We start from the raw sequence: 57671 nt of genomic DNA, 5'->3' as shown, positions 1-57671 counted from the left end.
GGCTGCTGTTTATTAATGACTCGAGGGTGAATGTAAACGACGGGCTGAAACAGATCAGCTCCGATTATGCTTATAAAGAAGAAACAACGAAAAGCTTTGAGCGCTTGTTTAATGTTCAGAACAAAATTTTTATTGTTATTATTTTGATCACGATGGTTGCTTTCGGAGGCTTTTTCATCATTGGCCATCGCTTGTATAAACGCAAATATATGAAACAGAGAGAGCGTTAAGGAGGCAGCTATGACGATTGCAGATATATTAATGTTAATTGCGGTCATTTGCATTTGGTCACTCTTGCTCGTAAATGTCGTACTCATCATTGCGGGTTACTTGTACTATATCGAGAGTGAGGACAGACCTGTTCCGGAGATCGAAGGTGAAGCCCCATTTGTTTCTATTATGGTGCCCGCACACAATGAGGGGAAAGTCATTATAAAGACTGTGGAATCGCTGCTCGCGCTCGATTATCCGCATGAGCGGTATGAGATTATTGTTATTAATGATAATTCTTCGGATAATAGCAGGGAATTGCTCGGTCAATTGCAATCCAGATATGTGGGCCGTAACTTAACGGTTATTAACACGGATGCCGTCACAGGTGGCAAGGGGAAATCCAACGCGTTAAACATCGGATTTCAGCAGAGTAAAGGTGAACTTATCGCCATCTACGACGCAGACAACACGCCAGAGAAAAAAGCTTTGCGCTATCTCGTAGGTGAAATTATGCACGATAAGACGTTAGGTGCAGTTATCGGTAAATTCCGAACACGCAATCGTGACACTAACCTATTAACCCGATTTATTAATATCGAAACCTTATCCTTCCAATGGATGGCGCAAGCAGGGCGCTGGAAGTTGTTCAAGTTGTGTACGATTCCAGGCACAAACTTTATTATGCGCCGTGAGATCGTGGAGCGAATCGGCGGCTGGGACGTAAAGGCAATTGCCGAGGATACGGAAATTAGTTTCCGTATTTACATGATGGGCTATCGAATCAAGTTTCAACCGAAAGCAGTCACTTGGGAACAGGAGCCGCAGACGCTCAAAGTATGGTTTAAGCAGCGCACACGCTGGGCGAAGGGCAACATTTACGTCATTGTGAAAAATGTTCCGCTACTGTTTGATCGTTCGGCAACGAATATCAGGTTCGACATTTTATACTTTTTATCGATCTATTTCTTATTATTAACTTCATTAATCATGTCGGATATTCTGCTTATTTTGCATGCCTTAGGGTATGTACATACCACGATTGCGGGCTTTAGTACGTTCTTATGGGTGTTAGCAATCACCTTATTTGTGACAGGAACCTTTATTACGCTTATTACGGAAAAAGGCGAGATGAGGCTATCCAATCTATGGATCATTTTACTGATGTACATTTCGTACTGTCAAATGTGGATGGTTGTCGCAGCTTACGGATTATATACGTATGGAAAAGATGTCATCTTCAAAAGAGAGGCAAAATGGTACAAGACGGAACGTTTTTAAGATAGGAGCGAAGGTCATGAACAAATTATTAACCGCGCTAGGCATGATCTGCTTATGCTTATTATTTTTTCAGCCTGATCATAGTTCGATAGTTAGAGCGAATGCAGGTCAATTACACACGTACGAGACCACATTTTCGAATGCAGACACTTCTTTATCAGGTGTTATGACTTCGAATCAGGTCTTTTTTGAAATTGAATCGTATTGGAACATTAACGACGTTAAATTAAATCTCGATTATCAGACGACTCCTTTAGCGAAAGGAGAACAATCCAGTGTCACGTTAATGATCAACGGCACGAAGTTTCACTCGTTTAGACCTGCTGTAAGTGAACAGAAAAAGCAGCGGCTAACGGTGAGCATACCTAAAGCGTTGATCCAAACAGGGAACAACACGGTAACGATTGAAGGTTATATTCAAACCTTGCTAGAGAACGAAATTTGTGTACCGGTACAGAAACGGGATAATTGGTTACAGTTATCCCAGACTTCGGGTGTCGCTATCAGCTACACGAAGGACGCATTAGATGGGAGCATCCGCGATTTTGCTGCGCAGTTTATCGGCATTGACACGACCAATGCCAATCAAAATGCGATAGCGATCCCTAAACAGAGCGATGCAGCAGAGCTAGAAGCATCTGTCTTTGCACTGTCGGGCTTCGCTAAAGCGAACAGCTTAAAACATAAAAGCATCCCGATACTAGCGTTTGATGCAGGTTCTGTGGCGACAAAAAAAGCAGTCGTAGCTGTAGCGCTCTACGATCATTTACCTGAAACGATTAAACAATCGTTGCTGCAAGAAGATTTAAGCAATAAAGCGCTTATACAACTCGTTAATGTCCAAACACAGCCAACACTTGTCATCACATCCAAAAACGCTGAGTTGTTAGTGAAGGCAGGACGTCTGATTGCGAATCAGGAGTTAGTCAATCAATTAACCGAAAATATAAAAATAATTGATGCAAAGACAAACGTGGATACACCGAAAGTGAAAGTGCAGCGCAATGTGGTATTGACTGAGAGCGGGGATCACATCAAAGGAGCGTTGCATCAGGAGCGAACGTACTTTGTTTCTTTGCCAGCAAACCGTTATATCGCAGATGCTAGCAAGCTTAGCCTTGATTTTCGATATGCGAAAAATCTTGATTTTGATCGGTCTATGGTGACGGTGCTCGTAAATAACAAGCCTATCGGCAGTAAAAAGCTAACCGCAGAGCTGGCAAATGCCGACTCGCTCACGCTACCGATTCCTAAAAACCTTGAAATATCGGGTAATTTCACGGTTACCGTGGCCTTTGATTTGGAGCTGAAACATGGCGGCTGCATTGAGCCTAACGATCAAATGCCGTGGGCATATATGACGAAAGAATCCATGCTGCAATTAAACACAAAGGATCGTACCGAACTGTTGTTTAACAATTATCCGAGCCCGTTTTTGCGTGATGGTAGCTTTAATCAGGTAGCCGTTGTGCTGCCACAAGAGCGGGATTTGTATACGTATTTAACGTTGTCTAATCTGTTTAATTTGTTAGGACAGTATGCAGAGGGGAATACGGGGAGCGTTAAGTTCTATGCGGACACGGCGGCAGCTTCTGAGTTGAATCAGCACAATGTCATTGTGATCGGGACGTATGAGAACAATAAGCTCATTCGTGATCACAATGATAAGCTGTACTTTCAATACGATCCTGAACAAGCTGGCGCCACGAACAAGTCTCCACATGGTGGCATTAAAGGAATTGGCTTTAAGTCGAATGAAAAAATGAGCCTTGACACTGACTATGGTAAGCGATTAGGGACGTTGCAATTAATCGATTCTCCGTATGAAGCAGGGTATGGCTTGATGGCTGTTACAGGGGCTAGCCCAGGGTACTACTACTTGGCTTCCGACCTGTTAGCGAGCGAAGAGACGAAGTGGAAAGTGTTCGGCGATGGTGTAGCTACCGATAACGATGGCAATATTTTTGCGCATCGCTTCAAACAGCAAGTCGAACAAGAACAAACATCTGTTATTCAAGATGTGTTACAACGAAGTGACGTGCTTGGTTTCATCGTCGCCGTTGCGCTAGTCTTAATTCTGGTTTGCGTATCACTTATCTTCCTCGTTCGTAAATATAGAAAGAATCGGGGGGAGCGCGATGAAGCGTAATCAAAGCAGTCTGTTGTCTGATGGCGCCTTTATGCTGTGGTTTGTGATTAGCTTTGTGAGCATCGTGTTCACAGCAGCCGACCCCAACCACTATATTTTTAACATTGTGATGTTGAATGTCGCCTTCTTGATTGCGATTGTGACGTATTTTACGACGTTAACAACAGGGTTAATTTTGAACATCGTCTTTATTTTCGGCTACGGTTCGTACACGTTATATCAAACGGTCGTCCAAGGGGGCGTCGTGGAGAGCCATAACTATTTTTGGCTCATCATGACTCCGGTGTATACCCTTGTGACATGGATGATTACACTTGCTACGAAGCGGCTGCAAGATGAAAATGAACGGCTGTATAAGAAAAATGCTTCATTGGCAACGATGGATGAGCATACCGACTTGAAGAACAGCCGCTCTTTCCAGAAGGATGCGACCATTTTTATGGCGCTATCAACTCGCTACAACATCCCGTTGACGTTATTAGTGTTGAAGGTGAAATACTGGGATGAATTAAAGCAAATGGTAAATGAAGAACAGATGACCGAAATGATTTACGACGTCTCGAAAATAAGTGAGACAAGCATTCGGATGAACGATTCGCTTTACATGTTAAACAGTGACAATCCGACATGGGGATTGTTGCTGTTTACGGACCGTGAAGGGGCTAATGTCGTCATCGATCGCTTGAAGGAGAAGGTCACCTTGTTTAATACGGTCGAATTTGCGCACAAGTATAAGATTGAATTGACGCTTACCGTCGGGGCAGTCGAATACGAAGCAGAGGAGATTCCAACACCGCTGGACTTTATTGTGCAAGCTAGAAAGCAAATGGAGTACGACGTGTAAAAATAAGACGAAGAAGCTTTCCCGACAGATGTCGGTAGTGCTTCTTCGTCTTTATTTTAACGTAAGTAAACACCCGATCCTTGCACAATTTCATCCGCACTCAACAGCGTCGCTTCTAGAACGGTCATGTTATTTTTTTTCATAAACGATTGCACAATATGGTAACCTACCGCATAGCCCGCGCCAGCTGACACGCCCACAGGCGAGAATCCTTGTTCCTTTGCCGCTTCATCACCAAACATATAAGCGCTAACCTCCGCAAAGCCTTTTAATCCAAAGCCTTCTTTCATAACATGAATCGAGTACGCAAGCTCTTCCTCATCAATCGAAGTGACCCATGGACCTAACATGGATTCGCCATACAATTCTGTCGCAAATGCATCAGCAAGGCCCTCAATAATTAAATAATCGCCTAAAGTAACATCACCATGATTCCAATTAAAATAGGAAAAGCGAATGTTATGATGAAATTCGTGCGCAATAAGCGCGGGTATGCGCGGAGCGTTGTACTCGTTAGGATGAATCATGAGCATGACATACCCAGGAATTCCGCCAAAACCGCAGTAACCATGCACATGCTTGAGGTTCACAGGATCAGCGATGTACATGCCTAGCTTCACTTGGTCTGCCTTTACACATAATCCAGCTTCAGTGGTGTATTCGATACATTTTGTTAAGCTTTGGTGGGCGATGTTCCACGCGTCCATTTCCATGAGCTGCTGTATTGCTGCTGTCCCGATTTCGGTTTCCTGTACGTCAAGATAGCCCATCATTTTGGTAGCCATCATAACATCATATCCGTTTGGCTGTTTCGCGATTAAGGGTACTTGAATGGTGGCCCACATCGTTTCTAAAGGTTTCATCATCGTGTATCTAAAAAAAGGATCTCGTTTATCCGAAGGTAATGCGAATAAGGACTCATACTGGGCCTTCGTATCCATCATTTCAATATTCATTGTAGTCTCCTTGAATAGGGTAGTAGAGGTCGTCAATTGCTGTAGAGCTCCACAAAGTGAATAAGCACAATTTGGTAACCATCTCTTGTATCAACATAAAGGATCACGTTACGTTAGAGTCAACAGCTGAAAGGGTACAGGCTAAAACTTTTATTCGGTATTTGAATGAACTACAGCCCTCATTTCCATAAAGAGAAAATAAATTAATTATTTTTATGTTGATAATGATTATCATAATCAATTATAATGATGTACAAATAGCAGTTAGAGGAGGAACAGCAATGGTTGTTATTGCAAATACGATTCGCATTCAAAAAGGGGGAGGCGATCGCATGGTGGAGCGGTTTGAGAACCGCGAACGTGGGTTTGTTGAGGGGATGCCTGGTTTTATAAGCGTGTCTTTGTTGCAATTAAGAGGGACGGAAGAGCATGACGAAATTATTGTCCATTCGTTATGGGAGTCGAAAGAAGCACATGATAGCTGGATGAAAACCGAAGAGTTCAGAAAAGCGCATAGCGGTCCTCGCTCGGAAGGACTTATCGACTTCAAAATTCGCGTCTATGATGTGCTCGGCCATCGCAACGCAGAACCACAGGCAGAATCGTTGTCGAATTTACAGCCCAATACATAATAGTTGCGCCAACGAATAGTACGTGGCGTGATCGTGCTTCTAAATGTAATCCTAGTTAACGATGATGGTTATCCTCGAATGTAAGAATTAGGGATTGGAAAAGCGGCAGTACGAGACTGAATATACAAGTCTCAGACTGCCGCTTTCTTTTTACGTAATTCAGTCCAGTCTAAGGCTTGATGATTTCAAATGATTACGACGAACTTGGACCCACATCAGATGCCTTAAGGGGTTTACGGCTACTAGCCGCATTCGAAAATTCATCAGCCCCCACATCGGTTTTCGAGCGTAGCTGACCATCCATATCATCTGTCACTTTCACTCGCTGCTCCAGCTTGCTATCGCTAACGGCTTTATTTATAGCTGGGCTGTTCGCAGATAGTTTGTGTAGACCGTCAGAAATGGTGAGAGCTGGATTTACGGTAACGATTTCAGAAGGGCCGCGTGACGCATTGTTCAATGTACCTCCAAAGCCGATGTTACCCTTAAATACGGTGTCGGTGCTGCTAGCCTCGTGATATAAGATGCCCGTCTTATTTGCGACGATATTGTTGGCTATCCAGCTGCCAGTCGGGACGTATTTTTTTTCCGTATTCGTTGAACCGACCGTAATACCGACTTTACTGTTGACAATGGTGTTATTTACGACTGTGGCACGATACACTCGCCAGTGGGATTTCAAATCTTCAGGTGTATATTGCGGTGGTTTACCGTTTGAACCGCCGTCATACCTGCCGCTGTCCAGAATTATCGCATCACCTGTTATACCTTCCATATAATTGTTATAAATTTTATGATCATTTCCATATATCCGAATGCCCAGGACCTTCTCCTTCACGCCATCCCCAAAAAAGAAGTTGCCGTAAAAGCTGTTATCGTGACCATGTCTGGCTGTCAATCCGCCACGGTTATTTATGAAAGTGTTATACCGAACATCATTTTTTCCTGATTTTACTGAAACGACCTCTAGATCGCCGTCACAATTCTCGAAGAGATTGTATTGGACTTTATTGTGACCCTCGGAAAAGGAAAGCTTCGATAACCCAAGACGAATCGTTTCATTGCCGTTTGCCTTTGAAAACGCTACGTTGCGGAAATGGTTGTATTCAATCACGTCATGCTGAGACATTTGGTCTCCATGTCCACTGGAAGCGATTACGGGTGCAGGATCACTTTTTCCGTTAAAATCGTTACGATCAATCTTGTTGTGGGAGCTGTTCTCACCTTTGATCTCCAGCCATACCAACTTTTTACCAGTTGCAGGAACGGCAAACGTATTGCGTGTCAGTTGTACGTTGTTCGAGCCGTCAAGCTGAACCGCTACACTTCGGGTGTCCGTTCCGGTGTTCGTAATTTTCAGCCCCTCAACGACAATATGCGATGAACGGACAATATGTAACACATCGGCTCCCGCAAGTATCGCCCGCCCGCGGTTGGCGGCTTTAATCGTAATCGGACTATTTTTGATTCCGTGTTTACCACTGATTAACAGTGCTTTGCTTCCTGTATATGTGCCGTCTGCCAACACAATGGTTGTCCCAGCAGTTGCTTGGGCAATTGCTCGCTCTAGCTGCGTGGAGGTCGACACTTTTACTTCCCTTGCCGCTTCAGGCTCAACGTTATACACGACGTCTGTTACTCCTGGCGTGTCACCCGCTAATCTCGGTAACTGATTTTCCACTGCTGAATAACTTGTTACTGGAAATAAAGTTACTGACAACATGGTCATTAGTAATAATCGTCTAACTTTGCTAGATTTCATCAACATGATCACCTCTGTATAAGATTGTAAATCCACCTTCTATATATAACCTATTTTTGATATAAAGTATCGTAAAAATAAGAAAAAATAAAATTGCTAGATATGTACGCGTACCGACAGCACAAGCGTTGAATATGAGTTGAGTGTGGAAGTCTGTAACTCAGTACATATAAATTAATTGAGCATAACAAAATTATTTACATACATACTGTATGTATGTAAAATGTATAATTACATAAACGAGAGGGGATATTTAACAATGAGAACGAATAGCTTTTACCCAGTGATTTTGACGGAGCAAGTTGACATAAGCGCTGCGTTTTACACGCGCCATTTTGGATTTGAGGTCGTATTTGAGGCGGATTGGTATGTCAGTCTAAGATTGGCAAATGGCCATAGCAATGTTCCTTACGAATTGGCTCTACTGGATGCGACGCATTCCACTATACCGGCGGCTTATCAGCGCACCGTACAAGGTTTAATTCTTAATTTTGAAGTCGACGATGTAGATGCAGAGTACGATAGACTGATTAAAGGGGAGCAGCTCCCGTTGGAGCTCGACATCCGTGACGAAGCCTTTGGCCAGCGCCATTTTATTACGCGTGATCCAAATGGTGTGCTTATTGATATCATTACGATCATTCCTCCCGCTGAAGCCGAAAGTAACCAATATGTAGAGAAAGTGTGGTTGGATGAAACGAAATAAAGAGGATACGAATGAAACGATCCGCAAGTTAATAGAAGTAGCGCGCATGTATTTTACAGAGCGTGGCTATGCGGATACCGCTTTGGAAGATATCGTTAACGAAACGCAGCTGACACGTGGAGCCCTGTATCACCATTTCGGAAATAAGAAGGGGCTGTTTCAGGTGGTGCTGGAATCGGTGCAAAAAGAGGTCGCGGAACGCGTTGAAAGTGAGGCCGCTCAAAGTGAGGATATGTGGGAGCAGTTGTTCTTTGGCTGTCGAGCGTTTGTGGCTGCGGCTGTGGAACCGCATAATAAGCGCATTATGCTCATTGATGGCCCAGCGGTGCTAGGGTGGGAAGAGTGGCGCAAGATGGACGAGCAGCATTCCATGCAGTTGATGCGCTCGCAGCTTCAACTCATGCAGCTGCAAGGCTGCTTTGCAGGGGTATCCATCGATGCGTTGACTCATTTTCTTTCGGGTGCGCTGAATGAATCGGCGCTCTGGATTGCACAAATGCCGAACAGTGAGCAATCGCTAGCAGAGAGTATGGGTGTCATCTCTCTTTTACTAGAGCGGTTTAAATCGTAATGTCCTATACCAAAAATGGAGTGTGAACATTAGTCGTTCACACTCCATCCTCTAATTAAGATCGGGTACCAATAGGTCTTGCTTATTGTTCTTGTTCTTGTTCTTCTTCCAAAAATGTCACATAAATCTTCCAGCTATTGTCGCTCATCTTTTTCAACAAATAAATGCCGTCAGACGAGATCGTATTCGCGGAAAATGAATCATCTTTAGTCATCGTCATTTTGACGCTACCGCCTGTCGATTCAACCACGGCAAAACGGTCGGATTTATGGGTTACCGTCAGCTTTTGCTCACTTACTTTTTCTACTTTGAATTCGAATCCTTGCTTCACTAAATCTATCAACTCATCCGAATGATACTTACTATTTGCTAAGCCGTAACCCGTATAAAATTGGGCATCTACATCATGAAAGCGGTCATAAGCTTTATCATTAATCGCTTGATTCCACGTCTTCTCCAGATTCAAAATAACAGCTTTAAGTTGATCATCCTCAGGCAATGCGCTGCTTTGCAAATCTAGTGCACGCTGCAACATAACAACAGCTTCAGCTCGCTTTGCGTTGGCAAAAGGCTTGAATTGTGTCGCGCTAGCGCCTTGCACGATACCTGCTTGACTCGCTTTTTGAATAGCTTGTTTCGCATAGTATTCAGGTACGTCCTTAAATGACTTCGCAGTTCCTTCAAATGACACGGAGGAAGAAAAGGCGTTAACGATCATGGTCGCAATCTCGCCACGTTTAATAAGCTGATTAGGCCCGAATGTAGTTTCACTCATGCCGTTCACGATACCGAGGGAGCTGGCAATGCGAATCGGCTCGAAATACCATTTTCCTTGCTTCACATCAGTAAATGCGGTGCCAGAAGCATCGCTCGTTAACCCTAACGCGCGAACCAAAATCGAAACAAATTCCGCACGGCTAATGGAATGGTTAGGCTTTACGGTTACAGTTCCTTCGTGATCAACATAACCGCGCAGTAAATCTGCATTAATGAAGTTATCCAGCGCATCATAGGCCCAATGGTCATCCATGTCTACGGGGTAGTACATGTCCGTGGCAGCGATTTCAGCGGCCTTTGCTGGCGTGGAAAAAAGTGGGAGAACGAGTAGGCTAGCTAGTAATAAAATAGTAAAACGACGGAAATTCATGCGTTTCATGATGTTGTTCCTCTCTTGGTGAAAAATATTAACATGAAAATATTATCAAGATACCACAACTTTTTCTAGTGGGTGATTTAGGAACTTGTTAGCGAACGTGTTAGCGAACGTGTTCATTTGGTCAAAACAGGAAACAGTGAAGTGAGTGTCGAATGAAAATAGTTAAGGATGTTCATTCATACCATTCAATCTTCATGGGGGTAAAGACATTGCGAACAGAGCAGCAGATGATGGATGTGATCATACAGACAGCGCGGGAGGATGCGCGGATATTCAATTTTACTATGACAGGGTGCAAATCTACATAGCCACAAGTTCAATCACATCAGCAGAAAAGGGGATTCAACATGCTACCATACCCAACCGCAACAACGAGAGAAGAAAAGCGGGCTATGATCAACGATATTGCCAATCAATTACTCGACATTCACGGAGATATCATTATCGCTGTTGGAGCTTATGGCTCGATTGCTCTCGAAATAGACGGCCCGTACTCCGACATCGAGATGTATGTCGTCACGAGAGACGGGATGAATATACAAGGTTATGAGTTTATTTATGGGGAATTCAAAATTGAAATTGCCGCTATACAAAAGAGTGAGCTTGTGAAGCGAGCAATGGCGGTTGATGATTTATGGGCCATTAAAGCAGGTAGTTTTATTCACGTTCTTGCTATTTATGACCCAGAGCGCGTATTTGCTGAACTCAAAGAGTTACCTATGCAAGTGAGTATGGAAGCGATTAAAGATACGATGCGAGAATTTATGATCTGGGAGCCCTATGAGACGATGGGCAAAATACGCAACAATTATTTGGCTCGCAATCTGAATTATATTCCAATGGGAGTTAAGGATTTGGTATGGCAAACGACCAAGCTGATTGGACTGGCCAATAAACAGTACTTTTTGACAAGGGCGAAGGCGTTTGAACAGTCTTTGAACATGGAATCCAAACCTGTCGGTTATAAGGAACTCGTGTTGCTTGTTATGGCGGGGAAATTAGACGATACCGAACAAGTGTATCAGCTCTGTGAGAAGTTATGGATGGGCTTAAACGATTGGTTGGTAGGGCTGGGAATCGAATATCGAATCGAACAGCTTCCGTTTAGGAAGTGACAGTCGTGGGTTAATGGATGGATATATAACAAGAAATGAAAGAGGGAATGGCGTTGATTGGACATAGCAATCTTGAAGAATATCTGGATCCTGTAAATTATGATCTTGAGTTTGACGGTGAAATGGACAAATATCAGTTCTATCTTGAGCTTGCTAGATCGAGTCTTGGGGAAGTGTTAGAGCTTGCTTGTGGTACAGGCTTAACAACGATACCCCTGTCGAAAGCTGGCATAACGATAACCGGTGTAGATATCTCTTCAGCGATGATCGCATATGCGCGGTTGAAGGCGGAAGAGTTGACTGCTACTTTTATGGAAGGCGATGCCCGTACCTTCGAATCGGACAAGCAATTTTCGATGATTTATTTGACTGGTAATGCATTTCAGGCCTTCTTAAGTGATCAAGATCAAATCGATTTGCTCACGACCGTTCACAAACATTTACAACCCGATGGAATCTTTGCATTTGAGACTCGTAATCCGGAAGGAACGGATTTATCCGATGAAGAGGAGACAGAATGGGGATCATTTATTGATAAGGATGGAAATCACGTCAAGGTATCAGGCACACAATGTTACGATGCTAGCCAACATATCATGCATTGGGTCACGATGCGTGATTGGGGGGATAAGCGAACGACTTCCCGAATTGCTTGTCGGTTCACAGATCAGGAGACGCTGCATGCTTTATTAACCCGTCACGGTTTTCGCGTCGAACATCAATATGCTGATTGGGATAAAACGCCGTTCTCTCCGTTATCTGCATCTATCATTAGCGTCTGTAGGAAAGGTTAGGAGAGACGTAATGCATTGGAATAGAAAAACCCCCTCTGGCCGAGGGGGTTTTTGGTGTTCTAAGTTCAGCATCCTCTTCGCACTAATCATTCAATCGGTCCGCGGGATATTCGTGTTCTCCACCCGTGCGCAAAGATAACGGCTAATTGCTGTAAGATAACCTTATTTGCCGGTTTGCATGACGAGCCTTTGACATTTAATAGTTTATGGGTTAAACTAATATTATAGTTTAGGGGGTCAACTTTTATGGATGAAAAAATGGATACTAAACAGGATGCGAAATGGTGTGAAGCGATTCAGCTGTTTGAAGAGGTCATGATCTATGGAACGAACCATATTATGAACGAGCTGAAATTAGACATTTTTAAAGAGCTATCTGTCGAACAGGTACGGCTATTAGACCTATTAAATACGCAGGGCCCTTTAACATCCACCGAAATTACAGAGCTTCAAGGTGGACACAAAAGTGCGACTTCTAATCGCATCAAGAAGTTGATTCAAAAAGATTATGTACGATTCGAGCAAAAAGAGGGCGACCATCGCATTAAGCATGTCGTCATAACGGACAAAGGATATGCCGCAACGAAGGTAGCGAATGAGTCGTCTTTTAAGTATTTCCAATCGTTGTTATCTGATGTGACGGAGGAAGAGATTGAACAGTTGATGGTCACTTTTAAAAAAGTAAAGGCGATCCTGTTAGCTAAATAAATAGGCGGTGTAAGCTGTAAGCAGACCTAATTCAAGGGGGAACCAACATGGAAACGATCAGAAAATCACTACCGCAAGACGCGAAGAAAGCTGCTAAACTCATGTTTGACGCGATGGATTGGCTGGGAGAACTGTTTCAATTAAACACCGACAACAGCACGAAGTTAGTTGAAAAGGTGTACTTACAACCTAACACGAGATTTAGCTACGGCCACACTTACGTCGTTGATATCGATGGAGAAGTAGCAGGTGTGTTGACTACAGCTGAGGGTGGCAAGCTTGATCAGCTGAATAAGAACGCGGCGCTCAAAGGCTATAGCTTCATTACATTCAAAGGCATAATGAACGTGCTGAAAAATGCTTTTAACTTATTAAAAACGAAAGAAGCATTAGATGATGAATACTACATCACCACGCTAAGTGTAGATTCCAAGTTCCGTGGCAAAGGAATCGGTACGAAGCTCATGGATCTTGCAGAGCAATTAGCACAACAAAATGGCTATCGCAAATGTGCTTTAACTGTAGATGCTGGCAATGTGAAAGCAAGAAGATTGTACAATCAACTTGGTTACGTTGAACAAAATGAATTCAGGCTTATGCATTACACCTTTGTCCGAATGGTTAAGTCGCTGTAGTAGGGAAGCTTGCTTGCTTCGTCTGAATGTTCATGAATTTGCCACATATAGAACGACTATATTTATGTAGAGATATAACTTTGGCGTGGGGTATCATCCCACGCCTTTTGTGCATTTCATTTTCATCTAAACGATAAAAAATAAATGAAGATTTCAAAAACCGTGATGTATAGCGATGTTCTTAATCATGGATATTGCTTAGATAGTTAGGTCATATTTTCCAGTACAGGCTAGTATACTTTAACGTCTAATCAAGTTATTTATTTTTTGCGACAGAAAGGACGAAGAGAATGCCAATAGTACGCCGTTATACCGTAACGACAAATGGTGCGATGACGTTTACAGGTAATAGCTTGGGATTCGGTTCCATTAATCCTAGTTATAACGACATTGGAGCTTTCATTACATTGGACTCTGCGCAACAAGTTGCAGGTTTCCCAGCAGGTAGCACATTGAATTGGAAATTAAACGCTTCTCAGGCCGTCTTAAAATTTCCAGCAGCTAGTGAAGTGTTGTATGCCGAGCTGATCTGGGGAGGCACCGCCAAATTTAATAGCGTGGATGTAACAGGGGACATCAACTCTCCGATCAATTTCACCAATCCACAGGGGGCCGTACAGCCGATTACCCCAGATGCGGTAACTGCCCAAGTCGTCGATCACGAAAAACATACCTTTTACATTCGATCAACGGATGTTACCGCACTTGTCAAGGCAGGCGGAGCAGGAGCTTATACCGTCAGTGGCGTACCGGCTACAATCTTGAGACCAAGCAAAAGCAACTCAGCGGGCTGGACGCTTGCTGTCGTATACAAACATACTTCTTTACCTCCACGTAATATGAACTTATATGTAGGTACCGCCTCCGTGGAAAGAGGAAGCGTCGTCGATCAGACGATTACGGGCTTTGGCACACCGGAGTCCAAACCATTTAAAGCACGAGCCTTATTGTCAGCGATCGAAGGTGACAGCTACATTACGAAGGATCAATTCTTGTTCGGTCCATCTCCAAGCAACTTACAACCGATCTCCGGCCCGAACAACGCCGTGGACAACTTTTTTGCTTCCCAGATCAACGATGATGATGGAAATTTAGATACGAGTGGAACAGCAGGAACGAACAACGTTACGCCAGGACAAAAACAAACCGCACAACGCTATGGCTGGGATATTACGAACGTTGATATTTCCAATGCCATGGATACCTCACAGACCTCAGCAACTGCACGTCTCAAAACCGACATGGACGGATTCGTCTTATCTGCTCTAGGTATTCAAATTGATGTAAACAGTCCGAATATTAAGATCGACAAAACAGTCGATAAGGATATCGCGTTAGTCGGTGACGAACTAACGTACACCATTTTAGTGGAAAATAGCGGACTCGTCGAAGCACAGAATGGCGTTTTTAAAGACATCCTTCCCGCTGAATTGCAATTTGTGCCCAACAGTTTAACGATCGATGGACAAGCCAAGCCAGGTGACGATCCAACCAAAGGGGTCAACATCGGTTCTGTAAGTCTCGAGGGGCCCACCGAAATCGTGTTTAAAGTAAAAGTAACCGCCGTTCCGCCGAGTGGCAAGGTGAGTAATACGGGGACGCTCGATTATGAGTTTCAAAGTGCAGCAGGGCTTCCGCTCACCTCGGGAGCTAGTAGTTCGAACGCAGCAGATACGGTCATTAAGCATGTGCAAGTGGACTTGGTGAAGAGTGAAGATCGCTCCGTGTACGACAAAGTAGGCGATGTGATCACGTATACGCTAGATGTGACGAACAACGGTGATACACCCGTAGATGCGCTGACGATTAAAGATGCGATTCCTGCGGGCACGACGCTCGTTCCAGGCAGCATCAAAGTGAACGGCACACCTGTGGCAGGGGACTTAACAACTGGAATTCCCCTCGGTACCTTGAATCCTGACCAATCGGCTGTCATTACGTTCCAAGTCGCGGTACAAAAACCGCTGCCAGCGAAAGTAGATAACAAAGCGGAAGCCGCTTATCAATTCCAGTTGAAGCCAGGTAGTGATGTGCGTCAGGATACCGTAGCGAGTAATGTGATTACAGCTTGGTTGGAAACCGATTGTCAAAAGGCACAAAATCAAATTTTTGAGTCGGTGGCCCAACAAGAACTCGGCTTGATGAGAATCCTGCAAGCAGAACGAGTAAAAGTGCAGAACGCAGTAAAAGCGTTTGAAGAGGGGCGAATTTCCGCGCAAGAGCTTGCGACGATTAATCAGAGTGTGGAGAAAGTCGTGCAAAAGACGGCACTGCTGGAAAAAGTGTTGCAGGAGAAGCTGGGAGTCGCGAAGCAGGTCTGTTGCTAGGAACTTAGGTTTGTTGCTAGGAACTTAGTTTGGAACGCGAAGACATGTGCAGGATTACGCTATCTTGCGTGTTGGCGTGCCAGATTTAGGGGAACGAGTTTAGAGGAAAGAGGAGGAGCAAGATGCCATTTATTCATCGTTTTACCCAAACCACAAATGGAGCGATTACGTTTACCGGAAATACATTAGGCTTTGCCGATGGCAGTACGGACATCGGTGCATTTCTGGCAACGGATACGTCGAAGCAAGTGTCAGGCTATCCCGCTGGGAGTACATTAACGTGGCAAGAAAATTCCGCTGCGGCCGTGCTACGCTTCCCTGCAGGTAGCGAGGTATTGTATGCGGAGTTGATTTGGGGCGGATCGACGAGGGATGACTCTACGGATATCGGATCAGCTATCAATAGTTCGGTTTCGTTTACGACTCCAAGTGCTGCTCACTCTATCGCACCAGATGCGATTACTGCGCGGGAAGAGTCTGCGAATGGCCAAGTGTTCTATGTGCGCTCTGCAAATGTAACGAACTTGGTGCGCAGCGGTGGAGCGGGAACTTATATCGTAGGTGGGGTTCCTGGAACAGTTAGGGACTGTACGTTACTAGCTTCGACGAATACGGTCGGGTGGACGTTAGCTGTGGCGTATAAACATCCAACGCTTAAAATACGCAATATGAATATTTATGTCGGATCGCAACTTATTACGATGTTCAATCCCCCCGTGGATGAGCTTATTTACAACTTCAAATCGCCAGAAGGTGGCGATATTCGAGGCCGTGTGCTGCTCACCGCGATGGAAGGCAACTCTAGTCTTCCTGGTGATCGGTTTGAGTTTGGGCCTGATCGTTCTTCCCTTGCGGTTATTTCAGGGCCGAATAACGCTGGCGACAATTTTTTTGCCTCGCAAATTAACGATGATCAAGGAAACTTAGATACGAGCGGAACAGCGGGATCACTGAATACACCCGTATGGTCTGACGGATATGGCGTACGATCTGGTTGGGACATTACGAATGTAGACGTTTCGCATACTTTGCGTCATGGTCAAACGGAAGCGATCGCACGCATTGCAACGCAGCAGGATACGTACTTAGTGAGTGGATATGGCGTACAAATTGACGCCAACAGCCCAATCGTCAAGATGAATAAGTCTGGGGACAAGAAACAGGCTGTCGTTGGTGAAATTGTAACGTACACCTTGGAAGTCAAAAACGACGGCTATGTCGATGCGACGAATGTCATTTTTAAGGATCACCTCGATCCAGAACTTGAATACGTGCCAGATAGCTTGCGAATCCGCGGGGTGGCCGCTCCAGGACACGATATCGCAGCAGGTGTGAACATCGGTACCTTAGCAGTCGGTGAAACGGTCATCATCACGTATCAGGCTAAGATCACGAAGGAACCTGACGATAAAGTGGTGCATAACCAAGCATCGATGACCTTTGATTTTCAAAGTAGACCAGACTTGCCGCTTTCGACTGCGACCAGTGTAAGTAACAAGCCTGGAGTGGAAGTCATTGAGCCGCCGAATTGTGAAGACGGAAAAAATGCGATCATTCAAACGATTGCCGCGGCTGAGCATAGTATTGCTCGCATATTGCGTGCTGAGGCGGAAAAAATTGAAGCGGCTGCGCGCGCGTTTGCCGATCAAAAAATAGCCGTGCAAGATCTCGCTAGCATCAATGACAGTGTCGCGGACATGCTCGACAGTGTGATTGCACTGGAAAGCGAGCTCAAAGACAAACTTGCGGCTACCAAAACCGTTTGTAATTTTTGCTCCTGATTCAAGGATGAAAGGGTGAAGAATGATGTCTCGCAATAAAAAAAGCAAAGCGGCTGCGGATGCGGATGTAAGCACGGAGGCCACTACCTTAGCGGTGGACAGTCCGACAGTGGAACTGAATAAAAGTGTGAACAAAACGGAGGCGAAGGTGAAGGAGCTATTGACCTATACCATTCTCGTCACCAATACGGGCCTCGTTGATGCACAGAACGCGATTTTGAACGATCTGCTTCCTGCACAATTAAAGTTTGTGCCAGGTAGTGTCTTGGTGGATGGCGTTGTTCAACCGAATGCCCATGTCCATAGTGGAGTCTTGCTAGGAACGGTAAGGACATCCCAACTGATCGAAGTTACATTTTTAGCGAAAGTCGTTAATATCCCTCCGGATGAGCTTGTAAAAAACAAAGCGACCTTAGCGTACCAGTTCCAAACTGCATCTGGATCGCCAGTCACGGTAGGTGAAGCGACTAGTAATGAAACGAAGACGAAAATTATCGTGCGCCCGCCTACGAATTGTGAGAAGAGCCGCGATACGATCGAATGGACGATTAAACAGGAAGAGAAGGCTGTTCAGGAGCTGTTGGCTGCTGAAGCAGCAAAAACACGCGCAGCGAATGCGGCTTTACTGAGCGGCAAAATTACGAGTGCGGAGCAGCAAGTGATTGTTCAGAGTGAACAGAGAACCGCTTTAGCCCTGTCAGCACTGACACAAGAGCTGGGCAATAAGCGAAATACGATTCAGGATTTGTGTAGTGGTTGCAAGTAGAGAGGAAGCAGGAAAAACGTTGGGAAGACGCTGGGAAGACGCGAGTGATCATTCTAACGCATGGTCCAGAACGATGCTGGGGCAGAAAGGGTGAGGGACATGGCTGATCGTCCGAACGTGAGTATTTTAAAGGAAGTAGACAAAACGGATGCCAAGGTAGGCGATATTTTAACGTATACGTTTACCGTTGCTAATGACAGTCCAGTTGAAGTGACGAATTCCAAATTCAAAGACTTTTTATCGGATGAGGTCAAATTCGTTCCCAATAGTGTGACAATCGATGGCGAAGCGAAGCCTGGAGAAGACCCAACGAAGACAATCACACTTGATCGGGTAACCATCGAAGGTCCAGTCGTCATCACGTTTCAAGTGGAAGTGGTCAAACCCCATCCAAGCGGTGTGATTAAAAATAAAGCCTATATGGGGTCTCAATATGCTGGTGGGTATGTCGATACGATCAGCAATGAGGTACAAGTGAATGTGCCCGCAGGGCGAACGGCTTGTGAATGGTCACGTGATCTGATCATCCATTCGATTGCACAAGAGGAAAAAGAGCTCGCTACCGTTCTTCATATGGAAGGTGAAAAAATTCAAGCCGCTGTTAACTCATTTCGGGCTGGACGGATCACCGTGACGGAGTTGCTAGCTATTAATCAAAGTGCAACGAAGGGTGTGCAGCAAATTGCGAATCTGGAAAAAGAGCTGAAGAACAAGCTCATTCAGGTGAAAGACCTGTGCTGTGCTTGTAAGTAGAGATAGAAACCGGTCACGAGAGAAAGGGTGAGAATCATGTCGTTTATTCAGCGGTATTCAACGACGACGAACGGGGCTGTTACGTTCACAGGTAACACACTCGGTCTTAGTCATACGAACACCAGTTATACCGATATTGGTGCTTTCATCACGCTAGATTCAGCGAAGCAGGCAGCAGGGTATCCTGCTGGCACGACGTTGAATTGGAAAGAAAATGGTTCTTCGGCACAGCTGCGCTTGCCTGCGGGTAGCCAAATACTATATGCAGAGCTGATCTGGGGCGGATCAACCAAAACGAGTACCGAGGATGTAACGAGTGAAATCGATCGGGCGATCACGCTCGTTACGCCTAAGGGGACCTCTTCCATTACTCCCGATCCGACTACAGGGCAGCAAGTCACACAAGCGAGCCAAATCTTTTATGTTCGCTCTGCCAATGTGACAAGCTTGATCGCGTCAGATGGGGAAGGTAGCTACACCGTTAGTGGTGTACCTGCTACTGTCCAACGATTCAAAAGCAATAACGTAGCAGGTTGGACGTTATCTGTCGTTTATAAGGACCCTACACTGCCGCTTCGCAATATGAGCGTGTATGTGGGAACCGCATCCATTGAGAGAGCGGGAGCGGTTAATCAAAAAATTACAGGTTTCTCTACGCCTGATCTCGGGGCTGTCAAAGCAAGACTGCTGCTGACTGCGATGGAAGGAGACTCCAAGATACCGGGGGATCAGCTTTTTTTTGGGAAAGACGCCACTTCGTTAAAGCCGATCTCAGGCCCTAATAATCCGCTTGATAATTTCTTTGCCTCGCAAATTAATGATGATGCAGGGAACTTAGACACGAGCGGTACGTTCGGGAACGTCAATGTCACGCCAGGAAGTGGCGGAGCAGCGGCTCGTTACAACTGGGATATTACGAATGTAGACGCTTCTACAGCAATGCAAAATTCGCAGACCGAGGCTTTGGTTCAACTGACTTCCAAATCAGACGGTTATATCGTATCCGGTATAGGTGTCCAAATTGATGTCAACAGTCCTGAGATCAAAGTGACGAAAGAAGTCGATAAAGAAGCTGCTGTCGTTGGAGAAACGCTTACGTACACGATCTTGATCGAGAACAATGGCATGACGGAAGCGCAAAAAACGATACTTAAAGATACCCTTCCACCCGAATTAAAGTTTGTGGATGGTAGCTTGAAGGTCGATGGCGTAACAGTGCCTAATGGAGACCCTACAAAAGGGGTAGATATCGGCTCCGTTTCGATTGAAGGGCCGACGCAAGTCACTTTTCAGGCCGTCGTATTAAAGGTTCCACCTCACAATCAAGCGGTGAATAAAGCTTCAGTTGTGTACGATTTTCAGAGCGCCCCAGGCTTGCCAGTCTCGTCAGGGGCGGCAAATAGCAACGAAGCGACCACGGTTATTCGAAAAGTAGAGGTTGCAGTTGCGAAACGGCAGGATTTGCCCGTTTATGTGAAGGCGGGCAACGTCATTACGTATACGATTGAAGTTGCGAACACAGGAGATACGCCGATAACTGATGTTGTGGTGGAGGATCAAATTCCAAATGGAACGAAGCTCGTTCCGGGCAGCCTACAAGTGGACGGACGTCCACTCACAGGCAACATCGAAACAGGCGTCAACATTGGAACTGTGGCGCCTGGAACGACAGCGCAAGTCACTTTCCAAGTGCAAATCGACAGTCCAGTGCCGAAGAAAGTGACGAACAAAGCGAAAGTCGACTATAAGTATAAACTTATTACTGACGGCCAAGTGTTCCGCAAAGAAGAGCAGACGAATGAAGTGACGGTGACTCACGAACCGAATTGTAATGAAGCTCAGAAAAAAATCGTGACAGCTGTTGGTGAGGCTGAACTAGCTGCAGCAGGCATTATCGCAGCACAGAAATTAAGCATTCAAGATTCGATTCGGGCTTTCAACGATGGCAAGTTAAATGCTGAACAGTTGCTCCAAGCCAATGAGCAGCTCACACAACAGCTGGCCAAAATAACGTCAAACGAAAAGCAGCAGCAGGATACGTTGCAAAAAGCGAAAAAGCTCTGCTGCAAAAGTGACGATGACATTGACTTCAGTGGTGTCTATATCATTAAAAATAGAGGCAGCCAAAAAGTGTTGAGTGTCTTAGGCGAATCCAAAGATAATGGCGCGAATGTGGTGCAATGGGAGTACCACGGCGGCGATCATCAAAAATGGAAGCTAGAGAAGCAAGCCGATGGATACTATACGTTTAAAGCGTTACATAGCGGAAAAGCGCTTGAGGTGTATGGGGCTTCGACAGCAGGTGGTGCCAACGTGCAGCAATATGAAGGCAATGGTGGAGACCACCAAAAATGGAAAGTGGTCAAAAATCCAGATGGATCGCTGAAATTTATTGCGAAGCATAGCGGCTTGTTACTTGATCTTGCGAGTAATAATCAAGCAAACGGAGCTAATATTCAACAATGGCCAGACAATGGCACACCGGCGCAGCATTGGGAACTGACGAAGGTTTAATGCGGAGATCGGACAGCATTTGAGCATTGCATGATGAACATTTAAGCCAAGCCAGCATTGTGACTGGCTTGGCTTTTTTGTTATACGAAGTGTCTGTAGAAAATAAAGTATTAGACTGGATGCCTTGATTCCACGCGGCTTTTAGAAGTGCCATAACGCGTTGATTTCTTTGTTTTTCGGTCCAAGCCTATTACAATTTTCATAATTAAGGATTTGAATCCCTTTATTTTCACATCAAATTATCATGAATTTTTCAGGGGTAACTAATTATTATTTCTTTTGTTAACTTCAATCGCGATGAACTCCGGCAAATAATCGGGAGTACAGCCCTTTGATACCATTTCATCTTTATAAAGACCTGTTTTCTCACCAAGTTTAATACAACGTGCTCGATTCTTTTGATCATAAACGCCTATCCAGCCTGCGGTGAAATTCATAGCCCATTGAACTTCCGGTTCTTCCTGCGTAATATTAGCTTCTAATGTAGACAGTAAGTCTGCGGTGTTATCAGGCGGTGTTTGTCCAGTCCATCTCAATCGTGCTTGATAATACCAGAAAGTTCGCCTTTGAAGAGCAGAAGGGCTATTTTCCCATGACTCCATCAATGCAATTGTCTTCTTGTCTTTGGTGAGCTGATTAGCCATTAACCAATCCATTAAGTTATTTCGCTCATCAAAAGTGTGAGTCTGCATATCCTTATCAAGCCTATTTAGCACTTCTTGTGAAAGAAGTTTTTTATCCATAATTAAGATTGCTAATAGTCTGGGCAAAAACTCTTCGGTACTCCAAAGTTCCAATGCTAGTTCGTGATCTTTTTTAATGTCCTTTGCGATTTTTCGTAAGTCGCCTAGCTTAGTTTTGCTGTTGATCTGAGGTAGAATGTTTTCTGTTTTTGAAGAACGTTTTATTTCTTTACCTTTATATTCATTCATTTTATACAACTCCTTTATTAAATCACTGTTTCATAATATGTCCTTGTTGGGATATATCAAGAATTTAATTTCGTTATAAGTCTTATTGTAGTGGTGTGCCTCCAAAGTTTACCTTTTTAATATTGTGACATTATTAAATTTTCTCCAACTACCGCTAGTCTAAAACTTTATTTTCCCAGTCTAATACCTTATTTTACAGGCATTTGCGTTTGAAGGATCATCAACAACCACACTATCGTTATGTGCAATGTGGTTTCTAATGAGGTTGTAAGTAGTTATGTGATTCCATTCTTGTGAGTTACTATCTGGAAACGCTATGCCTGCTACACTTTTTAAATAAATCTGAGCTTTTTTACAAACTTACAATAATTAATTAATTCAACCTCAAAACTGAAATAGCAACTAGTAAACACAGATTTTCTTAACAGATCAGGGTACCTTTCGTGAAGCTTGTATCCTCCTTCACCGTGGTAATAAGTGCTATAAAAATCATCTAGTTCATCCTCAGGAATCTTTCTTGCCTTCCTATCAACCATTTGATTAAATTTCTTTTGTTTAACTACTAAGAGCTCTTCAAGCGTACTGGAATAATCCCTTAATTCGTCTAAGTTCATGCCTAAAAATATAGAGAGTATCCATCCGTTTTAACATCCCCTTTGATAGATTCATAGAACGTGTGATCGGAACATAAATCCGTTTTTTCATTTATTTTGATGCCCTTTTTCTCTATACTAATCGTTTTTTTAAAGTGCCGTTTTATAAGAATGTGTATGAATTGCAGATATTTGAAGTTTACGGTAAATCCGTTTGAATATAGGATTTGAGGTATGACGAAGCTGATTTTGCTGGAGGTGAAGGATATGTACCGAGGGGTCAGGTATCATTTGACCGTACTGGCTTTTATTTCGCCGCTGTTGCTGGGTATGTTGTTTTTTTCCGTGTATCCGATGATTTCCGCGCTATTGATGAGCTTTAAAAACACGAAATCGGGGCAGCACTCCGCACCGTGGATCGGGCTCAAAAATTACGAATACTTACTCAGTGATCCGATGTTCTGGAAGTCGATCTACAATACGTTGTATATGGGCGTTTTATCCGCCTGTCTGGGTATCGTATGCTCGTTTATCCTTGCTTCCCTGATCAACGGCCAGAAAAGAAAATCGGCCAAAAACTTCTTTAAGGCGATTTACTTTTTACCCAACATCGTGTCCATCGTGGCGACGAGCACTTTGTTTTCCTTTATTTTCTACCCGTCGGCGGAGGGGTTGCTCAATCATGCGTTAGGCTGGTTCCATATCGAACCGGTCGGCTGGTTTACGAACCCGCAAACTTCGCAAATAAGTATCGTGCTCATGTCCGTCTGGTATGGGCTGGGATACAATACGATCATTTTCCTGGCCGGGCTGCAAAGCGTTCCCAAAGATTTGTACGAAGCCGCCGAAGTGGATGGGGCGGGCATATGGCGGAAGTGGACGGGCATTTCGATCCCTTACATGCGCCCGATCTTTCTGTTTATGATCGTGATCGGCATGATCGACGGGATGAAACGGTTTACGGACGTATGGCTGATTGGCGGAACCGCGGGAAATCCAAACGGAACGCTGATGACGGTGGTACTTTACATTTATCGGCAAGGCTTCTTGTCCTCGGAGATGGGGCTTGCGACCGCCGCCTCCTACCTCCTGTTTGTTCTCATTCTATTGCTATCCGCCGTCATGATCCTGGCGAATAGAAGGAAGTCCGATTTTTATTAAGAGGGTGGGGGGTTCGTATGCTTCGTATGGTGAGCGCCCAGAGAATCGCTTTTATCGTATTGCTGCTTGGTTCCTTCATTATGGTTTCTCCGCTCGTATGGATGGTGTCAACCAGCTTTGACTGGGGAGCGAGGCTGAACATGTCGTTTCCCCCCAGATTTTGGCCCGAGCAGTTTTCGCTGAAGCCGTATAAGGCCGCGTTTACGAATGTCCCTATGCTGAAGTATATTGTTAATTCCTTTTACGTAGCAGCGGGGGTTATTACAGTCAGCATTTTATCGGCTCTACTATCCGGATACGCATTGTCCAAGCTCAAATTCAAATGGTCGAGCCTCGTTCTGATCCTGGCATTGAGCACGATGATGATTCCGTTCGAAGTGACGATGCTTCCGCAGTATTTGTTATTTAATCAGGTGGGCCTTCTAGATACTTACTGGGCGTTTTATTTGCCCGCGCTCAACTACGCTTTCGGTACTTTTTTGGCAAAATCGTTCATCGATCAGCTGCCCACGTCGCTAAGAGAAGCCGGCATTATCGACGGTGCTGGAGAAGGGAGCGTGTTCTGGCGAATTTATTTTCCGCTTTGCATGCCGATTGTCGTTACCCTTGTCATCCTGCAATTTCTGCACATCTGGAACGATCTGCTATGGCCGCTGCTTGTATTGTCCACATCCGACAAATACACGATTCAATTGGGCGTTGCGATGTTCACTTATGCGCGAGGCAACAATGTGACGCCTTCCATCGTCATGGCCGCGGCTACCGTAAGTCTCGTTCCTGCGCTGCTGATGTATTTGTTTCTTCAAAAATATATCGTGGAAAGCATCGCGTATACCGGCATTAAGCAATAAACCGGCGAATCGCACGAAATTTATTGTTTTTAAAGTCATGTTGTATAAGATTTTATACGATTTGCTCTTATTCAAAGTGTACGAAATGCGTCCTTCGTTATACGATTTTATTAGGGCGTCATCTTGAGGAAACTAAAAATCGAAGGGAGTTCACGGCATATGAAGAGAAATTTAGTAACGATTGTATTCGCTATATTGGTCCTGTCGTTGGTTGCCGCTTGTTCTTCGAATCAGCCTTCGTCCTCGGAAAACAATAGCTCCAATACTCCGAATCCGAACGGAGCGGTTTCACAGGTTTCGGGGGTAGTACGGGTCGCTATTGCAGGCTGGCAGATAGAGAACGGAATCGATCCGATTACGGGTATGGAAACGATCGGCCTGAATCAATTTCTGAAAGATCAATTTTATCCGAAATACCCGAACATCAAACTTGAAGTATCGCAAACGCCTTGGGAGAACGTGCTGGCCAAGCAAACGGCCGAGCTGTTAGCAAACAACGTCGACGTGCTGTATACCGGTTACGGGTCCGTATTTAATCAACAAGGCTTGCTTCGCGGCTTGGACGATTTGATCGCAAAAGATAAGACGTACGACAAATCGATTTACCTTAAAGAAGTATTTGAATCCGCTTTCAACACGAACGACGGCACGAAACAAATCGGCTTGCCGGCGGCTCTCGGCAACCGAACGACGATATATGACAAGCAGCTGTTCGACGAGTGGGGCGTAGCGTATTTGTCGGAGCATCCGACGCCGGAGGAAATTTTGGATAAAGCGAAGAAAATGACCGGAAAAAACCCGAAAACGGGCAAGCAAAATTACGGGCTATGGTTTGAGGGCAACTCCATTCCCGGCGCTACCTTTATCGCATTGGCCAAATATTACAAAGCCGAGGGAGCTGCCGGAAGTCTGAACGATAAGAAAAATATCAAATGGAATCTCAATTCCCCCGAAATGGTCAAAGTGATGGAATGGCTGCAAGAAGCGGTGAAATATATGAACCCAGCGTTCGTAAACGGAAAAGGCAGCGAAAGATTCGGCCTCGAAGACAATAACACGGCCATTCAGCTGGACGGGTTCGGCTACCCCGTACTTGTCGACTATCAATCGACGGGCAACGAAAAACTGATGAAGCGTTACGGTTCCGCCCTGAACCTTGGACCGAAAGGAGCGGGCTGGGTTGCCGTCGATTCGATTGTTATGGCCAAAAACGCGAAAAACATCGAAGCCTCTTGGGAAGTCGTCAAATTTCTGGCCGGCTACGAAAGACAGAAACATTGGTACAAGGACTTCCAATTTACGCCATCGTTGGCGGCTCCGGATTTCACCGATCCGAAGGATCATTTCCTAACGACATCGCTGAAAATCGCGGCCGTGACGAAACCCAGCTTGCTGGATGAAGTCAACCCTTTCTTCAACAGCGAATTGACGCCTGCGGTTAACGGCTTCATCAGTCAGGCCGCCAACGGCAAAGCGCCAGATATCAAACCGTTCCTAGATAATTTGCAGCAGCGCGCGGAGAAATGGAGCGCCAAATAAAGGAGGAGAAGCCTCATGAAATCGGTAAATATCATATTTCCGGAAAAAGGGAAAGTACAGATAACGGAAGGCGACGTTCCCTCGCCCGGTCCGAACGAGATTGTGTGCGCCACGATCAAGTCGTTGATCAGCACCGGAACGGAAACGTTATGCCTTCAAGGCAATATCGATCCCGGAACCGGATGGGAAGAATGGGTGAAGTATCCGTTTCAGCCCGGCTACTCGACAGTTGCCCGCGTCCTGCAAGCAGGCGAGAATGTCAAGGACTTGAAGCCCGGCGACTATGTTGCGTCCGATGTGCCGCACCAGCAATATTTCACCGTCGAGCGAGAGTGGGTTCATCCCCTTCCGGAGCAAATAGCGGCAGAAGATGCCACATGGTTCTCGCTCGCTCGCGTTGCCCAACAGGGCGTACGAAGGGCGAAGCTTGAACTGGGCGAAACAGTCGGGATCGTAGGGATGGGCATGGTCGGTCAGTTGGTGCTGCAATTTCTCCTGTTGGCCGGATGCCGCAAAGTGATCTGTATCGACCCTGTCGCGAGCAGATTCGGCTACGCCGGTGACGATAACTCGGTTACGTTCATAGCCAAGGATGCGGCAAGCGCGCGCGCAGATATCGAACAGCTGACGAACGGGAAAATGCTTGACGTCGTATTCGACGTCACCGGGCACCCGGCCGTCCTGGCTCCCGCATCGTTGCTGCTGCGAAGGCTCGGCAGAGTCATTCTGCTCGGAGATACTTCGACTCCTTCTAAGCAGATTGTCGGACCGCGGATCGTGACGGATTCCATCTCCATCTTGGGCATCCACGGTACGATGTCTCCGGAGCACGCTTCCGAATACAACCCTTGGACGCGAAATGAGATGGACGCGCTCTTCTTCGAATATGCGGCTCAAGGCAGAATGAACTTGGAGCGGCTGGTCTCGCATCGCGTCTCCCCGCTTGACGCGGCGCGCATCTACGAGCAATTGCTCGTCAACCGCAACGAATATATGGGCGTTATTTTCGATTGGGAAGCTTTATAAATTCAGGAACGGAGCATGAACCCGGTGTTTTCGGGTTCTTTTTCCATTGTTGCTTAGGAAATTATGCGGTGCCATTTCCTATGGATGTCGGGGGCTCCCCCGACAGTATTATTCCGCGCAAAATACAATTCGAGGGAGGCGCGAATATCATGAGTTCAACGGGAAAAAAGATTAAAGTTGCAGTCGGCGTTTTCATCGCGATATTGGCGATTCTGATTGTTCTGGAGAGGCAATCGTTACTTGTGCTGCTTCCTTCCGGCGACCAAACTCAGACGACGGAACCCATGCCGAAGAAAAAGGTCCGTTTCGCCGTTGTCGGCAGCGCCGCCAAACAGCATGCGGCAGTCGAAGCCGCGATCAATCGGAAGATGGAGAGGGAGGGCGTACCGCTTCAACTGGAGGTCGTCTTCATCGCTAAGGAAACGTGGCGTCACCAGGTCGATCTGATGTTGGCGGCAAAAGAGGAATTCGAACTGCTCCAGGTGGACGAGGAGACGCTGGGGAGCAACGTGCTTGCCGGACGAGGCGCAATCCTGCCTTTGAACGATCTTGTCGAGCGGTACGGAGCCGATTTGACGAGGAACATTCCCGCTTCTGTCATGGAGGCGGCTAAAGTCAACGGGCGGTTGTACGCTGTTCCGGTACCTTGGGCGGCAACCCCCGTGGAAAGGATATCAAGCGGATATTTAACGATGCGGGCCGATTTGATTAAACAGTATGAATTGACCGTACCCGAAACAAGACAAGATTTCATCGACGTGATCGTTGCGTTGAAAAACAAATGGGTGTGGCCTTCGCAGTATTACTTTTGGGTTGATCTGACGAAAAATCAGGAGTGGCTGTATCGCACGATGGAAGCTTACCCGTTCCGCGTCGACGCGAACGAGCTGGTCTACGTCGATTCGTATGGGACGGTTAAGCCATGGATCGAAACGGAGCAGTTTAAGGAAGAGGCCGAATTTTTCAAGGAGCTTTATGGCCTCGGTATCCTTCATCCGAACGTTCTCTCCGTGTCCGATACCGAGATAAGCAAAGTGTGCCGACAGGGGCAGTTTTTGTTCAGCGATTGCAGCTTGTCCATCTTCCCGGAGCTGAACGTCAATCTGACGGGAGCGGAATTAAAGGAGATCGTTCTGTCTCCTGAGAAGCCCCGCGTGCAGCACATCGCCTATTCGTCCGGCAACGCCGTTCCCGCAACGGCCAAACAGCCGGAGGCGGGAATCCAGTTCCTAAATTGGCTCTACAGCAGCAAGGACAATTACGAATTGCTGCGATACGGGATTAAAGACAAGCATTGGCTTCCGATCGGAGATCGGCAGTATGAGCCGGTGCTGGACGATTATGGAATTCCCCTTTATTCGTCCGGCCAGAAGATGTTCGGCAACTTCGTTTACGAGAGGTTTCTAGCCGACGAGCTGGAAGACCGGATTAAGCAGATCACCGTCCCCGACGAACGTCCGGCCGCAAGCGTTGCGTCGGGCTTCAGCTTCGATTCGTCGGCCGTGTCCGAGGAGTACGCCAAATGCCTGGAGGAAATGAAGGCGATCGTACTCCCTATAAAAGCCGGCCTGCTGGATTACGACGCTCATTTTCCGGCGGCACTTCAGAAGATGAGATCCGCCGGTCTGGACAACGTCGTGAAAGAATACGAAAACCAATTCAAGCGTTGGCTGCAAGAACGCAAGAAGCAGCTCTAGAGCTCTAGACGTGTCTACTTCTGATAGATTTCGTTATGGGCAAGCTGGCTTCTGAATTGGGAAGGCGAGAGGCCGTACGTTTTCTTGAACAGAGTAAAAAAGTAAGTCGAATTGGGAATGCCAATCTGTTCGCTGATAGTAGCGATGGAATCGTTGGTCGTCGCAAGGAGCTCCTTGGACTTTTCGAGCCTTACGAGCTTCAAGTATTCGTTGAAGGACATATGGCAAACCTTTCGGAACTGTTTGCCCAGATAGCCCGGAGACAGCTTCACCTTGTCCGCCATCGATTCCAGCGAAATATCGCTCTTGCTGTAATGCTCCTGCATATATTTGCACACGCTCTCGACGGCCGATTTGTTCTTGTCGTAGGTCGAGCCTGTCAGCAGCTGCATGAGCATGCCGCCCAGCTTTCTCATGTGCGTCCCGGCTTCAGATAACGTTTCCGCTTCGGACAATCGATCCGTCATGCCTTTAAATTCATGAAGATTGTCGTCGATGGCGGATTGAAAGTGCTTGATCCAGGCTGCTGTCAATTGATAAATGAAGGCTTTGGCATCTTTTTCGGACAGATGGCCGATATCTTGTATAAACTGCTGGATAAGCCGTTCCAGTTGAGCCGAATCGGTTAGCTGCAGCGCCTCGATGAACTTTTTCTCCAACCCGATCGGATATTTGCCGCTCGCTTCCCGGTGACCGGCAATCAGCTTGGGGTGAAGGATGGAACGATGACCGTAAAAGAAACGGTAGCGAACGGATTCCACCGCCTCCCGAAAAGAATAGGAGATGTCTTCCTTTGCAGATACGACGCTGCCGATTCCGGCCGAAAACGCAAATTTGAAATAATCGTTCATCATATTTTGCAATTGTTTAATGGGAGCGGTCAGGTCGCTTGGCTGTACGTCCTTGCTGAACTGACTTAAAATGCAAACCTCGTCCTCGCCGGTATAAATATCGTCGCATATGTAATCGCCGCTTGCGAAATGCTGGGCCAAAATTTCCTGCGAAATGTTGTTCATGGCAAAACGGTACAACCCGGTCATATCGGGGTTGTTTTGTTTGATTTCGGAGTATTGGTCGATTTTCAGCAGGATTACGCAAAAATACGGACCGGCCAAATGCCGGGACAGGTCGTTTGCAATTCCCCCGATGTTCGGAAAATCCTTCATATTGCCCTGCAAATAATGCTGCAGGTACGCTTTACGTGAGATGCGTTGGGTAAGCGCAACCCGATCCTCAAGCGCGCTCGTCTTTTCTGCGAATGACGTCAAATTATGTTCCAGCACCTGAAATTCGTCGCGGCTCGCCCGATCGTTCAAGCTTTGATTGATGGAGCTGAATTTACGCATCAGCGAGTCGATCGGATTGTACACGTTGTTCGTTAGCCAGAAAGCGATGATCAGACCGAGAACGATCAGAACGGCGGCGATCCACAGCGTCATGTCGCGCAGCTTCGCGGTGTTGGAGATCAATTCGGCGTAAGGCTGCACGCTGACGAAGAACCAGCCCGTATCAGCCGATTTGATATAGGTAATCAGCTTTTTTTGGCCGTCGGTCTCGTACAGATAAGAGCCTTCGGCCGTTTTGGCGGCGATGACGGTTTCGAACTGCTGTTGCTTGGAGTAATTGTACAGGAACATGTCCGGACTCGTATGCGATAGAACGGTACCTCTCTCGCTCATGACGAATACTTCACCCTTGAAATGGGTTCCGAGCCCGTTGATCATCCCTTGAAGATAAGTGCTGTCCACATTCACGACGATCGCGCCGCTGGAGCCCATGGAAACCGGATTGGATAGCGAGAAAATAAAGCTGATCAAATTATAGTTTTGCGACGGCGACACGCGTACGACTCTCGGAAACAGCTCCAAATAGTCCGTTCGTTTGCTCGCCTTCAACTTCCGCAGCATTTCGTCCTCGTAGGGCCCGGATATTCCTTTGGAGACGATATAATGGGCCGTGTCCGCATTGTAAAGGCTTACATAACGAATGAAAGGATAGACGCTTTGAAGCTCCGAAATCTTTTGCAGCGCTTTGAACTCCGTAATCGGGTCTTGCCGCTCCGAGAACAGCACCTCGTTAATGTCGCGATCCAATAGCATTTGGTTGCCGACGGAGAGCATCTGCTCGTTCATAATTTGCGCCGAATAGCTCGTCTGGGCCAAAATGGACTTCGATATGTCGACGACTTCGCGGGTGGCGCTTCTGTAGAACAAGAGGAAAAGTATGCTGCTGATAGCCACAACTGTAAGCGTAACCAAAAGAATGAACATAATATAAAATTTGCGGTAGACGGTATAATATTTAAGTTTGTTCAAAAAGTTCACGATGAAGACCACCTTTCACCATGTTGATGTTGTTGTTCGTGGATGTCTTCGATTCTATACTAACAAACCGCTCGGGAATTAAAAAGAAGATGTCGCTGGATTCGTCGAAAATCGAAGCCGCTCCATTTTTTTAAAGCCGTGTTCTCTAAAAATATGGACGAATACGCGATTTTCAGAGTACGACGTAGTCTGCATGATGTTGTATGTTCGAAATACAGCTTGATTATCATTGTATATTTGGGAGGATTGCGAAAATGACAGAGAAGAATCCAATACGTTCATGACGATGGGGGACAAAACGGAAAAAGAAAACTTGCCGGACAACTCAATCAAGCTGTGGCCACCGTCGGTTACGTCGCCTTCCTTGTCGGACCGCCTGCATTAGGCATCCTCGGGGAATACGTCGAATTGCTGAAAGCGTTGACCGTTGTACTGGCAGGCGTAGCATTAGCCAGACTTCTGTCGCATGCGGCAAAGCCGGTCAATCATGGATAAGGGAGGAAGGCAACGATGAAAATTGCGTTTGTCGGTTGCGGTACGATGGGGCGCCGGTATGCGCATAACTTCACCCGGATGGAGGGCGTCACTCTCGTCGGCGGGCTTGCCGCATCGCAACAGTCGGCAGCGAGGTTTGCAGGGACGTACGGGACGGAAGCCTTTACTTCGTTCGATGAAATAATAACGAGGGCGAACCCGGCCGTCGTGTGCACTGCCCTGCCGACCCATTTGCACAAGGAGTTCGTGTTGAAGGCGGCGGATTGCGTCAAAGCTTCTTAATATGATAATTTCTTGTTAGAATAAAAATAGTAAGTGTTTGTTTTCTTTCATCTTCTTTATAAATTTAACGATTCCTCCAATAATAATTATTGATAAAATGATAGTAAGGACTGGAACAATTTCTAAAATAAAAACAGGAGCTAATGCTGATAATGAAACGAAAATCTCGTAAAGAAAAAAATATTCAACTATTCCAGCAACTACAAAAGACATTACAAACAATTGAAATTTTTGATAATAATAACTAAGCTTATAATAGGCCCTTCTTAAGTAATCAAAAGCTTTCATACTTCACCTCAATTCAATTTATTTACAATATACTACTGTTATATTTATAAATGGTTTCAGGTGTTTGTGTAATTGTGTATATCGATTAATTTGCGAGCTTCGCAATTAATTCCATACTTGGAGTTATTCGCGAAGCTTTTAAACTATCCTGCCCGTTAGTTCAATAAAAAGAACGCTCCCGCGCCTTCGCTTTGGCTACGTCCTCCTCATTATATTCCATTTCCAATCACCTATTAAAGAACGTACACGGGTAACATGTAGTGCTTAAACAGGGGACTTATCTTAACCTAAGCACTAAGAAAACACTTTATTTTCTTCTGACACGAAGCGCAGTACGGTTTCTATGCCAAGGCCGACAAACAGCCAGAGATAACCATTTAGTCAAAAATGTAAAATATAACAACAGTCTCATATGAACATTTACATATAAATTCATGTTATGATTAACGGTACTTTGCGCACAAAAATTCATCTATGCTTGATAGTGGCCGCATATTTTTATGTCAAGGCAATCAGACATGTTCAGAATTTGATTAGTGATCATTTTTAGTATGAAATGCTGCACGTGGAAGGAGGAGTGGGAACCCGTATGCGGTAAAAACGCAGCAAGAGACAGATCGCACATGATGTCGCGTACAAGCAACAAGCTATTTTTACAAGGGAGAAAAGTCTATGGTAAGAAAGCAAGTAAACAAGGAATACAAAGCTAGGGATTCATGGTCGAGGAAGCGGATGGTGTCGCTCATCATGTCATTCGTTCTTCTAAGCGGGCAGTTTGCAATACCACCATCAGCGGCTGAAGCTGCACCCGCAGCGACAGTGGATGGTGCAACCTTTTTTGTTGACTCTGACAACTGGGGTGGAGGGGCAAGCGATTCAAAAGCAGATGGGGATTTAGATGTCGGCTTAAAGAACCAGAACATAGAGGCTGTTGACAACTATAAAAGGTACCCTGTCGAATTCAAGATTACGAACGTCAATAAGTTGCCAACCAAAAGCGCACAATTGCTAATACGCGCATTGGATGTGGATGAGTATAATGCGGGTGCATCAGACAATGGTGAATGGGATCGTGTGTATTTTTCTTCGAATGCCGCTGATATCGCCTTCGGCAATCCTTACACGCCTTGGCAGACCTCATGGAATTGGACCAACAATATTTCTAAATCCGGTATTGCGCCAAAAGGAACAGGCTACAAACGTGAAATTACGCAGGGGGCTTATCTGGGGACGTTGTCAGGCCAAGATAGCAAATGGAATACAACGGTTATGAACTTTAAACCTAACGAATTTCACCGAATCGCAAAAGGTGACAATTACGTTGGCGTTACGATCCACCATTACTTCCAAGATAGGCGCAGCAGTGCGCCGAATACAAACTGGCAAATGACGGTCGATTGGGCCCAGCTTATTATCGATGGTGGGGGTCGCGTATCCGGCGAGATCGATAAGGCCGATTTAAAAGTGGAGACAGATAAAGTAACAATCGATACGAGCTTTATCCCTAAGGTACCTGGAAATTTTGCGATGGAAGTTAACGTCATCGAGAAATCAATCGTAAATGGGCAGGAAGTTGAACGGAACCTAGGCATTTCCCAGCAGCTATTCCCAACCGCTGAGCAAGGGAAAGCTGAGAACTGGAACAACATCACAATTGAGGACGGTTCAATCGATCCTTCGAAGGAATATGTAGTCAACATTATTTTGTTCGAAGATCGTGGGAATGGCCGTAAGGAAGAAGCGGGCACGAATGCTGGCGAGGCTCAACATGTCGTGACGTTCTCTACCCATGATCCACTCGTGGCGGATGTAGCGAAATCTGCGCTTCGTTCCGCACCGACTGCGTTTACCGCTGATGACTTCAAAGCGAAGTATTTCAAAGTAAACGGGGGTGCGCCTAACGGTGCACATTTGCAAAGTGTGAAGATTGTGACGCTGCCAGACCCAGCAAAAGGACATCTTGAGCATAAAGGGTTAGCGGTAACAAAAAATCAACTCATTCCTGTGCAAGAATTGAACAAGCTTGTATTCGTTCCAGTCGCTGGCGGTTTCGACGGCACAGTTGATTTTATGTGGAACGGTTACAACGGAACGAAGTTTGCTGTGGATGACGCCAAAGTTACGGTGAATAGCTCACCTGAAGTGATGGACATCCACAAGGTAATGAAAGCAGGCGATGCGGAGTTACCGTTTACGAATGCAGGAGATTTCGCACCGAATTACGTGGACCCAGGCAATGAGCAGCTTGAAAAAGGTAAGATTATTTCACTGCCTGATCCCTTGAAAGGGAAGTTGGTACTCGTGAATAGTTCTGGCGTGCAGACAGATGTTACAGCAGGTCAAGAAATTGCTGCTGTGGATCTGGATCGTCTGAAGTTCATCCCACAGCCAAATGTGGCTGGTGTCGTGGAGTTCGAGTGGAGCGGTTCCGATGGACTCCAATATGCACTTCAGTCCAAGACGGTAACGATCGTGATCAATACACCGCCAGTCGTAGGTCGGATTGATAAATCCGGTATTCCTGGTGCGACGATTGGTTTCACGGCAGCTAACTTTACAGCTGTTCCTGCGTATACCGACGTTGACGGCGACTCCTTGCAGCAAGTCAAGCTTACGGTTCCGTCTGACTTAGCGGACAAGGGCCGACTAAAATATACATCAAGTGTAACAGGCGCGGTATATCTCGCTCCTAGTAGCGAGGTCACGTTATCCGCAGCCGAGCTGAACAGCTTGCAATTTGAAACTTCGCCTTCATTACCTGAAGGCAGTGTCGTATCGATCCCGTGGTATGGTTCCGACGGCATGCATTTCTCCGAGCAGCCAGGAAGTATTCACATCACATACAGCGGTGTTCCTGTAGCGGAATCTTTTAGCGTTGATGCGAATGAAGGAGCTTCTTCCGTATCGATCGTGCTACGTGGTTCCGATCGCGAAAGCGTGACGGGCATTACATATGGGATTAACGTGAGTCCGCAAAAAGGGACTTTGACACTTGACCCGACCGATCAAACGGGTGCGACTTGGATCTTTACACCGAATGCAGACTTTACATTCGGTCAAGATCATTTCACCTATACGGTGACCGATCAAGATGGAAATACAAGTGTATCAGCTGGCTCCATTACGATTGTGCTTAACAAGGCACTTCATGGATGGACGGGTAATAAAGATCAAGGAAATACAGAAGTCGTAAGGGCGCTGCCTAACGAGCCGTTGAAAATGACTGCTGTCAGCTCGATTACAGCAGCAGGTGTTACGGCGACCGTGAACGGCGATACCGTGTCGTTGACGCTTAGTAATGCAGCCACTTGGGCAGCAGACGGCTTCAAAAAATGGGAGAGCAGCAGCTATGTCGTACCAGCTACAACGAGTGGTGGCCAACATACTGTAACGTATGTAGCCGTTAATGGAGCTGGTGCTGTGTTGCAAATTGAATCAGCGGACAGGCTCGCTGATAACCATTTCAAAATGGCAGGAGCTAGCCTTACACTTACGGCAAACCCTGCTCAGATATTGGGCGACGGCAAATCGACAACGGTATTGTCGGCCAACGTAGTAGACGAGAGTGGCAATCCTGTGGAGGACGTCGAAGTCATATTTAGCGCTCCGACGGCGACAGGGGAGTTTGTAGGCACGAATAAAGCGATTACGAATGCGCAAGGAATTGCGCAGACGACTTACAAATCCGCTCAAATTACAGGTGTTTCGCCACAACATATTACGTTGAAGGCGGTAGTGAACGACGTCAAGCTCGGATTGACTGCGGAGCAAGACATCGCGATTACGTTTATGCCAGCTTCGATTAAGGGTTTAATCACGTCTGGTGACAACAGTAAGCCAGTGGCAGGAGCAAGCGTGCGTGTAACGCTTGATATGAACGGCGATGGCGTCATTACGCCTGGGGTTGATTTTGACGAGACGGTAGTAACGGATCAAAGCGGTACGTATAGCGTCGTGGTGCCTAAGGGCGACGCAACCTATGAAATGACCGTCACACAGCTGGTCAACATTGGTGGCGTACCGACTCCGGTAAGCTATAAGCAAACCGCTAAGGTTGAAGAGGTGACGGGAGCTGGTAATCAGAGCTTCGATTCGGAGAAAACCGTTGCTGGCAATATATTAGTGAAGCAGCCGAACGGCAATACGGCTGTGCTTGCTCAAGAGCTACTCAGCAAAGCTAGTGTGTACTTAAAGAAGTCTGACGGCACTTACGTGTCACAAAGTGGAACGCCTATTGCCTTCCCATTGCAAGGACAAGGCGTATTTAATGCCAACGGAATCGCGATTGGCGATTATCAGCTGGAAGTACGCTACGAAGTGGCGTCTGGTCAATCTGTTGTGATTGGTCGTAGTCCTGTTAAAGTATCAGCTTCAGGTGAGCTCAATATTTCGACTGGACTAATCGATCCATATGGCACGATTACAGATGCTGTCACGAATAACGTCATTGAAGGGGCGAAAGTGACTCTTCAATATGCCAACACGCCTAGAAACACGGCCAAAGGACTCGTTCCAGGACAAGGCGTTAAGCTGCCTGCTATTAATGGGTTTGCACCGAGCAATAACGCAAGTCCAGAACAGTTAAGTGATCCTAATGGATTGTACGCTTACATGGTGTATCCAGAAACGGATTATGTACTCGTCGTTACGAAGCAGGGATATGAATCGTATACGAGCCCGGTATTGTCCGTCGAATATGATATTGTAAAGCATGATGTAAAGCTGCAACCGCTTGGAGCGAATGGTGGAGGAACACAGCAGCCACCTGATAATTCTACGAATGGTACAGATTCATCAGACTCGTCAGGCACATCCGATGTATCTGATACATCAGGTTCGTCAGGTTCGTCAAGTACGTCCGACGGATCAGACACAGCAGGCTCTTCAAGCTCTTCAAGCTCTGGCTCGTCATCGACAATTGACAGTACGAAGCTGGGCATTCAAGTGACGATCGATAGCAGTAAAGTGAAGGAAGGGGAGAAATCCCAACTTACCGTGGATTATAAGAATCAAACTTCAAGTTCGATTTCTTCCGGTGAGGTTCGCTTGACGCTTCCTGCGGGTGTTGTTGTCGTAGATGCTGCTGGCGGTGTCGTAACAGGAAACACGATCGTGTGGAAAGTAACGAATGTAGCGAGTGGGCAAGGCGGTAATTATAAGCCGATTATCCAATGGCCGTTCATGAATACGGCTGACACGGTGTTGGATATTACAGGAGAGTTAGCTGTGAACGGGGCGAATTCGAAAGCAGCCGTTAAAGTGAACGTATTTTCGCAACGTTTTGGTGAGCTTAAACATTATCGTTACATTTTAGGCTTCCCTGACAAAGAGTTTAAGCCTAACGGCCACCTGACACGCGCAGAGCTTGCGGCAATTGTCGCACGTTTGACAGAGAACGGCACGATTACTTACGAGCTGCCGTACACCGATATTCGTTCGGGTCACTGGGCGACTAATTATATCAAAATTGCAACGAAGCACGGGTATTTCAGCGGTTATAACAACGCGACCTTCCGTCCTGACGCACCTGTTACACGGGGTGAGTTGGCTGCTGTTATGACGCGTTTCCTGAAGCTTGAAGTTAATCGTCCTGTATCTATGCATTTTACAGATACGACTGGACACTGGGCTGGAAACATGATTGAAGCGCTGTATAATGGCAAATTGCTACGTGGATATACAGACGGCACCTTTAAGCCGTCCAAACGAATTACACGTGTAGAAGCCGTTACCATGATTAACAGCATGCTCTATCGTGGCCCATTGCAAGGCCTTGCGCCATTGTTCCCTGATATGCCGACAAGTCATTGGGGCTTTGGTGATGTACAAGAGGCAACGGTTTCGCACGAATCCGTTCGCAATGATAATAGTAGCGAGAAGTGGCTCAAATCGCTCCCTGACCAAGTTCAATAATTGGGAATGTTAGCAGCTTGCGGAGGTGTCAAAGTCTTTAACGACTTTGACGCCTCTTTTTTATATCTACAATTGGGATGATTGCTATAATAAAAGGAGCTGCGAAGCGGGATTCGTTCGGTTCGGTTCGGTTCTGATCTAGTACGATGAATGTAACGAAGCTACATTGGTATTAAACTTAGAAAGATAAGGCACATGAAGGCATATCACTTTATGGAAAATTACAAATCGTATATTTGAAGGAGGTATAAGCATGAGATGTATAACGTAGAGGTCGATACATGTGTCGATTTTTTGGTGATGGAAATGGAAATGTACACGAATTAAAAGATGGAAGGAGCTTTTCTATGAACTGTTTTGGGTGCCGTTTGGCGAATCAATTAGAAGAGGTAAATGTAGTATTTGAAAATGATTTCATTACGTGCATTCTAGACATCGAACCTCTCAACGAAGGGCATGTACTCATTTTGCCGAAAACGCATGTTAAGGAGCTTGATGAGATAGACGAATTAACGATGAAATCGATTATAGACGGTTCCATATTAGTATCAAGGGCACTGAAAAAAATATATAATCCGGATGGAATATCAATCATGCAAAATGGTGGGATTTTTAACGATTTAGATCATTATCATATGCACGTATTTCCGAGATATAAGGACGATGGATTCGGCTGGCTGGAACCAAATCATCAGTCAAATACAGACTTAGAGCACGTAAAGGCTAAGATAATAGATGAGCTAAGTCATGTTGAAAAATAAATCAATGAGTCATGTGAGATCAAATTGCGTATGGACTATTTTCAGAAAATGGAGCTAGAGCGCTTATTTTTATAAATGAAAATGGTTTACCTGCGAGCCCTGTTTTGAAATTACCTTACGATATGTCCGTGAAGTTGATATATATCGAACATCAAAGAACCACGCAAAAACGTTGAAAAACTTGCACCAGAACACAGAACAAGTGCAGCTAGTGCTAAATGCAACGACAAACTTCTAAGAAAATTAAAAACCATACTGGGCAAGATCGAGGAATCCACAACTAGATCTTGCTTATCTTTTTATTATTTGTTATATATGTAATATAACAAATAATAAAAAGAGGTGGTGGTTCGAAATGGAACGGCTTCGACATGTCAATATCGCGCATCGTTAATGATTGGCTGCGCCATTGCTGGTACGCTGCTGCTGGCCTATTCGCTCGAAGTGCTTTCGAAGGCCGAGAATCCGGCGATGTCGCAGCAGCAGTATGTGGGTGGTCGTGCTAACCGGCGGCTCCGGTTTTCCAGAACGCCATCCGTGGCTTTTTCGCCGGTTGGGTGGCAAGGCTTAGAATGAGCGATCGTTGCGCATATGGCGGCCGACTTGCTGTTGCACGGCATAATTGGCCCTCTCGCATCTTGAAGACACACAGTACTGACATAAGGAGGGATATTTTTGTTCATAGAGCTCGATTTACAATCGGAAACCCCGATTTATGAACAACTGGTTGACCAAATCGTCGAAGGGATCGCCTCGGGTGCTTTGCAGCCGGGGGATCCACTTCCATCGATCCGGAGCTTGGCGGAGGACTTGGGGATCAATCTCCATACCGTCAACAAAGCCTACAATTTGCTCAAGCAGGAGGGCTTACTTCAAGTACACCGGAAAAAGGGCGTTATCGTTCAGCCCGACGGGATGCCCGGCTTGACGGCGGCGTTCGAAGAGAAGCTCCGGCAGCAGTTGCGGTCGCTTGCGGCGGCAGCTGCGGTACGAGGCATGTCGGAAGAGGTATTCGCGCAGGAGAGTAGGTCGGTATATCGAGATATGATTACGAATCGCGGAGGGGAACAACGTTGACACAAGAAACGATGATCATGATGTCCAGTAGTTATTTGATGTTTGCTCTGATGCTCAGCTTACAGGTCTATATCGGCTTGCGGACCATGCTGTTCGGCATCTTGCTACCGGAGGAGGCCCTGCAGGACACAGCCGTCCGTGCCATTCGCCGGAATTACGCTTTGCTTACGAGCGGTATTGCGGTCGTCATCGGCGGAGCTAGCTTGTTATGGATTCGTCATCAACCGGAGCAGAGTTTCCTATGTTGGACGATAGCCATCTTGCTGTTAATGATTGCGTCAAGCTTCGCCGTTTGGATTAGTCGAAAGTCCGCGCAACGCTTGAAGGCGGCCAGAGGCTGGCAGGTTGTCGCGCAGTCGAAGCGCACAGCGAGCCTCGTGGTCGGCCGGACGCATGGCTCGGTGCTGAGCTATTGGTGGTATTTGGCACATGTCGCCGTGATTGCGCTATGTATCTTCTTTGCCATCGCGAGGTGGGATGCGATTCCACAATGGTTGCATCTCGGAGTTTATGACTTTTACAAATCCGTGTGGACCGTGTTCATGCTGAACATTTTGCAAGCGTTGAATATCGTGTTTTTCGTCGGTTTTAATCTGATCATCAGCCGCGCCAGAACATCGCTGGATCCCCAAGACCGGGAAGGTTCGTTGCAAAAACAGTTGAAGCACAAGAAAATTCATTCGATTCTGATCTGGGGCGCTTCACTCCTAATCGTTGTATTTCTAGGGGTGACGCAAGCCATAGCGTTGTACGGTTGGCAGGGAAATCTGCTCTTCCACTCCGGCATGTCGCTCTGGGTAGCGCTCTTCTTGGCACTGATCGGCGTTATGCTTTACCTGCGAATCAAAGGTATCGATCAGCTAAGGGACGTTCCCTCGCTGGATGAACGGCACTGGAAGTGGCTGGGCGGTATTTACGTGAACCCAGAAGACTCGGCGGTGATTGTTCCGAACATTCACGGTTTCGGCTGGACGATCAATATGGCCAATCCAATAGGTAAGATCATAGCCGCCGCAACGATAGCCGTTTCGGTGCTCGTCATTCTCGTGTTTGTCTATTTTTTATAAATAAATATGTAGAAGGAGAGCTCAAATGATGAAAAGTCGATGGATAATGGGAGCTATGCTATCAACGTGTCTGCTGTTAACCTCCTGCAATGACAACAAAGCACTGGCATTGGCACAAAACATAGCAGTGACAATGCATACATCTAAGGTGAGCAAGCCAAGCGCTGTTCCAATAACTGTGCTAACGGCGGCAGTGAAATCGCCTTCTAACAAAGCTTTGACCACCTACGAAGTAACCAGGAAAGCTGCAAAGGAGAAGGCAGATCTCCTCACGAAAACGTACGGCACGAACAGCGTGCAGTATGCCCTTATCGATCATCGCAACATCGTCGTATCCGGCCAATCCGGCAAAAATGATGAAAAAGGACAGAAGCCGCTCACGAAAGACACGATGTATGGGATCGGTTCGACGAGTAAAATGTTTACCACCGTTGCCATCATGCAGTTGGTCGACCAAGAGAAAATCGATCTCGATACGCCAGTCGTCCAGTATATCCCCGAGTTTACGATGAAGGATGAACGCTACAAGCAGATTACGCCACGCATGCTGCTGAATCATTCTTCCGGTCTGAACGGATCGTCCTTGACGAACGCCGCTTTATTCGAAGATAACGATACTTACGCCTACGACACACTACTCAAGCAACTAGCCGGTCAAACCTTAAAAGCGGACCCGGGCGCTTATTCAGTTTACTGCAATGACGGATTTACGCTAGCCCAGATTCTAATCGAGCGAGTCAGCGGCATGGACTTTACCTCTTATATCCATCGACATATTACGAAGCCTCTGGGTATGGCCAATACGAAGACGCCGCTCGATTCTCTGAACACAGCGAAGATGGCGGGACTCTATTCACCTACCTATACCGGACAACTTCCCAACGAGACATTCAACTTGATCGGAACGGGAGGCATGTATTCCACGGCGGAAAATTTGGCTCGATTCTCGCAAATTTTCACGGGGGAAGCGAAAGGGGTATTATCCAGCAAATCGGTTGCGGCCATGGCGCAAGACGAGTACAAGACGCCTTTATGGCCTGACGATGCGGACAACTCATCATTCGAATACGGTCTCGGCTGGGACAGCGTCAAGCTGTATCCATTCAGCGCATACGGGATGAAGGCGTTGACCAAGAGCGGGACCACGGCACTCTATCACTCGTCGCTCGTTGTGCTTCCCGAACAAGACATGGCAGTAGCTGTTGTCTCTTCTGGCGGGAGCAGCACGCTCAACCAGCTTCTGGCGAACGAGATCCTACTTCAGGCGTTAAAGGAGAAAGGGACAATTGTCAAGCTCAAGCCGGAGAAATCGTTCGGCGCGCCGGTAAAAGCTAATATGCCGGCGTCCGTACTACAGTATTCGGGAATCTATGGCGCGACCAGCACAACGATGAACATAAATATTACCCAAGGCGGCGTCATGTCCATCACTACGGAGCAGTCGCCCGATAATCCAGCCGAAATCTACAAGTATTCGGCGGACGGTACGTTCCGGAGTGCGGATGGGAATACGAAGATCAGCTTCGTGACGGAGGAGAACGGCCGCACCTACTTATGGGTTCGTCGTTACGTTTCGGTGCCGGGACTTGGGCAGATGGCTTTGTCCGTGTACAACGCCGAGAAGCTCCAGCCTAACAAGCTTCCGGCAGAGACAAAAAAAGCATGGGAGAAGCGCGATGGAAAGAAATATTATTTGCTGAATGAGAAGTATACGTCGCTCGGTTATTTGTGGGCGATAATCACCCGATTGAATGTGTCGAAACAACTGCCGGGGTACGTGGGGGATAAACGCATAACAGGCCCGAATACGGCCATCTCCGAATTGCAAATTCCGGGAGTCTATGGGCGGGATCTTTTAGGCATTACGTTCCTTACACAGGACGGTGTTGAGTACCTGAATCTTGGTGGCAACATTTTAGTGAACGAGGACGTGGTGAAGCCCATCAACCTTGCTAAGAAGTCAATCGTTACGATTCCGGCGAACGGATACGCCCAATGGTATACGATAAGCGACAAAGACGGGGGCAAGACCGTTAAGGTGAGTATGCCCTCGAACGCCTCCTTCGCTGTTTATAATGCGGAGGGAATCTGCATCTACTTCAGTGTCATTAGAGGCAAGGATCAGGTTAAACTGCCCGCGGGAGGATCGATTGTTTTCGCTGGGGATGCCGGCACGAAGTTCGCGATTTCCGCGCAGTAACGTCACGACAGGCATTTTATAACTGAACAAAATACATTTCTGCGTATAAGAAAGTAGATTCCTCTAGAAAAGTTGGATAAATTTCAGCTAATAACATCCCCAAAAAACCCATATGCAATAAGTTACGCTTATTTTATTTTTGAGGAAATGAGTTCAACTGACTGTACCCTTAAATAGGATTTAATCATTCAAGCAAACGGATTATTGAGGGACTTATTTTAACGAAACCAAAACGATTTTGTAGGGAAAGGGGGAGTTCACATGGTAAAAGGTCGGTTGTTTAAACTGATGATAAGCCTTTTATTGGTAGGTGTTGCGAGCCATGATCTCGTAGGACAATTGAGGTTGAGCGATGTTGCACCGATTCTTTAGGTTAACCGGAACACAATGATTGGTACTTAACGGAATCCATGTCGATATCGACATGGTATATACGCCATGGAACTTACGATTTGTTATGTAACGTATATGATCATTAGTTTGTAGCACCCATTGTGGTGCTTTTTCTTTTGACAAAAATCCAAAGCGTTTGGGATTGGTACTAAGAAGATTCCGAGGTGAGCTACGTACATAGTTGAACAAGTTCGGTGATCCTAAATATAAAATGTTGGCTGGGATTGAGAAATTCAATGAGCAGAGATACACCGTGTGCAATAGTAATCCATATTGGAATGGGGGGAGATCGTGAATAACAAGAGTGCGAATACTTGAAATCAATGAACCGTAAGGGGGGACTGCGGTTTTTTGCTTCCTGACATACAGTCGTCAGGGTTCTACGTTTAGAATGAAACTCAGAAACCTAACGAATGATTTTAAAGGGGGCTTTAACATGGAAAAAGGCATAACCTCATCCAAACCTAACAAACCTACACATATCCGAACGTTCCGCATCGATGTTTCCCAAGCAGACCTAGATGATCTACATGAACGCCTCTCCCGAACCCGCTGGCCAGCTCAACTACCTGGGGGCGAGTGGAATCGTGGAATACCGGTGGCCTATTTAAAGGAACTTGCTGAATACTGGCAGCATGGCTACAATTGGCGTGAACACGAGGCCAAGCTAAATAAGTTTCCTCAATTCATTACAGAAATCGACGGACAGACCATTCACTTCCTGCATGTAAGGTCGCCCGAAGTTCATGCGACCCCATTGCTTATGACGCACAGTTGGCCGAACTCAATCGCTGAGTTCATGCACATGATTGGTCCGCTGACGAATCCAAGCGCATATGGCGGCGATCCGAATAAGGCTTTTCATGTGGTAGTCCCTTCACTTCCAGGCTTCGCATACTCTTCGTTTGCCGATGCAGCGGTCGAGTCGCCATGGAGTATTAAGCGAGTCGCTGAAACGTGGGCCCAACTGATGGCAATCCTAGGATACGACCGTTATGGTGCGCACGGTAATGACGCAGGCGCGTTAGTCTCTCCAGAGCTGGCAGTCATGGATTCTGAGCATGTGATCGGTGTTCATATTACCGCTGGACTCGGTATGCCCACAGGTGATCCAAGTGAGTTGGAGGATTTGACAGATGAAGAGCGGGCAGAACTCGAACAACTGGCAGATTGGTTTGCTGGCGGAAGCGGGTATGCACGGTACCTTGCCAATCGGCCGCAAACGCTCAGTTACGGGATGAACGATTCGCCTGTTGCGCTACTTGCTTTCCTGCTAGAACGATTCAAAGAGTTCGATGGATGGCCCGGTTCTCATACTAACATTGACAATGAACTCATTGATGAACCGATTGACCGCGATCAACTGCTTACAACAGTAACCTTATACTGGCTGACACATACAGCGGGGTCTTCATCTTGGCCTTACTACGAGGGAGCAGCTGGCATGCCGATCAACCAGACCAAAGTTCCAACTGGAGTTTCCCATGGAGGAGGCTCACTATTCCGTCGTCTTGCAGAGCGTAACAACCATATCGTACACTGGTCGAGCAAAAAAAGCAGCAGCCACATGGTTGCAATGGCAACGCCAGAATCGCTTATCGATGACATTAGGGAGTTTTTTAGTCAACTACACTAAACGATTAAACTTCATTTGTCAGAAGGGGCTTAGAGGGATTGTAGAGGAGCAGTCGTGGGGAAGATTAATATCTTGCAAAATGAAGTACGTTATGCAAACAACCTTAGCCTCAATGAAATGGCGGGCTAAGGTTGTGTTGTTGATCTATATGGATAGGACAGCGTACTCGTCACAGACATTTTTAACAGAAAACCTCGACCGTAAACCCGCCTGGGGCCTCGACATAAAATGTCCAAGCATGAGCTCTTTGTGGCGGCTCCACATCATAACCGTCCTCTTTTAAGCGCTGATTGAGCTCGTTTACTTGTTCTTCATTTTCTTGGCCAAAGCCAATATGGAACGTCTTCGGATAGCTAACTTTAGCGCCTTTCATCAAAGTAAGGACTAATCCGTTGTCATCCAAAAGCGCAGCAAATGAGTTCCCGCGTGTTCCCCCCGTTTGTAGCCCGAAATACTTTTCCAAAAAAGCTTGAGCCGCGCCGACATCGTTGACCGTGAGATTAACATGATTTAGTTTCATTCATTACACGTCCTCTCTTCGTAGTGGTCGTTCCATTTCTTACTTCCTCTCGATCATAGCAAATTCATGCAAGTGCTAACCTTTACGTTATTTTTAGGCTTTTTGCAAATGAAAGGCCGTCACGTAAGTTTAATCTTTTAAGCTATACATAATGGGTTAGGGGACAGATGCCAGGCCTATTGGAACGGATTCGCGACCATGGAGATGGACACTATACGGGTTTGCTCTGAATTCACATTGCATATAGGCAACCGCAATAAGTGGTATCCCATTACGAAACCATTTGAGTGGGGGATGGTAAGGGATGGTAACATCAAAAATGTCTCTTAAACGCTAGCAAAGCAGCTTCGATCACCGTTCACGGTACCAAGGCTGCTTTTCATTTAGGCATTTATTATTATTTTCGTAGTAACGTGATACCCTCAAGCGAATCGTCTGTATCTATAACTTGAGCATCCATACCTTTTAAATATTTATTAAAAAAGTCCAGCAGTAGCGTATTCATAATCGTTTCCATTTGAGTAGGATCGATTTCTCCAAGTGCCGCTTCCTCCACTTCTGTATCGTCCACCACGCCTTTAAACAGTTCATTTTCAGCCATAAGTTCGTTGTAATCTGTAAAATTAAGATGGGTGCTATTGGTGACAGTTACCAAATAGGCGTCATCTTTAGCGTTCAAAAAAGGAAACATCAGATGTGGTCCCACATGTACGCTGTCGTGCTGCATGAGCAGAATCGGTTGATGTATAGGTTTGTGCCAAGTCGAGTTATAGTAGAAACCATCTAGATTGGCACTTGCTTTGATGAGGTCACATAAATGGGTTAAGCCTAATGCGGCCGCGCCTCCAAACGACATGCCGAACGCACCGATTTGGTCTGTATCAACATGATTAGCTATCCAGTCGGTATGCTGCTCGGATTCATTCAGGAGCGATTCAAGGGCAACCAAGCTGTCTTTTAACCAGACATCCATGTGCGCGTTTATTCTAGGGTGGATATCCATCAATTCTTTATATCGAACGTAGTGCTCGTCAAGGTTTGCATCTTTGCCATCATCAAGTAGCCAATTTGCGTATGCAGGGAATAGCTCCATGCTTTTCGGATGGTCTGCTAAAAAATCTTCCTGCATAGCCGTGTCCATTGTCAACACGTCGCCATGTGGCAGTGCATATAATCCTTCACCTTGATGGCCAATGCTCAACACGATATAGCCATGAGACGCGAGTTCCTCGCATTGCACGGTATTCGATTCAAGAAATAGACTGTATCCATGGTTAAATAGGAGTAGTGGATGCTTCCCCTCAAGTATAGGGGCCTTCACATACGAATTCGTTTCAATACCGCCAGATTCCGGCAAAATTTGCTCGTTTACATATTTTTTTAGCTTTCCTTCACCTGTATGTGTAGCAGGATAAAAGCAAAGGCAAGGGATTATACGCTTGTTGTCGCTGTTTTCCTCGGGGACATATTCAAACATAAATGACGTGCATCCTACGATGTTAGGGCCACTAGGTAGTCTAAGTCTGTGTTTCTTTTTCATTTTCATCATTTTTAACTTCTCCTTTCACAATGAGTTGTGTATCGCTATATTAAAATGTTTGCACCCCTTTCATTATCGGATATAATGTTCGGAAATGGTATAATATTCTTCTTCGTTATGAAATCATGCTGATCCTAAAAGCCGCTCACTACATCAAGCACATCACAATTCGCATGTTAACACGATCCTGTCTTATAACTATACGAGGATCGTAAAAGTCTCTATCTGAAATCCTAGCTTATTCCAACTAACAGTAGAAAGAGGGAGTGCGTATGACAAGCATTATTGAGTCTAAACTTAAAGAAATGGGAATTGAGCTGCCGGAAGCAAGTAACCCCGCTGCTACGTATACGAATTACGTCATCGTAAATGGACTTATGTACGTGTCTGGGAAAGGGCCTTCAGGTAATCCGAAAGGGAAATTAGGGCAAGAATTCACGACAGAGGAAGGCTACCAGTATGCAAGAGACGCGGGTATTGAGGTGCTTGCGGTCGTCAAGGACGCTTTAGGAACTTTAGATAAAGTAAACAGAGTTGTAAAGGTGCAAGGCTTTGTAAATGCAGTACCTACTTTTGAGGAACATCATAAAGTGTTAAATGGATTTTCAGATTTAATGTTCGAGGTATTTGCCGACAAGGGTGTGCATGCTCGTTCTGTGTTTGGCGCTGTTTCTGTAAGGGATAACCTTCCGATTATTGTAGACTCTATTTTTGAGGTGGAGGAAGGCTGATTTTATCAAAAAAGGAGCGGGATCGATGGACTTATATTATGGGTGCCCAGTTTATATAACCGCGGGTAAACTAAAGGGCCGTATCGGTTATTTCGATGATAATGGTCACGATGATAGTGGTAAACCCATTGGTTATGTTAGTTTAGGTAACCCTCTATATTCTAGGGAGCACAAAATACCTCTTAAATATTTAAGAGAGATCACTACCGAGGATTTATTTAGACGGCAGGGAGATATTCTTAGTGAGTTATTGAAAATAAATTATTCAATAAAAAAAATCAACAGCGAGCAGATAAAATCAGATTTATTAACGGAGTATATTTATATAGAATCTTTATTTTCTGATAAGTATTTCAAGGCTCGATTTCAGAACAATGAAGTTGGTAAATTTCTATTCATTTCACATTCTTCACATGACAAACCTTTTGCGCGATTATTAGCCACTGATCTTGCTGAAGCAGGACATTTCCCTTGGATAGATGATTGGCAAATTAAAGTGGGTGATTCAATCCCAGAAAGTATATCAAATGCATTACAAAAAAGTGATTTTGTAATAGTTGTTTTGTCTCATAACTCTATTGGTTCAGAGTGGGTTAAACAAGAATGGTACACAAAATATTGGGATGAAATCGCTACCGGGAAAGTCAAGGTAATTCCTCTTATGATCGAAGACTGTGAGATACCAGAACTGCTAAAAACAAAAAAGTATGCTGATTTTAGAAATGATTATAATGATGGGCTAACAGATCTATTAATTTCATTAAGTTAGCTGATGTTGTGAGAAGTAGGCAATAACTGAGGTGCCAGTTATTCAGTTAATCATTGTAATCACGCTGAAGAGGATAAGTTAAAAAGATCCTTGTTGCTGAATCTTCTTAGGATCGTTCCATACGTAAAAAGTTGTTGATTTAGGGGGTAGAACATGCCAAGTATATTTCTTAGTCATACAAGTATCGACAAGCCATTTGTAGAAAAATTAGCAAGAGATTTAAAAAGAATAGGAGTTAACGTTTGGTTTGATAAATGGGAGATAAAAATTGGTGATTCTCTTACTTGGAAAATTGAAGAAGGCATTAGGGAGAATGAATTTTTAGGAATAGTATTATCCCCTGAGGCACTTAACTCTGAATGGGTTAAGAGTGAACTTGGTGCCGCATGGGTAAAGCAAATGCAAACAAAAAAAGTTTTTGTATTACCTATCTTTTATCGGGATTGTCAAATACCTTATTTTTTATCTGATCGAAAATTTGCTGATTTTAGAAGTGAGTATGAACACGGTTTCAGTGAATTAGCAAGCGTTTTTGGAATTGAAGAGACGGAAGCAATAACTCAAGATAATTGGAGAAAGTTTACTGGGAATAAGAAAGTACCTTGGAAACAATATAAGATTAAAGAATTTGAACAATTAGTAACAGCATTAGTAGATAGAGCGTACCATTATAAATGGTCTGCTTGGGTTGGTGGGACTGCAAATGAATACTCAATTACTTTGTATTGTTCAATAAAGAAGGAGAATGCGTATATTCATAAAAGTATCTCGATTAAATTGGTTGGAAAAAGTAATGCGTACATGGCTAGCAATAAGGATGTTTCCAATCCAAATAATTTAAAAGTTAGCGATTTTGATATTTATATTGGTAATTCTGTTGACGCTTGTGATGAATTAGTATGGAGAACTATTGACGATTTTACGTCTAGGTATGGAATGCCAACGAATAAACCGCATTATCATACAGAAAGTTTTCCAGGAATGGATGAAATATATGAAGCAACTAAAGAAATGATAAAACGATTTAATTGGTATAAGGGAGATAAGTTTTTATAGAATCAAACAAAAAAGAACATCCACTATCACCGTATTCAGGTTGTTCGCTAATACTTCTTGATTTGTCTGAGCATTTTCAGAAAACGAGTGTTTTGAGGCTAAGTTCTATAGTGTGAGTTTCTAATTTTCCTATATTATTCTAGGAATGTTGAATGAAAACACATAATAGATGTAATATGCCTAATTCTATAAATAAGGAGAGAAAAGTATGGATTTACTTACACCTGTTGTTGAAGAAGATAAATTGCATCATAATTTCAAAATGTTATTAAGTGAAACTGATACTCATAAGGTATTAAAGAGTTGGGTACTAGGGTTTGTTGATAGAGATAAAAAATTTGTGGAACAATTCCAAACAACTTTCAACTCATGTTTTTGGGAACTTTATCTTAATGCTGTTTTAGGGAATTTGGGCTTCAGTATTGATTTCTCTTACACCTCTCCAGATTTTATAGCTCAAAAGAAAAATCAAACCGTAGTAATAGAAGCAGTAACTACTAATAATCCAGAGTATGGTACGCCAGAACATGAGAGAATAAAAGCATTAGAAAGATATGAACTAGAGTCACAGTCTCGATTGGGAAGAGAAAGGTTCTATGATGAAGTGGTATCTCTAGCAACAGAAAGAATCTTAAATAGCATAAAGAAAAAGTCTGATTATTTCTTGAATAAATATTCAAAACTTGAACATGTGAAAGGCAACCCTTTTGTATTAGCAGTAGGAGCATTCGAACAACCTCTATTCTATTATCAAGCACTTGGAGCAATTCAAAAAGTTTTATATGGAATAACAAAAGCAGAATATCGACAGGGTATTCCATATTTTGAATATGAAGATTATATTGAAAAGCAAAATAATGGTACAAAAATTCCATTGGGATTATTTAGAGATTCTAGACTAAGTCATATAAGTGCTATTATTTTCAGCCCAATAGCAACCTTTGGAAAATTAAGAGCTCTTCAATCAAAAAAATTAAAAGGAGTTTACTTTGAATCTTATAGATATAACGATTACTCCAAAAAAGGAACTATAGAATTACTAGAGCATAAGGATTATCGTGAAACATTGTTGGACGGGCTTTGCGTTTATCATAATCCATACGCAGAAATTCCACTTGATAAAGGATTGTTTTCTCATCCAGATATTTATGTGAATATGCATGAGGAATATAGCAGAATGAAACATGGATTCCTATTTAGGAGAAGAGTAATCAATAATAACAATCTTACGACTAAGGCAATCAGCACCCTGAGGAGTGGGTTTTAAGACTTAAAACATACTTCTCTTGGTCCGGACCTATTAGCAGTGGATTATCTGCTAGCGGAAGGAGCACAGACTGGATACATCTATCTGATTTTCGATTTAGAGATGGTGTGGCGTCGTTAACATAAGAACTTTTGAAAATTACTGCAGGAGGAGATAAATGTGAAAAATAAAGATACATTAAAACAGTTTATTATAAAATATGTGAATGAATTAGAGAATGATGGATATTCAGGTGAAAATATAAATCATCCTCCGTTTGAATTAACTCCTAGAGACTATCTCCAATTTGCTGAAACAGAGTTAGATAAAACAGATAATATTGGTTTAATAAATTGTGTTTCACATATAAAGAGAGCTATGGACTGTCAAATTGATATCTTTTTTTACTCATATAATTTGTATAATTTATTTAAGAGGAAGAGATTGGGTGTTGACAAAAAGCTTGAATTCCTAAGAGAAGTAGGTGTGTTTGATTCAAAATCATTATCGAGATTAAATGCTATTAGGAATAGGATGGAACATGAGTTTGAAGTACCGAAAATTCAAGATATTGAGTTGTATTATGATTTAGTGTCAGCATTTGTTTCAATACTAGAGAGCCACATTCTTATATTGGAAATTTACGCTGAATCTAGTTGGTATTCCACAAATGAGAATGGACCAAAGAGATTCAGTATTTCTTACTCTCTAACGGACCAAAGTGTAAAAGTTGCTTGGAAAACAAATCAGGGAGAAGCTATTAATCTTATCGCTAGATCTACTGATATAGATGAGTTTTCCTTCTTCTTAAGAGTGTTCTTCTTAATGTCCAAGTCTTATGTTCATATAAGTAAAAACTATATCATTTCACAACTGAGTATATAAAACGGTAAGCGTTTTTAGAAACTCGGTGAAGATGACAACTTCATTTGCCACTTCACACCTTTTTATAGGATGAATATCCATTAATCTTCGGTCCTCAGGAGAAATTGACGTGGTGATTCAAATAATAATCCTGATCACATCGTGCTCAGGCACTCTGTAACCACAAGGAAGCAAGGCCGCGTCGACCGCCTTCTATCGCCCGGCGCAGCCTTACGTTTAGTGATCTCTGTACTGCTCCACCGATCCATTAACCATCCTGTAAGGAAACGAGACGCGTAGACGGCTTTTGAATCAGTTGCTTGAGATTATCATAATTAACAAGGAATGTTCCGACGATAACGGTAACAGCTCCGACCACGGTCACCCAAGTAAGCGCTTCTCCGTAGAGCATCACCCCAATACTAAGCGCCACCAACGGTGACACGTACAGCCATGTAGAGGCGAACACTGGGGTTGTCTTGTCGACCAACCAATAGAACAGACTGTGTCCGAGCATGGAACCGATGACGATCAAATAGAGCAGTGAGCCGAGTGAACTCGCCGATAACAAGCTCTCCATGTGCCATTGCTCTGTACAGACAGAGAGTAACAGCAACAATACTCCGCCATTAAACATTTGTGCCGCATTAAACGCAATCGGCGATACATCGGGAAAGCGTTTGGTCACACGTTTAGAGTAGATGGCCCCCCATGAAAATGACAATTGACCTATGACAATTGCAATACTCCCCAAGAAAAACCACACACTCGCTGAAATCGTAATACTCGGCATAATCATAAGCGTAACGCCAATAAATCCGATGATGCAGCCCAGTACACTGTGGCTAGTCGGCTTTTGACGTGCCATGAGCATTTGCAGCACGAGAACCATAAGCGGGCCCGCAGCCGACAATACCGCTGCAACTCCAGACGAAACAAATTGCTCACCCCAGTACAAAGTGGAAAAGGTACCGAACGTTAGCCCCATTCCGGTAAGCAGCATTTCTTTGCTGATTAGAAGTGAGAAGCTTGCTTTTTTTCGCCATGCCATCCAGAGAAATATAAGCAAACCCGCGACCATAAAGCGTAAACTTGCAGATAAAAAAGGTGGAGCAGAGGCATCCACACCGATTTTAATGGCTAAAAATGTTGTGCCAAATATGAGACATACTAAAAAGTAATTAAAAATAATCAAACGTACTCCCCCTTTGAGATGATCATACACGGATCGGAATAGAACAGATGAAAGCGATTAGAACAGATTAGAAAAAATTGGTGTACAATAGGCAGTAGGGGAGGCGGCTTGCATGCTGTTCAAACAAGTATACGATTACATCATGACGCGGATTGAGCGAGGAGATTGGAATATACACGATAAGCTTCCTTCTATTCGACTGCTTGCGCTGGAATTAGAAGTCAATCGACTAACGGTGTTCAAAGCGTACCAATTGCTAAAAAAGAACGGAAAAGTGTACGTGAAGGAGAAGTCAGGGTATTATGTCAGTCCTGCGGATAGCTCTGCAAATTGTTCTGTGAATCGTTCCGTGAATTCGGCACAATTCCTTAACGAACATGATCTAAACCGAACACCGGAACGTTATACTGTGCAACGAAACTGTAAAATGTCTGACATTCACAGGGTAGCCGCTGTTTATCAATTTTCCCAAGCACTCATCGACCCGAATTTGCTGCCGAATTTATTTTTATCAGAGTATGTGAAAAAAGTTTTTGATATTTACCCGAAGCTAATGGGGACGTATTCCACTCCACAAGGGGATGCAGAGCTGCGAGAAGTCCTGTGCCAATACCTGATCAATCATTACCAGATTCATCTACATCCAAGCGAGGTATTGATTACGACAGGGGCCCAACAGGCCATTGACTTGCTTTCTCGAATGTTTATCAGACCTATGGATGCGATTTTAGTGGAACGTCCGACATATTGCGCTGCGATTGATGTGTTCCGCGGACAGGGCGCCCGCTTAATTCCGGTGAATATTTCGCCGAATGGCTATGATTTAGACAAAGTCGAATCGTTGATGAAGCAGTATCGTCCACGGTTTTTTTATATGAATCCTACGTTTCATAATCCAACAGGGTATACATTGCCTGCTTCGCAACGCAAGCAGCTTGTAGAGCTGGCTGAACAGTATCGATGTCTCCTTATTGAAGATGATGCGTTTCAAGATATGTATTTTGATAAGCGGCCGCCGGAGCCTTTATTTACGTACGATACAGAGGGCTGGGTTGTGTACCTCCGAAGTTTCTGCAAGTATGTGGCGCCTGGCTTACGAATCTGCGCGGTGTTTGGCCGTAAGTCAGTAATCGAGCCTTTGATAACGGCTAAGTCACTGGCAGATAACGGAACACCGCTCGTCACGCAAAAAATATTTATTCATTATTTTCAATCGGAACGGATGCAGCAGCATTTGGCCAAGTTGCGGATTGCGCTGCAAATTCGCAGAGACATCATGGAAGAGGAACTAACCTTGGCACCGATTGACTGGAAATGGGTCACTCCCAACGGGGGGCTTAATTTATGGCTTCAACTGCCGGAGACGGTGCCAGTGAGCACGCTATTAGACGAGTGCTTGCGACAAGCGATAGCGTTCCTTCCAGGTCAAATTTGTGACCCACTAAATGAGATGCAGTCTTGGATTAGACTGAGCTATTCATTTGTGAATGAAGAGCAATTACGCATAGGAATTCGTCAGCTTGCAACGATTGCACAATCTATTCAGAGCCGTGAGATACGTTGTTGAATATGAAAGTGGGAATCATGTTCAAAAAGGGTGTACTCGCGATGGCATATACGATACATATACGTTCAAACGATGGACCAGCATGAAGCAGAACATGTTGAGTTTGTAAAAATGAAATACATGCGCAAATGCGTGTGCTAGTAGTCAAAATCAGCTTATGAGGAGGGGATAGCGGGGTTATGGAAAAAATCAAGTTTGTAGATGCGGAGCTGAGCGAGACGATAGCAGAGCTACTGGGCAAGTACGATCACAAGACGTTAGCCATTTGGGCTGCGGATTGCTCCGAACATGTACTTCCATATTTCGAAGAGAAGGTTCCATATGATGAACGGCCTCGACAAGCGATTGAAGCCGGGCGTGTCTGGGTGCGTGGTGAAATCACGATGAGTGAAGCGCGTACTGCGGCTTTTGCCGCTCACGCTGCTGCACGCGATACGGATGATGCCGCGGCTTGCGCTGCTGCTCGTGCCGCTGGGCACGCAGCCGCAACCGCTCATGTTGCCAGCCATGCTGTACACGCGGCCACCTATGCAGCCAAAGCGGCCGCTTTCTCCTCCGCGGATGTCAGTGATAACACCGCCAAAGAGCGCAACTGGCAACTCAAACACTTGCTCGATTTAGGTGGAGGCGGCCAATCATGAATAGAATGATTAAACGCAAAAACAGGGCTGCCACGTGACAGCCCTGTTTTCGTTATTGACTACAACTATCATTTTCTAAATAAGCTCTTTGACAAGGGTGTTATTGAACAAATACGTAATTAAGCCTTGTGCGGCTTGAGTCGTGTACCCCTTGTTTCTCTAGTCATTTGAGATTCCATAAAAAATCTCTCTCCTTGGTCGAGACACGTCATCTCATATTCCTGTGCCACAAATGCCGATTAACTCACCCGTATTTTTGGCTATAATCCCCAAACGAAGACGAATTTCTCCAACATCGCCATTTTTGGATACCGCATCTAAAAAACCGCTTGTTCTCTGGTATTTCATAGGGGTAAAGCAAGCTTCACGTTGCTCCTTAAGTACATTCCAATCTATTAAATATTTATGAAAATAAGGCTGCCAAGTTAGGCGGTGTAGAGCTTCTCAATCCTCCTGCAACATAATATCTATACACTCATTTGTAAAGGTCAGTGTTCATATGTTGGTAGCTACTTATTGATATCCTCCTCATGGATAGAAGGATTACAAAGCATGGAATAGAGAGGGCACTTCATGTCACAAAAATGCTGCAATCCACAAGGATTCACCGTATCATGTGATTGATGCCACATTATGCTTTGCATCCTTGTAACCGTTAACATAAAATTTAATGTAGTTCAAACCATGACAAAGTTGTTGGCATACCGTTAATCCTCCTCTTCTATAGCACCTAGAAAATGATGAAACAACCTTAGATCGCGTTCAATAAAAACGCTCGCTGCTGATGAAGTTGAAATGCTCCGATGAATGGTATAAAATACTATCAATTGATAGATCGTTCTATCAATTATGCCATTGTTCACAATCGCATGTACGAAAGAGGGAGTTCACATTGAAAAATACGAGAACCGCAACAAAGGAAGCTAGGCTTAATGCCATTCTAGATGCGGCAACAGAGCTATTGGTCGAGAAACCTACCGCTTCTTTGAATGAGATTGCCGATTGTGCAGGCATAGGCATTGCCACCTTGCACAGATATATCGAGAGTAGGGAGCAGTTAATGCTGCAACTTGGACTACGAGCTACCAATGTCGTAGGAGAAACGGTTAGCCAAATTCGGCTAGATGAGGAGAATGACGAGTCCTACATTAAGGCGCTGATCGAGGTGCTTATTCCGCTGGGGGACAAGATCTATTTTCTTACGCATGAAACTTCACTCTACTTCAGCGCGGAAATGATTGCAGCCGAGGAAAAAGTGAAGGAACCCATTAGGCAAGCCATTAAATCGTTGCAGCTCACAGGGTATTTCCGGCAGGATATGAGCAGCGATTGGATTTTGGAAGTGCTATATTCGCTGCTCATCCTCACTTGGCAGCAGGTTCAGCAAGGGCACATCGCCAAAAAAGTAGCTCCAAAGCTTGTCATCGATACGCTGTTCCACGGAGTTAGAACGAATACACCCGCAAATTAATCTTGTATATCATATCCCATGCATTCGGAGAGGATGTTTATGATGAAAGAGACAGGATATATCCCTCAACCTAACACATATGGACCACTTGGGAATTTACCTTTAATCAACCAAGATTCACCGACACTCTCCCTTTGTGAACTCGCAGATAAGTACGGGCCGATTTATCGCTTTAC

The 57671-nt window shown here is 45.1% G+C and carries 50 protein-coding genes (2 of these 50 running past the window's edge); 38 read left to right on the top strand and 12 right to left on the bottom strand.

All coding sequences use genetic code 11. The features are described 5' to 3' along the window. The 4 genes in view from KIK04_RS23735 to KIK04_RS23720 are tightly spaced (at most 16 nt apart) and all read left to right on the top strand, a layout consistent with a single transcriptional unit that may run on beyond the window. A protein-coding gene (locus KIK04_RS23735) for a DUF2334 domain-containing protein (RefSeq protein WP_232276246.1) crosses the window boundary here: on the top strand, positions 1-230 show its 3' portion. 1405 nt of this gene lie to the left of the window's left edge; only the last 230 of its 1635 coding nucleotides appear in the window; its start codon lies beyond the left edge, outside the window; the stop codon is at positions 228-230. Between the two features lie 10 nt (positions 231-240). Beyond that, positions 241-1491 carry a glycosyltransferase family 2 protein gene (locus KIK04_RS23730; RefSeq protein WP_232276245.1) on the top strand — a complete coding sequence of 417 codons (1251 nt, stop codon included), beginning with the start codon at positions 241-243 and terminating at the stop codon, positions 1489-1491. 16 nt (positions 1492-1507) lie between these two features. Next, the gene (locus KIK04_RS23725) at positions 1508-3640 is read left to right on the top strand and encodes a cellulose biosynthesis cyclic di-GMP-binding regulatory protein BcsB (RefSeq protein ID WP_232276244.1); all 2133 of its coding nucleotides are present in this window, start codon (positions 1508-1510) and stop codon (positions 3638-3640) included. After that, complete coding sequence (locus KIK04_RS23720; RefSeq protein ID WP_232276243.1) at positions 3630-4484, top strand: diguanylate cyclase domain-containing protein; 855 nt, start codon at positions 3630-3632, stop codon at positions 4482-4484. The genes KIK04_RS23725 and KIK04_RS23720 overlap by 11 nt, the downstream gene beginning before the upstream one ends. Before the next feature lie 56 nt (positions 4485-4540). Here KIK04_RS23720 and KIK04_RS23715 read toward each other — a convergent pair whose 3' ends face one another. Next, positions 4541-5440, bottom strand: a complete 900-nt coding sequence (locus KIK04_RS23715; protein WP_232276242.1) for a DUF2268 domain-containing putative Zn-dependent protease — start codon at positions 5438-5440, stop codon at positions 4541-4543. Positions 5441-5721: 281 nt separating this feature from the next. On the opposite strand from KIK04_RS23715, the gene KIK04_RS23710 reads away from it, so the two are divergent. Next, complete coding sequence (locus KIK04_RS23710) at positions 5722-6072, top strand: antibiotic biosynthesis monooxygenase family protein (protein ID WP_232276241.1); 351 nt, start codon at positions 5722-5724, stop codon at positions 6070-6072. 193 nt (positions 6073-6265) lie between these two features. On the opposite strand, the gene KIK04_RS23705 is transcribed toward KIK04_RS23710, so the two are convergent. Further along, positions 6266-7801 carry a polysaccharide lyase 6 family protein gene (locus tag KIK04_RS23705; protein ID WP_232276240.1) on the bottom strand — a complete coding sequence of 512 codons (1536 nt, stop codon included), beginning with the start codon at positions 7799-7801 and terminating at the stop codon, positions 6266-6268. 292 nt (positions 7802-8093) lie between these two features. Here KIK04_RS23705 and KIK04_RS23700 point away from each other — a divergent pair, with 292 nt between their 5' ends. After that, positions 8094-8540, top strand: coding sequence for a VOC family protein (locus KIK04_RS23700; RefSeq protein ID WP_232276239.1), 447 nt, complete (start codon positions 8094-8096; stop codon positions 8538-8540). Then, positions 8527-9111, top strand: a complete 585-nt coding sequence (locus tag KIK04_RS23695) for a TetR/AcrR family transcriptional regulator (protein ID WP_232276238.1) — start codon at positions 8527-8529, stop codon at positions 9109-9111. The genes KIK04_RS23700 and KIK04_RS23695 overlap by 14 nt, the downstream gene beginning before the upstream one ends. Before the next feature lie 82 nt (positions 9112-9193). On the opposite strand, the gene KIK04_RS23690 is transcribed toward KIK04_RS23695, so the two are convergent. Then, a complete protein-coding gene (locus tag KIK04_RS23690) occupies positions 9194-10267 on the bottom strand; it encodes an S-layer homology domain-containing protein (RefSeq protein WP_232276237.1) in 1074 nt (357 codons plus the stop codon). Between the two features lie 347 nt (positions 10268-10614). Between KIK04_RS23690 and KIK04_RS23685 the strand changes: the two genes are divergently transcribed. The 9 genes from KIK04_RS23685 to KIK04_RS23645 all read left to right on the top strand — a co-directional run bounded on the left by KIK04_RS23685 (position 10615) and on the right by KIK04_RS23645 (position 21660). Further along, positions 10615-11382: a kanamycin nucleotidyltransferase C-terminal domain-containing protein gene (locus tag KIK04_RS23685; protein ID WP_232276236.1), complete on the top strand. Its 768-nt coding sequence runs from the start codon at positions 10615-10617 to the stop codon at positions 11380-11382. Positions 11383-11417: 35 nt separating this feature from the next. Further along, complete coding sequence (locus KIK04_RS23680) at positions 11418-12176, top strand: class I SAM-dependent DNA methyltransferase (RefSeq protein WP_232276235.1); 759 nt, start codon at positions 11418-11420, stop codon at positions 12174-12176. Positions 12177-12422: 246 nt separating this feature from the next. Further along, the gene (locus KIK04_RS23675) at positions 12423-12884 is read left to right on the top strand and encodes a MarR family winged helix-turn-helix transcriptional regulator (protein ID WP_232276234.1); all 462 of its coding nucleotides are present in this window, start codon (positions 12423-12425) and stop codon (positions 12882-12884) included. 47 nt (positions 12885-12931) lie between these two features. Then, entirely contained in the window at positions 12932-13519 is a 588-nt protein-coding gene (locus KIK04_RS23670; protein WP_232276233.1) for a GNAT family N-acetyltransferase, read from the top strand. A gap of 290 nt (positions 13520-13809) precedes the next feature. Continuing rightward, complete coding sequence (locus tag KIK04_RS23665; RefSeq protein WP_232276232.1) at positions 13810-15846, top strand: DUF11 domain-containing protein; 2037 nt, start codon at positions 13810-13812, stop codon at positions 15844-15846. Positions 15847-15968: 122 nt separating this feature from the next. Continuing rightward, a complete protein-coding gene (locus tag KIK04_RS23660; RefSeq protein WP_232276231.1) occupies positions 15969-17627 on the top strand; it encodes a DUF11 domain-containing protein in 1659 nt (552 codons plus the stop codon). Between the two features lie 22 nt (positions 17628-17649). Continuing rightward, on the top strand, positions 17650-18393 hold the full coding sequence (locus tag KIK04_RS23655; RefSeq protein WP_232276230.1) for a DUF11 domain-containing protein: 744 nt from the start codon (positions 17650-17652) through the stop codon (positions 18391-18393). Positions 18394-18492: 99 nt separating this feature from the next. After that, complete coding sequence (locus KIK04_RS23650; protein ID WP_232276229.1) at positions 18493-19146, top strand: DUF11 domain-containing protein; 654 nt, start codon at positions 18493-18495, stop codon at positions 19144-19146. 36 nt (positions 19147-19182) lie between these two features. Continuing rightward, complete coding sequence (locus KIK04_RS23645) at positions 19183-21660, top strand: RICIN domain-containing protein (protein ID WP_232276228.1); 2478 nt, start codon at positions 19183-19185, stop codon at positions 21658-21660. Positions 21661-21923: 263 nt separating this feature from the next. Here the strand turns inward: KIK04_RS23645 and KIK04_RS23640 are convergent, their stop codons facing one another. Both KIK04_RS23640 and KIK04_RS23635 read right to left on the bottom strand, forming a co-directional pair. Beyond that, positions 21924-22592 carry a DNA alkylation repair protein gene (locus KIK04_RS23640; protein ID WP_232276227.1) on the bottom strand — a complete coding sequence of 223 codons (669 nt, stop codon included), beginning with the start codon at positions 22590-22592 and terminating at the stop codon, positions 21924-21926. Positions 22593-22924: 332 nt separating this feature from the next. Then, positions 22925-23206: a hypothetical protein gene (locus KIK04_RS23635; protein WP_232276226.1), complete on the bottom strand. Its 282-nt coding sequence runs from the start codon at positions 23204-23206 to the stop codon at positions 22925-22927. A gap of 213 nt (positions 23207-23419) precedes the next feature. Here KIK04_RS23635 and KIK04_RS23630 point away from each other — a divergent pair, with 213 nt between their 5' ends. The 5 genes from KIK04_RS23630 (at position 23420) to KIK04_RS23610 (ending at position 29459) form a co-directional block, all read left to right on the top strand. Continuing rightward, positions 23420-24346, top strand: a complete 927-nt coding sequence (locus KIK04_RS23630; protein ID WP_232276225.1) for a carbohydrate ABC transporter permease — start codon at positions 23420-23422, stop codon at positions 24344-24346. A 17-nt stretch (positions 24347-24363) separates the two neighbouring features. Further along, complete coding sequence (locus KIK04_RS23625; protein ID WP_442951121.1) at positions 24364-25197, top strand: carbohydrate ABC transporter permease; 834 nt, start codon at positions 24364-24366, stop codon at positions 25195-25197. Between the two features lie 159 nt (positions 25198-25356). Then, positions 25357-26736, top strand: coding sequence for an extracellular solute-binding protein (locus KIK04_RS23620; RefSeq protein ID WP_232276224.1), 1380 nt, complete (start codon positions 25357-25359; stop codon positions 26734-26736). Between the two features lie 15 nt (positions 26737-26751). Then, on the top strand, positions 26752-27762 hold the full coding sequence (locus tag KIK04_RS23615; RefSeq protein WP_232276223.1) for a zinc-binding dehydrogenase: 1011 nt from the start codon (positions 26752-26754) through the stop codon (positions 27760-27762). Positions 27763-27911: 149 nt separating this feature from the next. Next, complete coding sequence (locus tag KIK04_RS23610) at positions 27912-29459, top strand: ABC transporter substrate-binding protein (protein WP_232276222.1); 1548 nt, start codon at positions 27912-27914, stop codon at positions 29457-29459. A gap of 14 nt (positions 29460-29473) precedes the next feature. Here KIK04_RS23610 and KIK04_RS23605 read toward each other — a convergent pair whose 3' ends face one another. After that, complete coding sequence (locus tag KIK04_RS23605; RefSeq protein WP_232276221.1) at positions 29474-31783, bottom strand: AraC family transcriptional regulator; 2310 nt, start codon at positions 31781-31783, stop codon at positions 29474-29476. A 510-nt stretch (positions 31784-32293) separates the two neighbouring features. On the opposite strand from KIK04_RS23605, the gene KIK04_RS23600 reads away from it, so the two are divergent. Then, on the top strand, positions 32294-32560 hold the full coding sequence (locus tag KIK04_RS23600; RefSeq protein WP_232276220.1) for a Gfo/Idh/MocA family oxidoreductase: 267 nt from the start codon (positions 32294-32296) through the stop codon (positions 32558-32560). Positions 32561-32575: 15 nt separating this feature from the next. On the opposite strand, the gene KIK04_RS23595 is transcribed toward KIK04_RS23600, so the two are convergent. Further along, positions 32576-32848: a hypothetical protein gene (locus tag KIK04_RS23595; RefSeq protein ID WP_232276219.1), complete on the bottom strand. Its 273-nt coding sequence runs from the start codon at positions 32846-32848 to the stop codon at positions 32576-32578. A gap of 672 nt (positions 32849-33520) precedes the next feature. Between KIK04_RS23595 and KIK04_RS23590 the strand changes: the two genes are divergently transcribed. The 3 genes from KIK04_RS23590 to KIK04_RS24305 all read left to right on the top strand — a co-directional run bounded on the left by KIK04_RS23590 (position 33521) and on the right by KIK04_RS24305 (position 40028). Beyond that, positions 33521-38761, top strand: a complete 5241-nt coding sequence (locus KIK04_RS23590) for an S-layer homology domain-containing protein (RefSeq protein WP_232276218.1) — start codon at positions 33521-33523, stop codon at positions 38759-38761. A 347-nt stretch (positions 38762-39108) separates the two neighbouring features. After that, positions 39109-39522, top strand: a complete 414-nt coding sequence (locus tag KIK04_RS23585) for an HIT family protein (RefSeq protein ID WP_232276217.1) — start codon at positions 39109-39111, stop codon at positions 39520-39522. A gap of 371 nt (positions 39523-39893) precedes the next feature. Continuing rightward, positions 39894-40028 carry a hypothetical protein gene (locus KIK04_RS24305; protein ID WP_269670980.1) on the top strand — a complete coding sequence of 45 codons (135 nt, stop codon included), beginning with the start codon at positions 39894-39896 and terminating at the stop codon, positions 40026-40028. Here the strand turns inward: KIK04_RS24305 and KIK04_RS24300 are convergent. Beyond that, positions 40025-40159: a hypothetical protein gene (locus KIK04_RS24300; RefSeq protein ID WP_269670979.1), complete on the bottom strand. Its 135-nt coding sequence runs from the start codon at positions 40157-40159 to the stop codon at positions 40025-40027. The two genes, KIK04_RS24305 and KIK04_RS24300, sit on opposite strands and share 4 nt — an antisense overlap. 38 nt (positions 40160-40197) lie before the next feature. On the opposite strand from KIK04_RS24300, the gene KIK04_RS23580 reads away from it, so the two are divergent. The 4 genes from KIK04_RS23580 (at position 40198) to KIK04_RS23565 (ending at position 45895) form a co-directional block, all read left to right on the top strand. Continuing rightward, a complete protein-coding gene (locus tag KIK04_RS23580) occupies positions 40198-40599 on the top strand; it encodes a GntR family transcriptional regulator (RefSeq protein WP_232276216.1) in 402 nt (133 codons plus the stop codon). Continuing rightward, the gene (locus tag KIK04_RS23575; RefSeq protein ID WP_232276215.1) at positions 40596-41666 is read left to right on the top strand and encodes a DUF5808 domain-containing protein; all 1071 of its coding nucleotides are present in this window, start codon (positions 40596-40598) and stop codon (positions 41664-41666) included. The genes KIK04_RS23580 and KIK04_RS23575 overlap by 4 nt, the downstream gene beginning before the upstream one ends. A gap of 133 nt (positions 41667-41799) precedes the next feature. Continuing rightward, positions 41800-43866 carry a serine hydrolase domain-containing protein gene (locus tag KIK04_RS23570; RefSeq protein ID WP_442951197.1) on the top strand — a complete coding sequence of 689 codons (2067 nt, stop codon included), beginning with the start codon at positions 41800-41802 and terminating at the stop codon, positions 43864-43866. Between the two features lie 829 nt (positions 43867-44695). Next, positions 44696-45895: an epoxide hydrolase family protein gene (locus tag KIK04_RS23565; RefSeq protein WP_232276213.1), complete on the top strand. Its 1200-nt coding sequence runs from the start codon at positions 44696-44698 to the stop codon at positions 45893-45895. Positions 45896-46076: 181 nt separating this feature from the next. Here KIK04_RS23565 and KIK04_RS23560 read toward each other — a convergent pair whose 3' ends face one another. Together KIK04_RS23560 and KIK04_RS23555 are read right to left on the bottom strand one after the other, a co-directional pair. Next, complete coding sequence (locus KIK04_RS23560; protein ID WP_232276212.1) at positions 46077-46415, bottom strand: VOC family protein; 339 nt, start codon at positions 46413-46415, stop codon at positions 46077-46079. Positions 46416-46812: 397 nt separating this feature from the next. Next, the gene (locus tag KIK04_RS23555; RefSeq protein ID WP_232276211.1) at positions 46813-47964 is read right to left on the bottom strand and encodes an alpha/beta hydrolase family protein; all 1152 of its coding nucleotides are present in this window, start codon (positions 47962-47964) and stop codon (positions 46813-46815) included. Between the two features lie 263 nt (positions 47965-48227). Between KIK04_RS23555 and KIK04_RS23550 the strand changes: the two genes are divergently transcribed. The 5 genes from KIK04_RS23550 to KIK04_RS23530 all read left to right on the top strand — a co-directional run bounded on the left by KIK04_RS23550 (position 48228) and on the right by KIK04_RS23530 (position 52642). Further along, a complete protein-coding gene (locus KIK04_RS23550) occupies positions 48228-48686 on the top strand; it encodes a RidA family protein (protein ID WP_232276210.1) in 459 nt (152 codons plus the stop codon). Positions 48687-48711: 25 nt separating this feature from the next. Next, on the top strand, positions 48712-49455 hold the full coding sequence (locus tag KIK04_RS23545) for a toll/interleukin-1 receptor domain-containing protein (RefSeq protein ID WP_232276209.1): 744 nt from the start codon (positions 48712-48714) through the stop codon (positions 49453-49455). Between the two features lie 153 nt (positions 49456-49608). Beyond that, entirely contained in the window at positions 49609-50511 is a 903-nt protein-coding gene (locus tag KIK04_RS23540) for a toll/interleukin-1 receptor domain-containing protein (protein ID WP_232276208.1), read from the top strand. Positions 50512-50719: 208 nt separating this feature from the next. Beyond that, positions 50720-51778: a hypothetical protein gene (locus KIK04_RS23535; protein ID WP_232276207.1), complete on the top strand. Its 1059-nt coding sequence runs from the start codon at positions 50720-50722 to the stop codon at positions 51776-51778. A gap of 159 nt (positions 51779-51937) precedes the next feature. Next, the gene (locus KIK04_RS23530; protein WP_232276206.1) at positions 51938-52642 is read left to right on the top strand and encodes a hypothetical protein; all 705 of its coding nucleotides are present in this window, start codon (positions 51938-51940) and stop codon (positions 52640-52642) included. A gap of 247 nt (positions 52643-52889) precedes the next feature. On the opposite strand, the gene KIK04_RS23525 is transcribed toward KIK04_RS23530, so the two are convergent. Next, positions 52890-53816, bottom strand: a complete 927-nt coding sequence (locus KIK04_RS23525; RefSeq protein WP_232276205.1) for a DMT family transporter — start codon at positions 53814-53816, stop codon at positions 52890-52892. A gap of 112 nt (positions 53817-53928) precedes the next feature. On the opposite strand from KIK04_RS23525, the gene KIK04_RS23520 reads away from it, so the two are divergent. Next, the gene (locus KIK04_RS23520) at positions 53929-55383 is read left to right on the top strand and encodes an aminotransferase-like domain-containing protein (RefSeq protein WP_232276204.1); all 1455 of its coding nucleotides are present in this window, start codon (positions 53929-53931) and stop codon (positions 55381-55383) included. Positions 55384-55562: 179 nt separating this feature from the next. Next, positions 55563-56024, top strand: coding sequence for a putative immunity protein (locus KIK04_RS23515; protein WP_232276203.1), 462 nt, complete (start codon positions 55563-55565; stop codon positions 56022-56024). Between the two features lie 213 nt (positions 56025-56237). On the opposite strand, the gene KIK04_RS24295 is transcribed toward KIK04_RS23515, so the two are convergent. Beyond that, on the bottom strand, positions 56238-56372 hold the full coding sequence (locus tag KIK04_RS24295) for a hypothetical protein (protein ID WP_269670978.1): 135 nt from the start codon (positions 56370-56372) through the stop codon (positions 56238-56240). Positions 56373-56916: 544 nt separating this feature from the next. On the opposite strand from KIK04_RS24295, the gene KIK04_RS23510 reads away from it, so the two are divergent. Both KIK04_RS23510 and KIK04_RS23505 read left to right on the top strand, forming a co-directional pair. Next, positions 56917-57495 (top strand): TetR/AcrR family transcriptional regulator, encoded by a 579-nt coding sequence (locus KIK04_RS23510; protein WP_232276202.1) that lies wholly within the window; start codon positions 56917-56919, stop codon positions 57493-57495. A 42-nt stretch (positions 57496-57537) separates the two neighbouring features. After that, positions 57538-57671: the 5' end (the start) of a bifunctional cytochrome P450/NADPH--P450 reductase gene (locus tag KIK04_RS23505; RefSeq protein WP_232278876.1), read on the top strand. Its footprint extends 3280 nt past the window's final position; only the first 134 of its 3414 coding nucleotides appear in the window; the start codon lies at positions 57538-57540; its stop codon lies beyond the right edge, outside the window.

Origin of the sequence: Paenibacillus sp. 481 (assembly GCF_021223605.1) — a bacterium.
Lineage (GTDB): Bacteria > Bacillota > Bacilli > Paenibacillales > Paenibacillaceae > Paenibacillus_B.
The sequence above is the reverse complement of the archived record's forward strand: the minus strand, read 5'-3'. Positions and strand labels throughout refer to the sequence as shown.

Bases quoted from the DNA above. Each gene is read 5' to 3' on its own strand.
- KIK04_RS23730 (WP_232276245.1), top strand. From the start codon at position 241: ATGACGATTGCAGATATATTAATGTTAATTGCGGTCATTTGCATTTGG.
- KIK04_RS23725 (WP_232276244.1), top strand. From the start codon at position 1,508: ATGAACAAATTATTAACCGCGCTAGGCATGATCTGCTTATGCTTATTA.
- KIK04_RS23720 (WP_232276243.1), top strand. From the start codon at position 3,630: ATGAAGCGTAATCAAAGCAGTCTGTTGTCTGATGGCGCCTTTATGCTG.
- KIK04_RS23715 (WP_232276242.1), bottom strand. From the start codon at position 5,440: ATGAATATTGAAATGATGGATACGAAGGCCCAGTATGAGTCCTTATTC.
- KIK04_RS23710 (WP_232276241.1), top strand. From the start codon at position 5,722: ATGGTTGTTATTGCAAATACGATTCGCATTCAAAAAGGGGGAGGCGAT.
- KIK04_RS23705 (WP_232276240.1), bottom strand. From the start codon at position 7,801: ATGACCATGTTGTCAGTAACTTTATTTCCAGTAACAAGTTATTCAGCA.
- KIK04_RS23700 (WP_232276239.1), top strand. From the start codon at position 8,094: ATGAGAACGAATAGCTTTTACCCAGTGATTTTGACGGAGCAAGTTGAC.
- KIK04_RS23695 (WP_232276238.1), top strand. From the start codon at position 8,527: ATGAAACGAAATAAAGAGGATACGAATGAAACGATCCGCAAGTTAATA.
- KIK04_RS23690 (WP_232276237.1), bottom strand. From the start codon at position 10,267: ATGAAACGCATGAATTTCCGTCGTTTTACTATTTTATTACTAGCTAGC.
- KIK04_RS23685 (WP_232276236.1), top strand. From the start codon at position 10,615: ATGCTACCATACCCAACCGCAACAACGAGAGAAGAAAAGCGGGCTATG.
- KIK04_RS23680 (WP_232276235.1), top strand. From the start codon at position 11,418: ATGAAAGAGGGAATGGCGTTGATTGGACATAGCAATCTTGAAGAATAT.
- KIK04_RS23675 (WP_232276234.1), top strand. From the start codon at position 12,423: ATGGATGAAAAAATGGATACTAAACAGGATGCGAAATGGTGTGAAGCG.
- KIK04_RS23670 (WP_232276233.1), top strand. From the start codon at position 12,932: ATGGAAACGATCAGAAAATCACTACCGCAAGACGCGAAGAAAGCTGCT.
- KIK04_RS23665 (WP_232276232.1), top strand. From the start codon at position 13,810: ATGCCAATAGTACGCCGTTATACCGTAACGACAAATGGTGCGATGACG.
- KIK04_RS23660 (WP_232276231.1), top strand. From the start codon at position 15,969: ATGCCATTTATTCATCGTTTTACCCAAACCACAAATGGAGCGATTACG.
- KIK04_RS23655 (WP_232276230.1), top strand. From the start codon at position 17,650: ATGATGTCTCGCAATAAAAAAAGCAAAGCGGCTGCGGATGCGGATGTA.
- KIK04_RS23650 (WP_232276229.1), top strand. From the start codon at position 18,493: ATGGCTGATCGTCCGAACGTGAGTATTTTAAAGGAAGTAGACAAAACG.
- KIK04_RS23645 (WP_232276228.1), top strand. From the start codon at position 19,183: ATGTCGTTTATTCAGCGGTATTCAACGACGACGAACGGGGCTGTTACG.
- KIK04_RS23640 (WP_232276227.1), bottom strand. From the start codon at position 22,592: ATGAATGAATATAAAGGTAAAGAAATAAAACGTTCTTCAAAAACAGAA.
- KIK04_RS23635 (WP_232276226.1), bottom strand. From the start codon at position 23,206: ATGAACTTAGACGAATTAAGGGATTATTCCAGTACGCTTGAAGAGCTC.
- KIK04_RS23630 (WP_232276225.1), top strand. From the start codon at position 23,420: ATGACGAAGCTGATTTTGCTGGAGGTGAAGGATATGTACCGAGGGGTC.
- KIK04_RS23625 (WP_442951121.1), top strand. From the start codon at position 24,364: ATGCTTCGTATGGTGAGCGCCCAGAGAATCGCTTTTATCGTATTGCTG.
- KIK04_RS23620 (WP_232276224.1), top strand. From the start codon at position 25,357: ATGAAGAGAAATTTAGTAACGATTGTATTCGCTATATTGGTCCTGTCG.
- KIK04_RS23615 (WP_232276223.1), top strand. From the start codon at position 26,752: ATGAAATCGGTAAATATCATATTTCCGGAAAAAGGGAAAGTACAGATA.
- KIK04_RS23610 (WP_232276222.1), top strand. From the start codon at position 27,912: ATGAGTTCAACGGGAAAAAAGATTAAAGTTGCAGTCGGCGTTTTCATC.
- KIK04_RS23600 (WP_232276220.1), top strand. From the start codon at position 32,294: ATGAAAATTGCGTTTGTCGGTTGCGGTACGATGGGGCGCCGGTATGCG.
- KIK04_RS23595 (WP_232276219.1), bottom strand. From the start codon at position 32,848: ATGAAAGCTTTTGATTACTTAAGAAGGGCCTATTATAAGCTTAGTTAT.
- KIK04_RS23590 (WP_232276218.1), top strand. From the start codon at position 33,521: ATGGTAAGAAAGCAAGTAAACAAGGAATACAAAGCTAGGGATTCATGG.
- KIK04_RS23585 (WP_232276217.1), top strand. From the start codon at position 39,109: ATGAACTGTTTTGGGTGCCGTTTGGCGAATCAATTAGAAGAGGTAAAT.
- KIK04_RS24305 (WP_269670980.1), top strand. From the start codon at position 39,894: ATGTCAATATCGCGCATCGTTAATGATTGGCTGCGCCATTGCTGGTAC.
- KIK04_RS24300 (WP_269670979.1), bottom strand. From the start codon at position 40,159: ATGCGAGAGGGCCAATTATGCCGTGCAACAGCAAGTCGGCCGCCATAT.
- KIK04_RS23570 (WP_442951197.1), top strand. From the start codon at position 41,800: ATGCATACATCTAAGGTGAGCAAGCCAAGCGCTGTTCCAATAACTGTG.
- KIK04_RS23565 (WP_232276213.1), top strand. From the start codon at position 44,696: ATGGAAAAAGGCATAACCTCATCCAAACCTAACAAACCTACACATATC.
- KIK04_RS23560 (WP_232276212.1), bottom strand. From the start codon at position 46,415: ATGAAACTAAATCATGTTAATCTCACGGTCAACGATGTCGGCGCGGCT.
- KIK04_RS23555 (WP_232276211.1), bottom strand. From the start codon at position 47,964: ATGATGAAAATGAAAAAGAAACACAGACTTAGACTACCTAGTGGCCCT.
- KIK04_RS23550 (WP_232276210.1), top strand. From the start codon at position 48,228: ATGACAAGCATTATTGAGTCTAAACTTAAAGAAATGGGAATTGAGCTG.
- KIK04_RS23545 (WP_232276209.1), top strand. From the start codon at position 48,712: ATGGACTTATATTATGGGTGCCCAGTTTATATAACCGCGGGTAAACTA.
- KIK04_RS23540 (WP_232276208.1), top strand. From the start codon at position 49,609: ATGCCAAGTATATTTCTTAGTCATACAAGTATCGACAAGCCATTTGTA.
- KIK04_RS23535 (WP_232276207.1), top strand. From the start codon at position 50,720: ATGGATTTACTTACACCTGTTGTTGAAGAAGATAAATTGCATCATAAT.
- KIK04_RS23520 (WP_232276204.1), top strand. From the start codon at position 53,929: ATGCTGTTCAAACAAGTATACGATTACATCATGACGCGGATTGAGCGA.
- KIK04_RS23515 (WP_232276203.1), top strand. From the start codon at position 55,563: ATGGAAAAAATCAAGTTTGTAGATGCGGAGCTGAGCGAGACGATAGCA.
- KIK04_RS24295 (WP_269670978.1), bottom strand. From the start codon at position 56,372: ATGAAATACCAGAGAACAAGCGGTTTTTTAGATGCGGTATCCAAAAAT.